A 55556-nucleotide genomic window follows, 5' to 3' on the forward strand; every position below is an offset into this window, starting at 1 on the left:
GCCGCGTTCGAGTTTCCGCTGTGGGTGGCGTCCCAGTTCGCGTCCGTGGACGAGGTCGAGGCCGCCCTGGAGAACGTGGCTATTGTGGACCGGCCAATCAACGAGAGATATCCCAGTTCGATGCTGCACTGGCTCATCGGCGACTCGCAGCGCGCCATTGTGGTGGAGTACACGAGCGCGGGCATGCAGGTCTTCCATGACGACGTCGATGTCCTCGCCAACCAGCCCGGCTTCAGCTGGCACCACGAGAACCTGCGCAACTACATGAACACGTCGCCGGACTTCCCCGAGGAAGTGGTGCTCAACCAGGCGCATCTGGTGCCGTTCGGATCCGGCTCACTGATGCGCGGCATTCCCGGGGACTACTACTCGCCGTCCCGGTTTGTCCGGGCCGCCTACGTCCACGCGCACTACCCGGACCAGACGACCGAGGAGGAGAACGTCAGCCGCGCCTTCCACACCCTGCAGCAGGTCGCGATGGTGGAGGGCAGCGCGGCCATGGGTTCGGGGGAATATGAGAAGACCACCTACACCGGGCTCTTCTCGTCCCGGACGAACACATATTACTGGAATACCTACGAGGACCCTGCGGTCCACAGCGTCGCCATGGCCGACCACAAGGCCGACGGAACGGAGCTGGTGGTCGTCTGACCTGGGGTAACCGGGCGGGGGACGCCCGCCCGGAATGCCCGGCTCAGATAGCGCCCTTGCGCCGGTCGCCCCGCACTGCGAACCGCTGCTGCAGCAGCACCGCCAGCACGATGATCGCGCCCTTGGCCACCTGCTGCACCGAGGTGTCCAGGTTGTTCTGCGTGAACACGTTGGTGAGGGTGCTGAACAGCAGCACGCCCAGCACGGTGCCCACGATGGTTCCGCGGCCGCCGACCAGCAGGGTGCCGCCGACGACGACGGCGGCAATCGCGTCCAGCTCATACAGCAGCCCGTGCGTGGAGGTGCCGGCCGTGGTGCGGCCCATCATCATGATCCCGGCGATCGCCGCGGTGGTGCCGGAGAGGATGTACAGCCACACGATGTGCCGCCGCACCTTGATGCCGGCCAGCCGGGCGGCCTCGATGTTTCCGCCGATCGCCACCGTGCGCCGGCCAAAGGTGGTGCGGTTGAGCAGGAACCAGCCGGCCGCGGCCACCAGCGCGAAGATCCAGATCAGCAGCGGCACCCCCAGCACGTTTGAGCGCAGTACAGCGAGGAAGTCCCGGTTGGTGACGATCTGCGTGCTGCGCCCGGAAATCAGTTCGGCCGTGCCGCGGGCCGCCACCAGCATGGCCAGGGTGGCAATGAACGCGGCCACGTTGCCGTAGGCGATGATGACGCCGTTAATCAGCCCCGCGGTGATGCCGACCGCGAGCGCCACGGCCACCATGAGCAGCCAGGTGCTGTCGGCGGCGGCGCGCTGCACCACGGCCAGACTGGCCACCACGCTGGTCAGGCCCATCACCGAGCCGACGGACAGGTCGATGCCGCCGGCGGTGATGACAAAGGTGACCCCCACGCTGATCACGCCAATGATCGAGGCGTAGCGCAGGATGGTCAGCATGTTGTCCATGTTCAGGAACCGGTCCCCGCTGGTCACCGCGCCCACGATGAACAGCGCCAGCAAAGCGATCACCAGCCCCAGGCTCCGCCCGGCGGACCCGCCCAGCACCTGCCGCAGCGGCCGGGTGCGGGATGGCCCGACGGCGTCGGCACCTCCCGCGGCCGGCTGCAGCGCCGTCGTGTTCTGCTCACTCACTGCGCACTTCCTTTCAGTACCAGGTCCAGCACGGCGTGCTCGTCCAGGCCGGCGGCGTCGCTGACGGCCAGGGTGCGGCCGGCGTCGAGCACCAGGACCCTGTCCGCCAGCCCGATAACTTCCTCAATTTCGCTGGAGACCACCACGATGGCCACGCCGCGGGCGGCGAGACCGCGGATCAGCGCATAAATCTCGGTTTTGGCTCCCACATCCACGCCGCGGGTGGGTTCATCCAGCAGCAGCACCCGGGTGCCGTGGATCAGCCAGCGGGCCAGCAGCACCTTTTGCTGGTTGCCGCCGGACAGGGTGTGGGCCGGGCGGTCCGGATCCTGCGGATCCACCTGCAGCGCCGTCATCTGCTCCCGGGCCGCATCCTTTTCCCGGCGCACGTTGAGCAGCCCGCGCCGCGCGAACCGCGCGAAGGTGGAGAGGGTGGCGTTCAGGTAAACCGGTTCCTCCAGCAGCAGGCCCTGGCTCTTGCGTTCCTCCGGGGAAAGCCCGACGCCGGCGGTTACGGCGGCGCGCACGGAACCGGGCCGCAGCTCCCGGCCGTCGACGCTCACCGTTCCGGCGGTGGCCTTGCGCGCCCCGTACATCGTTTCCAGGATCTCGGACCGGCCGGACCCCACCAGCCCGGCGAGCCCGAGGATTTCCCCGGCGTGCACCGTGAAGCTCACGTCCGCAAAGGACCCGGCCAGCCCCAGGCCCTGCACCTGAAGCAGCACCGGAGCCGCGGACGGGTCCGCACCGCGCTGCGGAAACACGTTGGCGACGTCCCGTCCGGTCATCAACCGCACCAGGTCCGCGCGGCGGGCGTCGGCAGCCGGCAGCGAGGATGCCGTGCTGTAGCCGTCCTTGAGCACCGAGATGCGGCTGCCGATCTGCCGGATCTCCTCCAGCCGGTGGGAGATGTAGACGACGGCAATATTCTGGGCGGTCAGTTCCCGGATCACCCGGAACAGGTTCGCCACCTCCGCCGAGTCCAGGATGGCGCTGGGCTCGTCCATGATGATGAGCCGGGCGTTGCGGGACAGCGCCCGGGCCAGGCTGACGATCTGCTTGCTGGCCGCCGGCGAGTCCTCCCACTTCGGCTCCGGGCGGCAGATCGGCGTGGCCCAGCCGCGCCAGCAGTTCGCGCGCCCGCCGCCGGGCGTCCTTGACGCGCAGCACTCCCCCGCGGGCATCCTCGTGGCCCAGGAAAATGTTCTCGGTGACGTTCAGCCCGTCCACCACATCCAGTTCCTGGTACATGGTGGCGATGCCCAGCTCCAGCGCCGCCGTGGGGCTGGCCAGCCGGACGGGCTGCCCGTCCCAGCGGATCTCGCCGCCGTCGGGCTGGTGGACCCCGGAGAGTGCCTTGATCAGGGTGGATTTGCCGGCGCCGTTCTGGCCCAGGATGCAGTGCACTTCACCGGGCAGCACCTCAAGGTTCACGTCCTTGAGCGCCCGCACCCCGGCGAAACTCTTGCTCAGGTTCCGGACGTCAAGCAGCGGTGGTACGCGGACGGCTCCGGCGCTGGCGGCTTCCATGCCGGGGAGCATACACACTTGTGGCGGGCATCAGTAGGATGCTGGCGATTCTTCCCCGCACGTCTGTTACTGTGGCGGCCATCACAAAGAGGTGCACGGCGGAAAGGGGCTGCCGGCTGCGTCTCTTCGCGGCACAGCAATCACCTTCGGAGGAGACATCCATGCAGACAGCACGCGCAACCGGCCGCAAACAGCTCCTGAAAACCGCGGCGCTCATCGCCGCCGGCGGACTCGTCCTCACCGCCTGTTCCCCCGGCGATGAATCCAACAGCGAACCGACCAACAACTCCGTGGAAGGCAACCAGGCCGAGGGTGAAACCGCCGTCATCGGCTTCTCCGGCCCCGCCCAAGACCACGGCTGGCTCGGCGCCATCAACTCCGCGGCCCTCGCCGAAGCCGAGAAATATCCGGACATCGAGCTGCGCGTCGCCGAGGGCACCAATGACGCCAACCTGCAGATCAGCCAGGTGGAGCAGTTCATCAACGACCAGGTGGACGCCATAGTGCTGCTGCCCACCGACGGTGCCGCCCTGACCGAGGTGGCAACCCGGGCCATGGAAGCGGGCATCCCCGTGGTCAATGTGGACCGGGAGTTCTCCAGCCCGTTCGCGGCCCGCACCACCGTGCTCGGCGACAACTACGGCATGGGCGTCAGCGCCGGCACGTACATCTGCGAGCAGGTGGGCGACCAGCCCGACGCCGTCGTGGCCGAAATCGCCGGTGTCGATTCGCTGCCGCTCACCCAGGACCGCAGCCAGGGGTTCGAGGACGCGCTGGAAGGCTGCGGGCTGGAGGTCAGCAACCGGGTGGCCGCGGATTTCACGGTCCAGGGCGGGGAGGCCGCAACCTCCCAGCTGCTCTCGGCCGCACCGGAAATCGACGCGCTGTGGAACCACGACGACGACCAGGGCATCGGCGTCCTCGCGGCCATCGACGCTGCCGGCCGCGATGAATTCATCATGGTCGGCGGCGCCGGGTCGGCCAACGCCATGCGGGAAATCCAGTCCGGCGAAGGCGTCCTGCAGGCCACGATCATTTATCCGCACACCCAGGCCGCCGACGGAATCCGGCTCGCCCGGCTACTGGTTCAGGACAAGGCCATGAGCGACCTGGTGGAAATCGAAGTGCCCAACCGGGTGGTCCTGAACGCCCCGGTGGTCACGAGCGAAAACGTGGAGGAGTACCTGCCCACCGCGTTCGAGTCCTGACCGGAAAGCGAAGCGAAAAGGCGGCGGCGCCGCCGGGAGCATGACGTTCCCGGCGGCGCCGCCGCTTCGTTGGTTCCTAGGCGCCGGCGGCGCGCGCCGCGCGGTTGGCTGCCGCTGCGGCACGGACGAGAACTCCTGTTTCGACGACCAGTGCCAGGAAAGCCGCGCCGATGCCCCACCCGCCGCCTGCCGCCATCTGTACCGCCACGGCACCCAGCACCCCCGCACCGGCCACAAGCCACATGTTTTTCAGCACCGGAAGTGCTGCCCGGTGCCCGGCCGTCCATGCTTCCTCCGAAGCCTTCGTGTGCCGGGTGCGGATGCCTGCGGACCCGTTCATGCCGATCAGGCCGTCCGCAGCCTGGCGGGTGACGCCAACGCAGAGGCCCGGCAGGAACACCAAGACGAACAGGAGCGGAATCAGCCCGCCGATTTCCTCAGACATGGGTCTCTCCTCCGCTGCTCCACGCCGCTCGGACCGGTAGCTTCTTTTCCCCCAATGTCATGCTCCCGAATCTATCGAAGTTCCCGGACGCGTGCGGGACGGATGTCTTTCCTCCTGCGAGCGACGGAAGGTCCCGGCCGGATTGCTAGATGATCTTCAACGGCGTTGTTAGCCTCGCAGCATGATCGAACAGAAACCACATGGCCGGTGGCGCCGCATGACGGACTGGGCCGGGCTCACCGAACCGGGTAAAATAGCAGCGCCCATGCGGCCCGGATTCGCGGCGTTTTTTGCGGTCCTCTTCCTTCTCCTGGGAATCGTTTGGCTGGTTCTGTCCGGCATGAGCGACTCTGCCCAGTCCCGTACCTTCAACCTGGTAAGCGGCGTCTTCTTCGTCCTGGTATCAGCGGGCTATCTGGTGGCCTGGCTGCGGGCCAAGAGATAACCCCAGTAGGATTCTGCGGTGCACACCTGCGCTCGGTACCTCAGCCAGCCGTCCAGTGCCGTTTCGCATCTGGGACAGGATTCGCCTCAGCTATGGCGTCGCTGCTCTCCAGATCCAAAGAGGCCAGGTCTTTGACGAACCAGCAGTACTGCTCATCTCCGCCCGCTCCGCTGCGGTGCAGCCGGACGTAACCGGCCCGGAGAGCCACAGCAACTGACGGCCTGTTGCCGGCTTCAGTCCGAATGACCGCCCGCACGGCACCCATGCCCCGCCGCGTACCTCCCAGCGAGGCTCACCGCCCGGATGGCGAGGCCCTGCCCCGCCACTCCGGATGCGCCATGCACCGCCGGATGTAGTCTTCAACGCTGCGGCGCGTACCGATGCCGCCGCTGAGCCAGCGCACCAGCTCGGTGTCCTCGCCGGCGAGGTGGGGTACGACGTCGGTCAGGTCCAACGGGGAGAGCCGGACCACACCCTCGGTCAGGTCCACCGGCTGGCGGTGTCGGAAGTTCAACGCCCCGGAGCTACCGCGCGCTCCGGCGGCGGCTGAAGCCGAACGCCACCGCGAGCAGCAGCACCAGGCCCTTGATGACCTGCTGCCAGGCTGTATCCACGGAGAGGATGGACAGGCCCTGGTTCAGCACGCCCATCACCAGGCCGCCGATCACCGCACCAATGACCGTTCCCACCCCGCCCTGCACCGAGGCCCCGCCGATGAACACGGCCGCAATGGCGTCCAGCTCGTAGCCGCTGCCGGCCGAGGACACGGCGCCGCCGGCCCGGGCGGTGGCGACGACGCCGGCCAGCCCGGCCAGGAACCCCATGTTCACGAAGATGAAGAAGTTCACCCACCGGGTTTTCACCCCGGACATCATGGCGGCGTTCAGGTTCCCGCCCATGGCGTAAATATGCCGGCCAAACACGGTGCGGGTGAGCAGGAAGGAGTACGCCAGCACGAGCACGGCCAGGATGATCAGGATGATCGGAGTGCCCCGGTTGAACGCCAGCAGATAGCACAGGTACATGATGGCGACCACGGCAACACCGATCTTGAACCAGAAGGACAGCGCCCCTTCGAGGGGCAGGCCCAGGCGCCGCAGATCAGCCCGGGACCTCAGCTGCTGCACGACCACCGCGGCCGAGGCCACGGCTCCGATGCCCAGCGTGATGAGGTCGGGGGTGCCGGTGGTGGGCAGGGTTCCGGAGCCGATGGCCACATACGGGCGGGGCAGGCCGCTGACCGTGCCGCCGGAGAGCAGCACCAGGGCCAGGCCGCGGAAAATCAGCATCCCCGCCAGCGTCACGATGAACGCCGGTATCCCCACGAACGCCACCCAAAATCCCTGCCACGCACCAATCAGGGCGCCGACGGCGAGGGCCAGGACAACGGCACCCCACCAGGGCAGGCCCCAGCTGTTCATGGACAGCGCGGCCACGCCGCCCACCAGGGCCACCACGGATCCCACGGACAGGTCGATATGCCCGGCGATAATCACCATGACCATGCCGATCGCCAGGATCAGCACGTAGGCGTTCTGCTGGATCAGGTTGGACACGTTCCCCGGATACAGCAGTCGGCCGCCGGTGAGGATCTGGAACAGCACGATGATGACGACGAGTGAGGCGAGGATCCCGTATTGCCTCACGTCCACGCGCAGGCGCCGTTTCGACGTCGACGGGTTGGGCGGAACCGGCGCCTTGGCTTGTTCTGGAGTAGTGGTGGTCACGGTGCTTGTGCTCCTTGGGTCCGGGCGGCGGTCATGTGGCGCATCAGTTCTTCCTGGGTGGCCTCGGCGCGGGGCACCTCGGCGGTGAGCCGGCCTTCGGCGATGGTGTAGATGCGGTCGGCGAGTCCGATCAGTTCGGGCAGCTCGCTGGAAATGACAATGACGGCTTTGCCCTGGGCCGCCATCTCGTTGACGATTCCGTAAATTTCAAACTTGGCGCCGACGTCGATGCCGCGGGTCGGTTCGTCCAGGATCAGCACGTCGGGTCCGGAGTAGATCCACTTGCTGAGCACGACTTTCTGCTGGTTTCCGCCGGAGAGGTTGCCGACGAGCGAGGACACCGTGGGCGTCTTGATGTTCATCTGCTGCCGGTAGTCGTCGGCGACGGCGTATTCCCGGTTGCGGTCGATGATGCCCAGCCGTGCGAGTTTCCCCAGCGCGGCCGCGGTGACGTTGACCGCCACGCTGCCGATCAGGTTCAGCCCGTACCGCTTGCGGTCCTCGCTGACGTAGGCGATGCCGTTGCGGATCGCCTCGCCCACGGTGCGGGTGCGGATCTCGGTGCCGTCCTTATAGACCCGGCCGGAGATGCCGCTGCCGTAGGAGCGGCCGAAAATGCTCATCGCCAGTTCGGTGCGCCCGGCGCCCATCAGGCCCGCGAAGCCCACGATCTCGCCGGCGTTGACGACAAAGGAGGCGTTGTCGACGACCACGCGGTCCACGTCGATCGGATGGTGCACGGTCCAGTCTTCGACCCGGAACTTCTCGCCGCCGATCTGCGCGTCGCGGGGCGGAAACTGGGAATCCAGCGGCCGGCCCACCATCGCGCGGATGATCCGGGTTTCAATGTCGTCAGTGTCCTCGACGGGAAACGTCTCAATGGTCCGTCCGTCGCGCAGGACCGTGACGGTGTCGGCGATGGCGCGGATTTCGTTGAGCTTATGGGAAATGATGATCGAGGTGATGCCCTGCCCGCGGAGCTGGTCGATCAGCCCCAGCAGGTGGGCCGAGTCGCCGTCGTTCAGTGCCGCCGTCGGTTCATCCAGGATCAGGAGCTTCACCTCCTTGGACAGGGCCTTGGCGATTTCCACCAGCTGCTGCTTGCCGACCCCGAGTTCCAGGATTTTGGTGGCCGGGCTTTCGTCCAGCCCCACCCGCTCGAGCAGCGCCGCGGCCTGCAGGTTGGTTTGGTTCCAGTCGATGACGCCGCCGCGGGACACCTCATTGCCCAGGAAAATGTTCTCGGCGACGGACAGGTACGGGCTCAGCGCGAGTTCCTGGTGGATGATCACGATCCCGTCCCGCTCGCTGTCATTGATCGACCCGTAGGACACGGCCCTGCCGTCCAGGGTGAGGGTGCCCTCGAAGCTGCCGTGCGGATAGACGCCGCTGAGCACCTTCATCAGCGTGGACTTGCCGGCCCCGTTCTCACCGCAGATGGCGTGCACACCGCCGCGCTCGACGTCCACCGATACGCCGTCGAGCGCTTTGATGCCGTTGAATTCCTTGACGATGCCGTCCATGGAAAGGATGACGTCATTCATGCCGTTCTCGTTTCGGTACAGGGAGAAAGCGGGGCGCGTGCTGCCGCGCCCCGCTTGTTCCGGAAGGAGGTCCTACAGGCCGACGTCGCCGGCAGTGACGAAGCCGGAGTCCACCAGCGTGGGCTGCACCTCGTCCTTGGTGACGACCACCGGGTCGAGGATGTAGGTGGGCACCACTTTGATGCCGTTGTCGTAGGTTTCGGTGTCATTGACTTCCACCTCGTCACCGGCCACGAGCGCATCGATCATGGTTTCCACCTGGGTGCCTAGTTCGCGGGTGTCCTTCCAGACGGTCATCGACTGGCGGTCGGCGAGGATGGCCCTCACGTTGGCGACGTCGGCGTCCTGGCCGGTGATCAGCGGCCAGTCAGTGCCGGGTGTGTAGCCGGCGCCGTCCAGCGACGCTTGGATGCCCAGCGCCAGGCTGTCATTGGGCGAGAGCACGACGTCGACCCGCTCGCCGCCGGTGTAAAAGGACTGCAGGCGGTTGTCCATCTCGGACTGTGCGTCGGCGGACTGCCAGCCAAGGATGCCGATGGACGTCCACTCGTCGTTGCTGGCCGGGGAGTTGCCGGAGGGAACCACCAGCTGGCCCTCCTCGACGTACGGCAGCAGCACGTCCCACGCCCCGGCGAAGAAGAACTCCGCGTTGTTGTCATCTGGGCTGCCCGCGAACGGCTCCAGGTTGTACGGGCCGTCCCCGTTTTCCAGGCCCAGCTGGTCCACGAGGTATTCACCCTGCAGTTGTCCCACCTTGTAGTTGTCGAAGGTGGCGTAGTAGTCCACGGCCTCGGTGCCGTTGATCAGGCGGTCATAGGCGATGACTTGGACGTCCTGGGCCTTGGCTTCCTCCAGGACGGGCCCGAGGGTTTCGCCGTCGATGGCGGCGACCACGAGGATCTGTGCACCGCCGGCGATTTGGTTCTGGATTTGGCTGATCTGCTGGTCGGTTCTGTCTTCGGCGTACTGCAGGTCCACATCGCAGTCTTTGGCTTCGAGTTTCTCCCTCAGCCCCTCGCCGTCGTTAATCCAGCGTTCCAGGCTGCGCGTGGGCATCGAGATTCCCACGTTGCATTCGGCGGCTTCGCCGTCGCCGCCGTCGCCGGTGGTTCCGGCCGGCGCGCAGGCTGCCAGCCCCGCCGCGAGTCCGAGGGTCACAATAAAGGTCGAAACGTGCTTGCTTCTGGTCATGGGAAAGCCTTTGGAACAGGATCCGGCTGCTGCGGCTGATTCCCGGCCCGGCCGGGAAGCGGCACAGGGCCACGCTGGACTGCTGGAGCTGGATCGGACGGATACAACACACTGGTGCCTGCCGGCTGAACAACCGCCGCGCATTGTGCAGGCGGCGCATCTTGCAGGCGGAGAGAACCTATGTGCCCGGGGAATCAGGGACAAGAGAAATAGGGCAAGTTATGTAATCGCAACGCCGTTTTCCGGCGGACAGGTAGCGCGCTGACGCCGGCGCGGGCCGGAGTTAGCCGGGGCGCCGGCGTTACCCTGTGGCCGTTGGGTTTCCCGCATCCGCAGACCGGCGGTAGCTGCTGGGCGTCAGGCCGAGGACGTTCCGGAAAGCAGCGGCAAGGTGGGCGTGGTCGGCGTACCCCAGCTCGGCGGCGATGTCCGCAATGATGGTGCCGGGTTCGGTGCGGAGCCGTTCGGCCGCTTCCTGCAGCCGGTAACGGCGGATCATCATGAGCGGAGGCAGCCCGACATACCGCTTGGCCAGGCGCTGCGCGGTGCGGACCGACACCCCCAGCTGTGCCGCCGCCTGGTCGACGCGGGTCAGGGCAGGGTCCACCCGGATCAGCTCCTCCAAGCGGTTGGCCAGCTCCGCTTCGGGTGACGGCGCAGGCACCCGGGACTGCAGCCAGGCGGCCGCAGCGGCAACCGCGCGGGCACGGCGGCGGGCGCCGCCGTCGTCGTCGTCATTGCCGGCGGCGGCGTCGTCGTTGCCGCCGTCTGCTGCCATGGCGGTGCGAATCCCCGCAAGCAGATCAGGCGCGTCGAAGGGAATCTCCACATCGCGGAGCTGTCCGGGGTCCCCGGCAAGGAAGGGCACGGCTGCCGGCCGCAGGAGCAGCCCCACGGCCCAGCCGGAGCCGTGCAGGTCCCGAAAAGAGCGGCGGGTTGCCGGGCCGGAGAGAGTCACGCCGCCGGGCTGAATGACAAGGTTCAGCGCCGGAAACGGCAGAAGTTCCTGGCGTGATACGCGGCCCGGACCAAGGTTCCATTCCGGAATCCACACCCAGCGGATCCGGTTTTCAAGCCCGGGCGGCGGATCAGCGCGGTGGAACTGCGGCAGCCGGGTTGGATACAGTGTGCCCCGCCATTGCTCCTCCACGGTGTCCCCGCTTCCGGTGTCGTGAATCTACAAGCGGCGCCGGCCGGCACCTGCCTAGCCTGACACCATGACTACTTCAGAGAACACTTCCACAGAACCGCAGCCAACCGCAGGCGTCACCGGAGACCATACAACCAACGGTGTTCCACACGGCTCCTCCAGCCTGACACCGTTCCTGGCCGTACCGGGAGCCCGCGGGGCGATCGACTTTTACCGGGACATATTCGGTGCGCGGGTGGTGGACGTTACCGAGATGGGCGGCGTGGTGGTGCACGCCGAACTGGATTTCGGCACCGGGCACCTGCAGGTGGGCGAACCCATGCCCGATTATGGGCTGGTTCCGGCCCCGGACGGGGACGCGGACTGCTATTCACTCGGCCTGTACTGCGCGGATGCGGACGAGGTGGTGGCCCGGGCCGAGGCCGCCGGAGCCACCGTCCGGGAACCGTTGAGCACGTTCGTCAGCGGCGACCGGTATGCCAGCATCCGGGATCCGTTCGGGGTGCGCTGGTCGGTGATGACCCGCGTCGAGGATCTGTCCGAGGAGGAGAGCGCCCGGCGGGTGGCCGAGTGGGCGGCGCAGCAGGGCTGATACCCGCCTTACTGGAAGTCGGGAGCTTATTGGACGTCGGCGAGCCAGAGATCCGGGCCGAACACTTCGCACTGAATGTCGCGGGCAGGCACGCCGCGCCCGATCAAGGAACTGCGCACCGCCCGCATGAACGGCAGGGGCCCGCACAGGTAGTACTCGGCGTCGGCCGGAAGCTCCACGGTGTCCAGGTCCATGAAGCCGGTGAACCCGCTGCCCGGCTGGGCGTCCGCCGGAGGTTCCAGGAACCAGGTGAGGGACGAGGCCCGCGACAGCCGGTCCAGGTCCGCCTTCACCTGGTCCCGCAGGGCGTAGGAGCCGGCGGAGTTGTCGGCGTGCAGCACGGTGATGTGGCGCAGGGATCCGGCCTCTGCCAGATGCGAGAGCATGCCGGCCACGGGCGCGACGCCGATGCCGGCGCTGGCGAAGACCACCGGCCGGACGGTGGACTGCAGCACCACGTCACCGAACGGGGCGGAGAGCAGCACCTCGTCGCCCACGCCCACACCGGAGTGCAGCAGGTTGGACACTTCGCCGTCGGGAGTTGCCTGGCCGTGCACGCGCTTGACGGTGAACTGGCGGTAGCGGCCGTCGTCGGCCCGGCTGAGGCTGTACTGGCGCGGCTGGTGAACGCCGCCGGGCATCAGTGCCTTCAGCGACACGTACTGTCCGGACAGGGACGGCTTGGCCCGGCGGCCGTCGGTGCGCTGCACCACGAAGGTCACGACGTCATCGGTTTCGCGGATCTTCCGGACCACCGTCCAGGCACCCCAGACGTCCGCTGACCCCAGCTCCGCAGCGGCATACAGGGCACGCTCGGAAGTGATCAGGGCACCGGCCTTGAGCCAGTACACCTCGTCCCACGCCGCGGCCCCGCCGGTGACGGCGTCGCCCATGACATCCGCGACCGCCCACATCAGGTGCTTGTGGACCACCCCATACTGCTCCGGCTGCAGTCCGGGCGAGGCATGTTTGTGCGAAATCCTGGCCGTTACTCCCCGACGGCTGGCCGCGCACAGCGGACCACTTTTCACTCAGCGAAGCGTCGGCCAGCGGCTCCCAGTTGTTGGCCTGCAGCAGGGACGCCACGGTGTCGCGGTTGATGTCGAGCTCCTCGCCCTCCGCGGCAACCGACGGGTAGCAAACCCACAGGACCCCGCCCGGCTCCACCGCTGCGGCGGCGTCCGTCAGCTCGTGGGCAAGGTCAGCTGCGGACCCGACAAACAGGATGACGACGTCGGCGGGCAGGCGCGACCCCGGCTCACCCAGATGGGCCTGCCCGGGCAGGTACGGGGCAGTCTCCGGACGGCCCTGCGCGCCGTAGACGGTGACGCGCTCCCCGGCGGAGACGCCGAACGGCTGGGCGGAGGATTCAGAAGACATCGGTGGGGCTCCATTTCACGGGCGGGGGTCGGTCTGGGACGGATACCCGGCGGCCACGCCAGCTCGCCGGGTGTTCCCATTCTTTCAGGTTCCGGCATCGATGCAGGTCAAGGCGCAGATCGCCGCGGAGAAACCACGGGGCAGCTCACTACGCGGAGGCTATGGCTTCCCGCCGGCCGCGGACAGCGGCAGCGGCGGCGGCCACGGCAACCAGGGCGATCGATGCCATGGCCTGCAGCTCCGTAAAGGTTCCGCCGGACAGGGCCGGAGCCAGGCTGACGCCCAGGGCAAGGACACCCGTTGCCGCCGCCAGCGTCCCGCGGGTGCGCACCGCGAGCGCAATCAGGCACAGGCCGTACACCGGGCTGAAGGCGAGGTGAAAACCGACAAAGGGCACGCTCAGGACTGCCAGGCCGGTGAGCGCCGCCACGGCTCCCCGCTGGCGGCGGATGCCGGCGCGGCCTTCGGATGCCGCCGTGAACAGATACGCGGCGAGGACCAGGAGCGGCGGCACCGCACCCCAGAGCATGAAAGAGCCGACGGACGCATCGATCACGTTCAGCGTTCGGAGAAGCGACACCAGCGCTCCTGCGGAAACAGCCGCCAGCAGGAAAGTGTCGGCGATCCGGTCGGCGATCCGGTCGGCGGCACGTTCTGCGGTGCTGCGTTCGACGCCGGTGCTCGGCTCGGTCATGGGTTCAGGTCCTGTTCAATGGGCACGGCGGCGCAGCCGCATATGCGCAGCACCCTACACGCCCCCGCACGGAACAGGCAGAATGGGCGCAGGACTGCGCTCTTTCGCGCGTGCCCACCCCTCTTCCGGAGGTTCCCATGACCACGCCGTCCCCGCGCTCTGTCATTGTCACCGGCGGATCCGGCGGCATCGGCCGGGCCACAGCACTGCGACTCGCCCGCGACGGCGCCAACATCCTTGTCCACTACAGCGGCAACCGCGACGCGGCCCGCGAAACGGCCGACGGCGTCGTCAATGCCGGGGGCAACGCCGTGGTTTTCGGTGGGGACGTGGCGGAGGAAGGGCAAATGCAGGAGATGTTTGTCGAGGCAGCCGCGGCGTTCGGCGGCGTTGACGTGCTGGTTCACACCGCCGGCATAATGCCCCTCGGCCCGGTTGCGGACATGGATCTGGCGACCTTCGACCGGATCCAGCGGACCAATGTCCGCGGCACCTTCATCGTGGACCAGCTGGCGGCCCGCCACCTGCGCGGCGGCGGTGCGGTCATCAACTTCTCCACGTCCGTGACCCGGCTGCAAATGCCGGGCTACGGGGCCTATGCCGCGTCGAAGGGCGCCGTGGAATCGCTGACCCTGATTCTGGCCCGCGAGCTGCGCGGACGAAACATCACGGTCAACGCCATAGCTCCGGGCCCGACTGCCACCCCGCTGTTCTTCAACGGCAAATCCGAAGCGCAAATCGATGCCATCGCCAAGCTCAACCCGATGGAGCGGCTGGGCACACCGGAGGATATCGCCGAGGCGGTGGCATTCCTGGCCGGTCCGGGCCGCTGGATCAACGGGCAGGTGCTCTTCGCCAACGGCGGCGCCGCGTAATATCGGAGGGGCGGTTTCCCCGGCTCCCGGGGTGCATTCCGCCGTCCCGCCGCGCAACATCAAGGAACTCATGCCACTGACCAGGAAGTCGCTCAAAGAGGACGGGTTCACCGGATTCCGGCCCTCGGTGCCGTGGAAACCACCCGGATTCCGCAGCGCCAGGGGATCTTCGTTGCGCTCCGCCCCGCAGCCTTTGAGCCCCGCTTCCTGGCCGTCAGCACGGCCGGGGTGTTCAAGAAGAAGAATCCGTCCCTGACTCCGGCCGAACTCGCAGCCGAATGGGTGGAGGATGCCGGGGTGCTGTTTATCGGCAAGGCCGGAGCGGGCAGCCAGGGCAACCGGGGGCTGCGGCGCCAGATCTCCGAATTCCTGGACTTCGGCAGGGGCAAGCCCCGGGCCACTGGGATGGCCGGTTGATCTGGCAGCTGGCGGACGCGGAGTCCCTCCTCGTGGCCTGGAAGGAGCTGCCGGCGGACGAACTCAACGCAGCCCTGGCGGGCTACCACGCGGACTTCATCGAACTCCACGGCAGGCTGCCGTTCGCCAATCTCGTCCAGGCCCGCGTCTAGTAACGGGCCCGGCTGATGCCTGAACTGGACCTGGCTGCGGCAAAGCGGTTGACTGGTGCCCATGCCTCTTACCGGTGAATATGCCCCCAGTTCCAGCAAGCGCGCCCGCGAGCAGGCGGAGTTGATCGAAAGCTCCGGCGGCACGGAGGGCACCACCCTCGGCGGCCGTCCCGTCATTCTGCTCACCACGGTCGGTGCCAAGTCCGGAAAGCTGCGCAAGACGCCGCTGATGCGGGTGGAGCACAACGGTGACTACGCCGTCGTTGCCTCCCAGGGCGGTGCGCCCAAGCACCCCGTCTGGTACTTCAACATCCAGGCCAACCCCCAGGTGGAACTGCAGGACGGACCGCAGAAGTGGGACATGCGGGCCCGCGAAGTCACCGGCGGGGAAAAGGCGGTGTGGTGGGAGCGGTCAGTGTCCGCGTATCCCCCGTACGCGGACTACCAGGCCAAGACGGACCGGGAGATCCCGGTGTTCGTGCTGGAGCGGATGGACTAATCAGTTCACGCCCGCCCCGTTCCCGGCCGTCAGTGCCGGGGCGCGGCGGGCATAACCGGTGGCCTGCTCAAAGGCCGCCGCCACCTGCAGCAGCTGGAAGTCCTCCCCGTGGTTCATCACCATCTGCAGCCCCACGGGCAATCCGTCAGCACTGAACCCCGCAGGCATGGACAGCGCCGGCAGCCCCGTGGCTGATATCACGCAGGCCGAGCGCATCCAGTCCAGGTACGTGGGCAGCGCTTCGCCGTTGATGGCCTCCGGGTAGCGCAGCCCCGCGTCGAAGGGCAGCACTTGCGCCGCCGGCGCCAGCAGGACGTCGTAGCCGCCGAAGAACTCGTGAACCTTCAGGGCCAGCCGGGTGCGCGCTGCGGCCGTGTCGGCAATGTCCTGTCCGGTCAGCCCCCTTCCTGCTCCACGTTCCAACGGATTTCCGGCTTGATCAGCTCCGCATGGTCCCGGACCAGATCTCCCAGGGAATGCACAAACTCCAGTGCCCGCACGTTGTGGAACACCAGGTCGGCATCGCGCAGGTCAGGGCAGGCCTGTTCCACGGTGGCCCCGAGCGCCTCGAAGATTCCAAGCTGGGCTTCCAGCACGCCCAGCACCTGTTTGTCCACGGGAATGCCCAGACCGAAATCCGGCGTCCAAGCGATTTTCACCCCCGTCAGGTCCCGCTCCAGCGGCTGGGCAAAGGTTTCCGGGGAATTGAGGGCAGCACTTCCGGCCCGGGCCGGGGTCCTGCCACCGCGGTGAGCATCAGCGCAATGTCCGCCACCTCCCGGGCCATGGGTCCGCTGCGGGCCAGCCAGCTCCACAGGTCGGAGGACGGCCAGGTGGGCACCACGCCCGCTGACGGCCGGAAACCCACCACGTTGCAGAACGACGCCGGGATCCGCAGTGAGCCGCCCATGTCACTGCCGTCGCTGATCGCCTGGATGCGTGCGCCCAGGGCAGCAGCTGCCCCGCCGCTGCTGCCGCCGGCGCTGAGCTCCGGGGCATACGGGTTGGTGGTGGTGCCGAACACGTCATTGAAGGTGTGCGAACCGGCGGCGAACTCGGGCACATTGGACTTCCCCGTGGTCACCGCCCCCGCAGCCTTCAGCCGCGCGATGATCAAATCATCGTCATCGGGAACAAAATCCCGGAACAGGACGGACCCCTGCGTGGTGCGCATCCCCCGGGTGTTGTGGGTGTCCTTATGCGTCATCGGCAGCCCGTGCAGCGGCGGCAAATTGTCCGCCGCTGAGTCCCCCGCAGCAGCGGTGCGTTTATCGGCAGCGGCCGCCAGCGCCTGGGCGCCCTCCGGATCCAGCGTGACCACCGCATTGATCCGGGAATTCACTGCCGAGATCTGCTGCAGCTGCGCGTCAAGGGCTTCGCGCGCGGAAAGCTGCTTGGTCCTGATGGCACCGGTGAGCTCGACGGCGGACATGGCCTGGATGGTTTCGGCCGACGGCGTCAGGCCCATGCTCATGCCCGCCCGTCCACAGCCAGCCGCGTGCCGATGGCCGCGAGCGCAGCGGCCAGGCCGGTGCCCAGGGTCGGTTCCAGCTCGGGAGCGAACTCCGGGGAGTGGTTTCCTGCCACCGCCTCTCCGGCGTCGATCCTTGCGGCACTGGTGGAACCGAACATCCAGTAGACGGAAGGAACCCCGATGGCATCCGCCAGCAGCCCGAAATCTTCGCTGCCCATCACCGGCGGAACGACATTGACGTTGTCCTCGCCCAGCACCGTGCGCAGCCCGGTCAGCACCTCGGCGGTGGCGTCGGGATCGTTGTAGCAGCGCGGGAAGCTGGAGATTTCTTCGATCACGGGGTCCGGGGCGTTGGAGGCTGCGGCCTCGGCAGCGATGATCCGCCGCAGGGCGTCCAGGACCTGCTCCCGGATTGCGGGTTCAAAGGTGCGGACGTTGACGGTGAATTCCGCGCTGCCGGGGATGATGTTTTCTTTCAGCCCGCCGTGGAAAGTGCCGATGGTGATCACTGCGGAGTCCCGGGCCGGGACTTCCTCGAGAGTATGGTCTGGATCCGGACGATCATGTGCGCGCCCAGCACGATCGGATCAATGGACTTCTCCGGCTGCGAGCCGTGCGCCTGCTTGCCGATCACGGTGATCCTCCAGGAGTCCGCCATGGCCATCGCCGTGCCGCTGCTGATCTCCAGCCCGCCGGCCACGCCGGGCCAGACATGCTGCCCGTAGATCACTTCGGGCTTCGGAGCCTTCTCCCACAGTCCGTCCGCCAGCATGGCCTTTGCTCCGGCGGCGGTCTCCTCCCCGGGCTGGAAAAGAAACACCACGGTTCCGGCCCATTTGTCAGTGCTGCGGGCCAGCAGCTCGGCGCTGGCCAGGGCCACCGACATGTGCGTGTCGTGGCCGCAGCCGTGCATCACCGGCACCGCGGTGCCGTCCTCCAGTGTGCCCGTGGCGGTGCTGGCAAAGTCCAGGCCGGTGTTTTCCGCGATCGGCAGCCCGTCGGTGTCGGCGCGGAACCCCACCACGGGTCCGTCTCCGTTGCGCAGGACGCCGACGACGCCGGTTCCCCCGCAGGGAAAAGCCTCAAGTCCCAGCTCCTGCAGCCGCTGCAGCAAAAACGCTGCCGTGCCCGATTCCTGCATGGACAGTTCAGGGTTGGCGTGCAGGTGGCGGTACGTGTCATGCATTTTCTGCTGGTCGGCGGCGGTGTAACCGTAGGTGGAGAGGATGGCGGGTGCGGGTGCGGTGTTGGTATTCATGAAACGAACCTTTCAGTTGCGGGCGGAGCCCGGAGGAGTGGAAAGCCGGCGTGCGGCGGTGCGCGCCGGCGTCGAGCTGATGTGGATCGGACTAGCTGGTGTGGATCGGGCTAGTTGACCAGTTCGGCCTTGCCGGCGGCGGCGTTGCGGTCCCGGACGATCCAGGCCAGGACCGCCGTAACCAGCACGCTGATACCGGTGGCCAGCTTGGCCAGGGCCGGCACGAGCGGGACCAGGACGAAGACGACCAGCAGCGCCACGCCCACGGCCACGAAGGTGATGCGCGGCTGCTTGGCGGAGACCACCAACTGCACGATCACGGCGCCGATGATGGCCGGGAAGATGTAGATGCGGGTGACCTCCATGACCTCCAGCGGGATCAGGCTGAGCAGCCAGGTCCCCAGCAGACCCACGAAGATCAGCATGGACAGCACGTGCACCATGGCAGCGCCGCAGATGGCCATGATGGCGGAGAAGTCGGCTTTCTTGGTACCGGATTTTGCGCCGATGGTGGCCTGGGCAACCATCGCGGCCGGCAGCAGCTTGTTGGCCAGGTTGCCGATCATAAACGCCTGGTACATGGCGGCCGGGCCCAGCACCGGGTAGTAGGTGATGGGTTCAACGAACCAGAGGACGAAAAACGAGGCACCCACGGCGAGGGCCGCGGTGAGCACCATGGTGCCGGTGACGCCGAGGTCGGCGAAGAACACCAGGTAGGCGGGGCCGGCGAGGGACAGCAGCAGGGCAGCGATCATCGTCAGCTGGCCCCAGCGGGAGGTGGTCCGGTCGAATTCGGCGAGTGCGGAGGCGTTGGTGCCCGCGGCGGTGTTGGACATAAGCCGTTCTCCTTCGAAGTTGGGGGTTTAGGCGCCGGCGGTGTGGGCGAGGTAGGCGATGACCAGGCCGAGCACGATGGAGATGCCAAGTCCCCACTCGCGCAGCCAGGGTGCCTGCAGCCTCTTGGCCAGGAACAGGCACATGCCCATCACGGCGGCGGATGCGGCCACGGTCAGCACATGCACTCCGCTTTTGGGCAGCTCGGCCACGCCCAGGCTGGCAAACGCGCCCAGCAGCGCGGCGGTGGGGATGATCGCCATCAGGCCGGGGTTGACCCTGCGCAGCTTGGTGTCGCCGCGCCGCAGCAGCGGGGTGAAGATCAGGCAGCAGACCATCCACATGGCGCCGGAGAGGCTCATGGCGGTGAACGCCACGGCGTACACGGTCTGCGTGTAGTCCGCCCCGCCCAGTTCCGCGCCCATGGTCCCGGCGGCGATGGACGCCGATGCGGTCTCAGTCGCAGCGGAGCCCACCAGCCCGATCCGGGTGAGGACGGCGGGGGTGCCGAACAGCGACAGCAGCGCGATGCTCACCAGCACCACGGCCAGCGAGGGGCCGACGGCGGCCACCGCCCCGGCGCGGAAGGAGGCGCGCAGCTCGGTCTGGGAGATGTCCGCGGCGGGGCCGGCCTTGGCGGCGGCCTTCATGTAGATCAGGCTTTGGATGATGACGACGGCGAAAACGGCAAGTGCGAACACCCAGAGAATGGGCGTGTTCGCCACCTCAATGATGTTTGTGGAGCTGCCGTCACGGGGAAGGAGAGGGCTCATAAGGTACTCCTTTGAGTGGTGTGGGGGGTGGTGGAGAACTGGTGCGAGTCCAGCCGGATCAGGGTGTCCGCCAGAACGCGGACTCCGGTTGCTATCTGGTCAGTGGCCGTGAATTCCTCCGGGCAGTGGCTTTTGCCGGCGGCGGACGGGATGAAGATCATGCCCACGGGTGCCAGTGCGGCCATGTGCACGGCATCGTGTGTGGCACCGCTGGGAACGGCCATCCAGTCAATACCGGCAGCGGAGGCAGCGGCGCCGGCAAGATCCTGCACGCTGTCCGAGGCGCGGACCACTGTGTTGTCCGTGGACCAGCTCAGGTCCGCTTCGACGTCGTGCTCTGCGGCCCGGGCGGCAATCTCGGCGGCGAGCCGGCCGCGGGTGCCGGAGAGCCAGGACTCGTCGACGCTGCGCACTTCCCCGTAGAGGCGGACCAGGGACGGCACCACGTTGGGCGAACGGGATGCATTCTCCAACCGGGTCACTGTGGCAACGCCGTGCTCCGGTGCGCCGCAGCCCTCGGTGCGGATGGCCAGCACCGCTTCGGCGGCAGCCACCATGGCGTCCCGGCGGTCGTCCATGGGGCGTGTTCCGGCGTGGTCAGGCGTACCGGTGAAACTGGCCACCAGGCGTTCAATGCCGGTGATGGCCGTGACGATGCCGATGGGCATCCCGCGTGCTTCCAAGGTGGGTCCCTGCTCAATGTGCAGCTCGAGGTAGGCATGCGGACGCCGGCTTCCCGTCCATCCCTCGAAGGACAGCAGCGCGGACGGGTCGACTCCGAAGTCCGAGTAGGCCGCTCCCAGTGTCTTTCCCGCATAGTCGGTGCGGGCCAGGTCAGCCGCTGTCAGCTCCCCGCCAGGGCGCGGCTGCCGAGGCAGCTGAGACCGAAGGGGTTGGACTCTTCGCCGAGGAAGTCCACCACCAGCAGGTCGCGTTCCAGGGCGGCGCCGGATTCGCGCAGCAGCTGCACCGCTTCGAGGGCACCCAGCACGCCGACGACGCCGTCGAACCGGCCGCCGCCGTCCACGGTGTCCGTGTGGGAACCGGTAACCAGCGGTTTGGCGGCGGGGTTCCGTCCCGCGAGCCTTCCCACAAGATTGCCCGCCGCATCGCGGTGGACCTCCAGCCCGGCGGCCTTCATCTGCCCGGCCACCCACTGCCGTGACTCGCGGTAGGACTCGCTGAAGACCTCACGGGTCCAGCCCGGGCGGCCTGCGGTGCGGAACTCCGCCAGACCGGCGAGAGCGGCATTGAGACGGCCGGTGATTTCCCCGGTGTCGGACAGCGGCACAGACAATGGCTTACCTCCCTGAAATGCAATCGTTTGCACAATGCAGTGTGCAAAAGGCCCGGTTCCGGGGAGAGTGGGATCACTTCCCAAGGCGGGCTTGGGCACCACCTTCACACAGCGGCGGGCAGAGCGTCCAGAGTCAGCGGATTAATCACAAATTATTTCTTGCTCAACAAATCCGGAAGTAAATTGTTGAATTCCATTGTGTAAACCGGCCCGGTCAGGTCAGCGTCATGGCTTACACTTGCACCTCCGACGTCACCGACGCGCCGTCGGTTTCAGCAACCGGAAAGGCCCGAACCATCAGCGATGACCGCCGCCGCCAGCTCCGTCCCGCAACCTTGGAGGACGTTGCCCGACTGGCCGGCGTTCATGCCTCCACGGCCTCCCGGTCACTGGCGGAACGACCGGTGCGAATCAGTTCGGCCACCGTGGCCCGGGTGCGGGAGGCCGCCCGTTCCCTGGGTTACCGGCGGGACAACTCCGCAGCGGCGCTGCGCACCGGCAGTTCCAAGCTGATCGGCGTTCTGGTCCACCGGTTGACGGATCTGGCGCTGTCCACCATGTACAGCGGGGTGGACAGCGCGGCTGCCGCGGCCGGATACAGCGCGGTGGTCGCCAATGGGCTGGACAATCCGGCAGTCCGGCGCGAGCGGCTGGATGCGCTGCTGGCCCGCCGCATTGACGGCGTGATCCTGGCCGATGCTCGGCTGGATGACACGCTGGCCGGACACCTGCAGGAACTGGGCGTGCCCTATGTCCTGGCCATGCGCACCCTGCCCGGTCATTTGAGCGTCAGCACCGATGACCTGGAGGGTGGCCGGTTGGCGGCCCGGCACCTCCTGGAGCAGGGCCACCGCCGCGTGGCGGTGGCGGCCGGGGACCCGCTGGCCAGCACCGGGCGGGACCGCACCGCCGGGTTCCGGGAGGTGTTTGCCGGTGCAGGCCTGGCTATCCCGGACGAGCGGGTGGCCGCCACGGGGTTTGGAGTGGCGGCCGGACATCAGGCCGGGGATCTGCTCTGCGAACTGGATCCTGCGCCGTCGGCGGTCTTTGCGGTGGACGACCTCACTGCGGTGGGCGTGATCGGTGCTTTGCGCGACGCCGGCCGGACGGTGGGATCCGATGTTGCGCTGGTGGGGTACAACGACGTCGAGCTGGCAGCGGATTTGCCGGTGCCGCTGACGTCCGTGCGGTCGGACCGGGATCTGATGGGGCGGCTCGCCCTGGAGCTGCTGCTGGACCGGATTTCGGGCCGCGACGTCTCCTCAGTTCTGTTGTCTCCCGTTCTGGTGCCCCGCGCGTCAACCCTTGATGCGCGCCCGGGCGGGGACACGCAACATCGCAAAGATTGTTGAACAATCCAACGTGATCACGCACACTGTAAGAACACCAACTCCCAGAGGCACGGAGGCCAGCATGCCGGTCATTGATCTGAACAGCGACGTCGGAGAGTCCTTCGGCAACTGGAAGATGGGCGACGACGCCGCCGTCTTCGAGTCCGTCTCCAGCGCCAACGTGGCCTGCGGTTTCCATGCCGGAGACCCCTCCACCATCGCGCAGACCTGCCGGGACGCCGTCGCCGCGGGCGTGACCATCGGCGCGCACGTGGGCTACCGGGATCTGGCCGGCTTCGGCCGCCGCTTCCTGGACTGCTCCTACACGGAGCTGCACGACGATGTCCTTTACCAGCTGGGCGCCCTGCAGGCCCTGGCCAGGGCCGCCGGCAGCGAGATCAAGTACGTCAAGCCGCACGGTGCCCTCTACAACACAATCGTCCGGCACGAGGTTCATGCGCAGGCCGTCGTCGACGCCGTCCGCGCCTTCGACAAGACCCTCCCCGTCCTGCTGCTGCCCGGCGCCGTCGCACTGGACAAAGCCGCCGACGCCGGCCTGCGCGGTGTGGCCGAGGCCTTCGCCGACCGCAACTACAACCCCGACGGCACGCTGGTCTCCCGCCGCGAACCCAACGCCGTCCTCCACGACACGGACCAGGTCACGGCCAATATGGTCCGGCTCGCCACCGAGGGAACCATCACGGCCGTGGACGGCACCGTCATCCCCATGGACGCCGCGTCCATCTGCGTTCACGGTGACACTCCGGGAGCGGTGGCCATGGCCCGGGCGGTGCGCTCCGGCCTGGAAGCTGCCGGTGTCACCATCCAGAGTTTCGTATGAGCCCAGCTCCGATCACCGGGATCCGGCCCGCCGGCACCCGTGCACTGCTGGTTGAACTGAAGTCGCTGGCCGATGTCACCGCCCTGCATGCCCGGCTCAAGGCGCATCCGCTGCCCGGCCAGGTCGATGTCCTCGCCGCCGCCGGGACCGTTCTGGCCCGTTTCATCGGCCGCCGGGAAACGGTCGACGCCGCGGCCCTGGTCCAGGCCCTGGACCTCACCCACGCTGACGCGCCGGAAGCGCGCACTGTCACCATCGACACCATGTACGACGGCGCCGACCTCGCCGAGGTCGCCCGTCTCACCGGCCTCTCGGAAGAAGCGGTTGTCAAGGCGCACACCGGCAGTTTTTGGCTGGGCGGCTTCGGCGGCTTCGCCCCCGGCTTCACCTATCTCACCGGCGGCGATCCGGTCCTCAACGTGCCCCGCCGTAACAGTCCCCGCACCGCGGTGCCCGCGGGTTCCGTGGCGCTGGCGGGAGAGTATTCGGCGGTCTATCCGCGTGAATCCCCCGGTGGATGGCAGCTGATCGGCCGCACGGACGCCGTCATGTGGGATCTGGACCGCGAAGACCCGGCGCTCATCCGCCCCGGCGACAAGGTCATCTTCCAAGCCGTCCGTGAACTGATCACAACGACGCCGACGCCCGCCTCCTCCTCATCCCCGGCCGCAGTGGACGGCCCGTCACTTGAGGTAACCGCCCCGGGCCTCCAGTCGCTGATCCAGGACCTGGGCCGCCCCGGCTACGCGGACCTTGGCGTCTCAGCCGCCGGCGCCGCAGACATCCGCTCCGCCCGGCAGGCCAACCGTCTGGTCGGCAACCCGGCGGACGCGGCGGTGATCGAGAACCTCTTTGGCGGCCTCGAACTGACCGCGCGCGGCGGTGATGCGGTCCTGGCGCTGGCCGGAGCCGAGCTGCCCGCCGCCGTCGTCACCGCCGGGGAAGCCAGGGACCGTCCCGCTCCGCTGAACTCTCCGTTCGCGCTGCTCGATGGGGAAACCCTGGCGTTGGGCACTCCGTACCGCGGTGTGCGCTCCTATTTGGCCGTCCGGGGCGGCATCGACGTTGCGCCGGTTCTGGGCAGCCGCAGCACCGACTCGATGAGCGGCATCGGACCCGCGCCGCTGGACGCCGGAACCCGGCTGCCGGTCGGCGGCGTCACGGGCACGGCCCCCGTGGGCTCTCCCGAGTCCGGCACCCTGGGCGAAGGCGGCGGGCCGGGAACCCTCGGCAACGGCACTGACCCCACCCTGCTGCGCATCACTGCCGGCCCGCGGCAGGACTGGTTCGGCACCGATGCCGTCGACACCCTGACCGGCCACACTTGGCACACCACGAACGAGTCCAACCGGATCGGTGTCCGGCTGACCACCGATGACGACGACGACGGCGCCCACCCGCTGGTCCGCATCCGTCACGGCGAACTGCCCAGCGAAGGTGTGGTCGCCGGCTCGCTGCAGGTCCCGCCGTCGGGCCTTCCCGTCCTCTTCCTCGCCGAGCACCCGGTGACCGGCGGGTATCCGGTGATCGCCGCCGTCGTGCCGCAGGACCTGCCCGTGGCCGCGCAGCTGCCGCCCGGCCATCCCGTCCGCTTTGTTTTTGTGAACCCCGATACCCTGGCGCCGCTCTCCCCAGCGAGGCGGCCGCGCTGTTTCCGGAAGGAACCCCATGAAGAAGGTCCTGATCGCCAACCGCGGCGAAATTGCCGTACGCGTGGCCCGCGCCTGCGCCGACGCCGGCATCGGATCCGTGGCCGTCTACTCGGACCCGGACGCCGATGCCCTGCACGTGCGGCTCGCCGACGAAGCGCTGCCCCTGCGCGGCTCCGCCTCCGCCGACACCTACCTCAACATTCCCAAGCTGATCGACGCCGCGCAGAAAGCCGGGGCCGACGGCGTGCACCCCGGCTACGGGTTCCTGTCCGAAAACGCCGACTTTGCCCAGGCAGTGCTCGACGCCGGGCTGACCTGGATCGGCCCCTCCCCGCAGGCCATCCGCGACCTGGGCAACAAGGTCACCGCCCGCGAGATCGCCGTCCGCGCCGGTGCCCCGCTGGTGCCCGGTACCGAGGGACCGGCGGAAAGTGCGGAGCAGGTCCGGGCCTTTGCCGAGGAGCACGGCCTGCCGGTGGCCATTAAGGCGGCCTTCGGAGGCGGCGGCCGCGGCATGAAGATCGCCCGCCGGCTCGAAGATATCGAGGACGCCTTCGAGTCCGCTGTCCGCGAGGCCGTCTCCGCGTTCGGCCGCGGCGAGTGCTTCGCCGAACGTTTCCTGGATCAGCCCCGGCATGTGGAGGCCCAGGTGCTGGCCGACACGCACGGCAACGTCGTCGTCGTCGGCACCCGTGACTGCTCCCTGCAGCGCCGGAACCAGAAGCTCGTCGAGGAGGCTCCCGCACCGTTCCTGACCGATGACCAGCGGGCCACCATCCACGCATCCGCCAAGGCCATCTGCCGCGAAGCCGGCTACACCGGCGCCGGCACGGTGGAATACCTGGTCTCCCCGGACGGGCTGATCAGCTTCCTGGAAGTGAACACCCGCCTGCAGGTGGAACACCCGGTGACTGAGGAAACCACCGGCGTTGATCTGGTCCGGGAGCAGTTCCGCATTGCCGGCGGCCTGCCGCTGTCCTTCACCGAGGATCCTGCGCCGCGCGGCCACGCCTTCGAATTCCGGCTCAATGCCGAGGATCCGGCCCGCGGGTTCCTGCCCGGCCCCGGCCCGGTCGAGGCCTTTGAACCGCCCACGGGCCCGGGCCTTCGGATGGATTCCGGCGTACGCTCCGGGTCCGTGGTACCGGCCGAGTATGACTCGCTGATGGCGAAGCTGATCGTGTGGGGCGAGGACCGGCCGCAGGCGCTGCGCCGCGCCCGGGCGGCCCTGGATGAACTGGTGATCCGCGGTGTGCCGACCGTGGTGCCCTTCCACCGGGCCGTCGTCCGCTCCGAGGCGTTCACCCGCGAGGACAAGCTCGGGGTGTACACCACCTGGATCGAGTCCGAGTTCGCCGAGCCGCTGGCGGCCTCGCCGGAAATTGCCGCGTCCCTGCCGGGCGCCGAGCGCGAGCGGATCACGATCGACGTCGACGGCCGCGCCGTGTCCGTCGGAGTGCCGGCCGCCCTGTTGAACGCCCTGCGCGCCGGGAGCGGTGCTGCCGCAGGCGGAACGGCCGCCGCAGGCGGCGGCGGGAACGACGACGCCGGGCTGGCCACCCCGATGGCCGGAACCCTGGTGAAATGGTTGGCCGACGACGGCGCGCAGCTGGCCGAGGGCGACCCGGTGGCCGCACTCGAGGCCATGAAAATGGAAACCACCGTCCGCGCCCACCGGGCCGGCACTTTCACCCGCGCCGAACTGGAACCGGGCACCGCCGTCGGCCGCGGGGACTCCCTGGGCCGCATCGGCTCCTAAAACGTCCGGAGTACCGACCGTCCCCCTCCGGCCGGTGCTCCGGATCCTTCTTCCGCCCGCTAGATTGGGGAGATGCTCGTGAACCTGGGGGACATCATCGCCGACCGCGCCGACCATGCCAACACCACCGTGTGGGTGGCCGACGTGCTGCGCCGCCGGATAGCCGCCGGCGAACTGCCGCCGGGCACGAAGCTCTCGGAACAGCAGCTCGCCGCCTCCATGCAGGTGTCCCGCAACACCCTGCGCGAGGCGTTCACCATGCTCAGCCTCGAATCCGTGGTGACCCGCTTTCCCAACCGCGGAGTCTTTGTTGCCGCCCCGGATGCCGCAGCTGTTCGGGAAATCTACCGGGTGCGCCGCATGTTGGAGCCCGCCGCCGTACTCTGGGGGCCGGACCTGGATGTGGAGCGCCTGGACGCGGTGGTGGCCGGGGCGCGGGACGCGCGGGACCGGGGGATGTGCCGGAAATGGCCGCCGCCAACCAGGCCTTCCACGAGGCCCTGGTCGCCATGTCCGGCAGCGTCCAGCTGCAGCAGTTGATGGGACGGGTGCTGGCCGAGATGCGGCTGGTCTTCCACGCCATGAACGCCCAGCCGGATTTCCATACCCACTATGTGGAGGAAAACGCCGGTCTGGTGGAGCTGCTCCGCGCCGGCCGCCGCTCCGACGCGGCCGAGGCGCTGCGCGGCTACCTGGATGCGGCCGAGGCCGAGCTGCTGGCGCACCTGCCCGCGTAGGCCGGCCGCGGGGCCGGCCTACGCGGGCAAAGCACTTAGACCAGATATGAGCTGTCCCGCGCGTCGGTGATGAGCATGTGCCCAGGCGCGTGCCCAATTGCGAGCGACGGCTTGGACTCCATGACTGCGGCCTGCGGGGTCACGCCGCAGGCCCAGAACACCGGCACGTGTCCTTCCGGAATGTCCACCGGATCGCCGAAGTCCGGCCGGGACAGGTCGCTGATGCCCAGCTCTTCCGGGTTGCCGACGTGCACGGGCGCACCGTGGACCGCCGGATAGCGGGCGGTGATGCGGACGGCGTCGGACACCTGGGACGCCGGCACCGGACGCATCGACACCACCAGGGGACCGCTCATGGAGCCGGCCGCTTCGCAGCGGATTGACGTGCGGTACATCGGCACGTTGGTGCCCTGCTCGATGTGAGCAATCCGGATACCGCCCTCCTGCAGCGCAGCCTCAAAGGTGAAGCTGCAGCCGACGATGAAGGTCACCAGGTCATCGCGCCAATACCCGGTGATGTCCGTTGGCTCGGCCACCTTTTCACCGTCGACATACACCGTGTACTGCGGCACATCGGTGCGGATGTCGCCGCCGGCGAGCAGCGGACCGGCGGTTTCACCGGCGTCGAGCACGCCGAGGATCGGGCAGGACTTGGGGTTGCGCTGGGCGAAGAGCAGGACGTCGAAGGCGGCTTCCCGGGGCACGATGATCAGGTTCGCCTGCGCGTAGCCGGCGGACCAGCCCGCCGTGGGCGTCACGAGGCCGGCCCGGAAGAGCCGGCGCGCTTCGGCCGGAGCCAGGGCCGCCGTATCGACGGCTCCCGGCGCCGGGGTTCGGGGCAGTTGGGCTTCCATGGTTACTTCAGGTCCTTTCCGGATGCTGGCGGCGTCCGGCTACTGCCACAGGGCGGCCAGGCCGGAAAGGGACATCCAACCCAGGAACAGGGTCAGCAGCCAGGCAAGCACACCGATGCCCAGCAGCCACTTCGGGTAGGCGTAGCCCTGCAGCAGGTCCCGGCGGCGCCAGGCGGCGTACAGCAGGATCCCGAACCCGAGCGGCAGGATCAGTCCGTTGAAGGCCCCCGCGAACACCAGCAGGGTCTGCGGAGCCTGGCCGGCCAGGACGTAGACGGCAGCGCAGAACGCGATGAACACCACCGTGATCAGGCTGCGCGTCCGGTCCTTCGTTGCCGGCGTGGTCACAAACGAGACCGAGGTGTAGGCAGCGCCAATCACCGAGGTCAGGGCGGCGGCCCAGAAGACGATGCCGAACATGCGCAGGCCAATTTCACCCGCCGCGGCAAAGAACGCATCGGCGGCCATGTTGTCTCCGCTCAGGGCCACGCCGCTGGACACCACGCCCAGGATGGCCAGGAACAGCAGCACGCGCATGATGCCGGTGACGATGATCCCCAGCAGCGAGACCCGGGTGATTTCCTTGACGTGTTTCTCGCCGGTGGTACCGGAGTCCAGCAGGCGGTGAGCTCCGGCGTAGGTGATGTAGCCGCCCACCGTGCCGCCGATCAGGGTGGTGATGGTCAGGAAGTCCACCTCGGCGGGCAGCACCGTGTTTTTCAGGGCCTCCCCCACCGGAGGAGCGGCGACGATGGCGACGTAGAGCATCAGCAGGATCATGACGGCGCCGAGCAGCACCACAATCCGGTCCAGGGCCAACCCGGCCTTCTTGGACAAGAACACGAGGATGGCTATGCCTGCCGAAATCAGGCCGCCGATCTTCGGGTCCAGCCCGAACATGGCGTTCATGCCGAGTCCGGTGCCGGCAATGTTGCCGATGTTGAAGACCAGCCCACCCACGAACACCAGTGCGGCCAGCACCCAGCCGGCGCCGGGAAGTACCTTGTTGCCCAGCACCTGGGCGCGCAGCCCGGAGACGCCCACGATCCGCCACACGTTCAGCTGCACGGCGATGTCCACCAGGATCGACACCAGGATCGCGAAGGCGAACGCCGCTCCGAGCTGGACGGTGAAGACCGTGGTCTGGGTAATGAAGCCCGGGCCGATGGCGCTGGTGGCCATCAGGAACATTGCGCCCAGCAGGGCCGTGCGCCTGGCGGTCGGCTTCGTCTTGGTCTTGCGGGGTTTGGCCACTGGTGGGGGCAGGGCTGTCATACGGTCTTCCGATCACTCGAAGTTGTGGCCGCGGCCACGGGGACTTCCAGCAGTCTAAAGGTTGTTCAACAATGTTTGGAAAATTGTGTTGAACAATCCCTTCAGTTTTACCTGCTGTTTACGATTCCCCGGGTGTTGTCCGGACGGCCGGTGCTCCTATCCGTCAGCGCGGTCCGCTGCGGTCCGCCCGTACACCGGCTCCGCACCACCGCCGATGATCCCGGGGGCCACGATCCGCCGCTTTCGGACGCCGGCACCGGACCGCACGGTTCCGACCGCATCCCGTACACCCACCCGGACGGCTGGCCCGTGTCCGGGAAGCAGGAGTGCAGCCTCCAGTTTGCCGAGCTGCCCCAGCGAGCGCCGGGCGCCGTCGCCGTCGGTGTGGAACATGGCGTCGAGCATCTGCGGTCCGCGGCGCCGGCTCAGCGCGTGGCCTGTCACCAGGGCATCGCCGGTAATCACAGCATTGGCCGCCGGCAGATAGAACGCCGTATGGCCGGGAGTATGGCCGGGGGTGGGAACCGCCATGGGAGAGCCGGGCAGGGCCGCCAGTTCGGCGTCGTCCCGCCAGGCTGCCGCGGTGGGCACCGCCACCCGCCCTGCACCGCCGGCGGCGAACGCATGCCAGGCCCAGTGCAGGGCGGACGGCTGCCAGACCCGGAGCAGGATCTGCGCCACAGCGACCTGTTCCCGGTCCCTGCCCAGCAGGAAGGGAAGTTCCGGCCCGCGGCACAGAACCTGTTGCCCGTACGCGGCGGCGAAATAGCCCGCAGTCCCGGCATGATCCACGTGGGCATGGGTAAGAAGCACCGCGGCCGCATCCGCCGGGTCCAGGCCGGTGTCCCGGATTGACTCCAGCACCAGCGGCAGATCCCCCGGATATCCGCCGTCGATCAGGGTGAAAGTGTCGCCGCGGCGCAGGATCATCCAGTTCGACGCCGGCCCCTCCACGAAGAAAACATCCGCTGCCGGTTCCGTCACCGCGTACTTGGGTGTGCCGCCTCGATTCCGCATCCCCGGTACCTCCTTGTACAGAGATATAGTCTTCGCTCCGCGGGACCGCAATCCCCGGGGAATGCCGGGTCCACACCAAAGGTTGTGCCGGCATGGACATCCCTGACACCGTTCCGGAACCGCCGCCGCCAGTCCGCCAGCTGCGCCTGGTTATTGCTGCCGACGATTACGCCGCCGCCCTCGCGTTTTACCGCGACACCCTGGGGTTGCCGGAGCTGGAGGCCTACTCCGGCGGTGCAGAGCTGGTGGCCAGACCCCGGGAAACCCCGTGGCGGTCGTTGAATTCCCGGCTCAACGCACCGGAGGGCGTCCAGCTGACCCTGTTCGAGGAGCTGGACCCGCGCTGACCGGCCAGCGGTAGACCCTGCCCCGGCAGGGACGCCGCCCCGCCGCTTTAAAGCGCACACGTGTGCTTGAGGGTGCGTAAGCTTGGGAGAGTGCTCCGATCCCCCGACCCCTTGCCGACTGCCGGAGCCGGCCGGTTTGCCCCGAGCCCCACTGGAGATCTCCATATTGGCAATCTCCGCACGGCCATCCTGGCGTGGCTCTTTGCCCGGTCCACCGGCCGGAGTTTCCTGCTCCGGGTGGAAGACCTGGACCCCGAGCGCTCCCGAACCGAGGCAGGCCAGCTGCGCGACCTCACCGCCGTCGGGCTCACCTGGGATGCCGCGCCGGTGCGGCAGTCCGAGCGCACCGGCGTGTACCTGGAGGCCATCGCCCGGCTGGACGCCCAGGGGCTGGTGTATGAGTGCTTCTGCACACGCAGTGAAATTGCTGATGCGCCGCGCGCCCCGCATGCCCCGCCCGGCGCCTACCCCGGAACCTGCCGAAACCTGAGCGGTGACGAACGCGCCCGACGGCGGCGGCTGCGGCCCGCGGCACTGCGGCTGCGCAGCGGGGTCGAGGAGTTCACCGTGACCGATCTGCTCCACGGCGCCTATACGGGGCCCGTCGACGATCTGGTGCTCCTCCGCAACGACGGCGTGCCGCCCTACAACCTCGCTGTGGTCATTGACGATGCCGCCCAGGGCATCGACCAGGTGGTCCGCGGCGGTGACCTGCTCAGTTCCGCTCCGCGCCAGGCCTATCTGGCATCCCTGCTCGGCCTGCCGCCGGTTCAGTACGTGCACGTCCCACTGGTCCTCAATCCCCGGGGCCGGCGGCTGGCCAAGCGCGACGGCGCCATCACCCTTGGCGCATTGGCGGGCGCGGGCCTGGGGTCCGAGGACGTGCGGAACCTGATTCTGGCCTCGCTGAGGCTGCCGGAAGGCCCGCTGGAAGACGCCCTGGCCGCCTTTTCCGCGGCGCAGTTGCCCCGGGAACCATGGGTCTTTGAGGCGCTTCCGGCTACACCTGGCCCAGGCGTATCCCCAGCGCCAGGATAAAGGCCGCCAGCCCGATAATGCCGACGATCACGGCATCCCGGCGGTGATGCAGCCAGAGCCAGGACGGGCGCTTCGTGAAGAAGGCATAAAGCGCGGTCAGCAGCAGGATCAGCCCCGCCATGCCGATGTAGCCGGGCAGCCCGGACGCAACACCCTGCGCAATGACCAACAGCAGCATGATCAGCCCGAAGATGAAACTGCCCCAGTGGAAGGCAGGTTCGCCGCGGGGATGTGAGCGTGAAACCGAACTAGTCATGGTGATCCCAACCGGACCCGCCGGCCGCCGCGAACGGGACCGGGGTGCCTGTACTGAGCGCAGACCTTGCCCTTCCCATTCTGCGGCGGGCGCCCGGGACTGTGAATACCGCACCCCGGCCGGGCCCGCGGAACCGGTGAAGCGGGACGGGCAGCCCACCGGCACGGGATGTCCTTCCCGCCGGACATAAACTTCGCGGGCAACCCTTGACCGTGCCGGAGCCCGCGCGTAGCTTCGTAATCAACCGCAAGGTTGAACAACCAGCACCTTGATTACTCTTCTTTGAATACCGTTCTTTGCATACTGTTCCCTGATCACCGACAGGAAGCTGACCCGCTGCATGAACTTCCCTGGTGCCGACCCGCTGCTGGACAGGGCCTTCCTGGCCCTGGCCGATCCGGCCCGCCGCCAGATCATTGCCCGGCTTTCCCGGGGTCCTGCAACGGTCAACGAATTGGCGGAACCCTTCGAGATATCCAAGCAGGCCGTCTCGAAGCACATCCAGGTTCTCGAGCAGGCACAACTGGTGACGCGCACCCGTGACGCCCAGCGCCGGCCCGTCCATCTGAATCCCGCACGGTTGGAGGCGCTCACCGCATGGATCGGCCAGTACCGGCTGGTCCGCGAGGAGCAGTTCCGCAGCCTTGATGCCGTGCTCAACGCGCAGGCCGCTGCGATTGGCGGCCCGCAGGCATAAGGATTCACCATGACCAACGCACTGCAGCTCACCGTCCCTGACGGCCTTCCGTTCATTGATTTCAGCCGCGAGGTGGACTATCCCGTGGCACAGGTGTTCCGCGCGTATGAAGACCCGGAGCTGATTGTCCAGTGGCTCGGTCCACGGGGCATGAAGATGGACATCAACCACTACGATTTCCGCACCGGCGGCTCCTACAGTTACATCCATACCGGGCCGGACGGCGTCCCCTACGAGTTCCGCGGCATTTTTCACACCGTGCGGAAAAATGAAGCCGCAATCCAGACCTTCGAGTTCTCCGGCTATCCCGATGTGACCAGCCTGGAGTTCATGACGCTGGAAGCGCTCGACGGCGGCCGCACCCGGATTACCGCCCACGCCGTGTATCCCTCGATGGAGGCCCGGGACGGCATGGCAGCTTCCGGAATGGAGGCCGGCGTCGCCGAGGGCTTTGACCGGATGGAGGAACTCCTGGCCCAGCTCCAGCCGGAGCCGCTGCAGGGACGGGGCGCCTAATGAGCAACCCCCTGACCCTGGAGGTTCCTCAGGGCGAGCCCGTGATGGAGTATTCCCGCGAGTTCGACTTCCCGGTGGCCGACGTCTTTCGTGCCCACACCGACCCGGAACTGTACGGCCAGTGGATCGGACCGCAGGACCTGGTGACGCGCATCGATCAGTTCGAGCCGCGGAGCGGCGGGGCCTACCGGTTTGTGCAATCCCGGGGCGACGACGAGTACGCCTTCCGGGGAATGTTCCACACGGTGCTCCAGGACGAGTTTCTGCTCCAGACCTTCGAGTTCGAGAGCACTCCGGAGGTGGTAACGCTGGAGTACAGTACCTTCACCGCGCTGCCCGGCGGCCGCTGCCGGCTGGCCGGCCGCTCCCTGTACCCGTCGGTGGAATCCCGCGACGGGTTTCTGGACAACGGCATGGAAGAGGGCATGTCGGACGGTTACGACCAACTGGACGAACTGCTTGGTTCCGTCCGGGCGAGAGAATAGGTGGGAATCATGGACTGGACCCTCGAAGTGATCATCGTTCCGGTCAGCGACCAGGACCGCGCCATCGCGTTCTACCGCGAGCAGGCCGGTTTCATCCTGGATCACCGCACGTCGACCGAGCAGATGGACTTTGCGCAGTTGACTCCGCCCGGTTCCGGCTGCTCAATCGTGCTCAGCGATCCCTCATCGCAGCAGGGCATGGTGCCCGGCTCCCTGCGGGGGCTGCAGCTGGTGGTCTCCGATGCCCGGGCGGCACGGCAGGAGCTGCTGGACCGCGGCGTGGAGGCGGGTGACATCACCGTTTTCGACGAGCGCGACGGCGGAACCTTCTTTGGTTTCTCCGATCCGGACGGCAACGCCTGGACAGTGCAGGAAATGAAGGTCCGGGCCGAACAGCCGCTGATACCGCACAATGCCTAAGACGCTGTATCCAGCGCCGGGCGGGGGAGGTGTCCGGCCGCACTGTGGCGGGGACGGGTCATCCGGCGACGACGAATGTGAGAGCGGCCCAGACCGAGGCCGCGGCAACGGTCGTCCACAGGACGATGGCCACGCCCTGCCACAGCAGGACCCAGCCCCGCGGCGTGCCGGCGGCCACGAGCATCGCGGAGGTGAACTGCGTGGGAATCGCCAGCGGGCCCAGGATGCTGGCGCCCGGTACACCGAACCGCACCAGCCACCTCTTAAACCGCTGCTGCCCCTTGGACTCTGGTTTCGCGGGGACGGCTTGGAGCGTTTCCACTGATCCTCCCGCAGCTGCCCCCGCCGCGGCGGCGTGCACCGCCCGGCGGTCCACCACGGCGTCCCTCGCCCGGGAACCGAGAAGGACGACCAGCAGGACGCTGAGGAAGTTGCCGGCCGCGGCGGCGGCCGCGGCGAGGACCACGTGCATTCCGCCGACGACACCGACAATCGCGCCGCCCTCCCCCTCAATGAAGGGGACGGCCCCGGCAAGCGCCACGACAAGCGGCTGAACAATCTCAGGCACCTGCGCTGCCAGCTCCTGGAAATTGCTGACGAGTTCCTCCAGCGGGTTCATGGCGGTTCCTTTTTCCTCGTGATGGGGCCGGCTATGACCGGCATGTCCATCAGTAGAAAGGATGTTCCCTGAACAGAGTCAACCCCCGCGGCAGAGGGCACTCTGGTTCCTCTGCGCCCGCCGGGGACGCCGATCCATCGACACATCAGCGCCGACGCACTTGACTGGATTCCAGGCACAAGCCTTTCCAGGGCAGTCCCGGCCCGGGCGCCTGCAGTGGACACCCGATCCAACGGGTCCGGCAAAGAGGTGATGCGTGGAGAGCGTGCAGGTCAGCCTGGATCCGATGCTGGCAACCTTTGTGGTGCTGGCGCTGGCCGTGGTGGGCTTCATGACGAACCGGATTCCGCTTGTCATCGTCGCCCTGTTCGTCCCCCTGGCGCTGTGGGCCACGGGCGTACTTCCGCCGACCGACGCCCTGCAGGGATTCAGCGATCCGGTGGTCCTGTTCATTGCCTCGCTTTTTGTGCTCAGCGACGCACTCGACGCCACAGGAATCACGGCCTGGATTGGACAGCAGCTCGAACAGCGCTCGTCACTGCGCGGCGCCGGGCTGCTCCTGGCGGTCATGGCTGCCGCGGCGGCCCTCTCCGCCGTCATCAGCATCAACGGGGCCGTCGCGGCGCTCCTGCCCGTCGCGGTCGTTGCCGCGGGACGGTCCGGCGTCGTTCCCTCCCGCATGCTTATTCCGCTCGCTTTCGCAGCGGGTGCGGGATCCTGCTGACCCTGACCGGCACGCCGGTGAACATCATCGTCTCCGAAGTCGCCGCCGACTCGGGAGGCCGGGAGTTCGGCTACTTCGAATTTGCGCTGGCCGGGCTCCCCCTTGTCCTGTTGACGGCGCTGCTCGTGGTGGTTTTCGGCGGGCGGCTCCTGCCCCGGCGGATCCCCGAACGGCCGGCGGACACCACGGCCGACCCGCGGGAACGGGTGCGTACGTGGCAGGAGAGCTACACGGCCGACCTCGATGCGGGGCGGCTGTTCACCGGAGGCGAGGGGGTGGTCGAGGTCCTCGTCGCACCGCGCTCGAACCTGACCGGACGCACCGTTTATCCCGGCATGGCACTCGGGGACGAGGACCTCGCAGTCATCGCACTGCGCCGCGGCGGCATCCCGCCGACCGATGCCGACGCGCCAACCGGTGAGCTCACCCTGCGCCCCGGCGACGCCCTGCTGGTGCACGGCCCCTGGGATGCGCTGCACAGCTACACCGAGTCCTCCGACGTGATCGCCGTCGAGCCGTCCCGAACCCTCCAGCGGAGCGTGCCGCTCGGACGGGGCTGGCGACGCTGCCTCGGCGTCCTCGTCGCCACCATCGTTTTGCTCGCCGCCGGTGTTGTTCCCCCGGTGATCGCGGGGCTCCTTGCGGCAGGCGCCCTCGTGGTCCTGGGCGTGGTCACCGTTCCGCACGCCTTCCGTGCCATCTCGTGGGACACCGTGGTCCTGATCGCGGGACTTATACCGTTGTCCACCGCGTTTGTGTCCTCCGGTGCGGCCAATGAAATCGCAGGACTCGTTGACCGCTTCACCGGCGGCGGTTCCCCCCATTTCGCCCTGCTCGTCTTATGCGTGCTCACCCTGGTCCTCAGCCAGGTCATCTCGAACGTGGCAACGGTGCTGGTCATGGCGCCCGTTGCGGTGTCCTTCGCCCAGACGCTCGGGGTCAGCGTGCAGCCGTTCATGATGGCGCTGACCGTGGTTGGCGCAGCGGCCTTCCTCACGCCCATCGCCACCCCGGCCAACCTCATGGTGATGCAGCCCGGCGGATACCGGTTTGGCGACTACTGGCGCCTGGGCCTGCCGCTCGCCCTCATTTTCCTTGCCGCCGGAGTGCTCTACGTGCCGCTGATTTGGCCCTTCTGAGTTGCCTGCTCTTTCCGGGCCTGCACCTGCCCGGCCGCGAGGACTCCTGCCCTCATCATCACATCCAGCTGGGCGGGGTTGTACAACCCAGCCAGGACGTCCCCGACCGTCTCCGCAGTGAAGCGTCCTTCCCCGAACCGGTGCGATGCAGGGTCGTTCAACCACGGATACTCGACCAGGTTCCGCGACAGTACCTCAGCCATTCTTCCGGCCAGCTCCTGCCGCGTCGCCTCGTCAGCGTCCGCCGGCAGCCCGTCGAGGTCCGGTCCGGTGTCGTCACTCTCATCCGCCGTCATCCTCTGCAGATCAGCCAGTTCCTCGGCGGCGTACATCCGGGTCATCAGGTGGATCACCGCATTGTCGTTTTCGGACATACGGGTGGCGACGGCTTCAAATCCGGCGGGGACGTCTGCGGGGGCCTGGTGCGCAATGACCGCAGCGATATGGGCCCGCGCCTCCTGCAGCCGTTCGATGCTTTTCTTCAGCTCCGTGTCCACATCACGCAGGATCTCCGGCGTGCTGTGCGCACCGACCTCGTGCATCTGCGACAGCGGCACGCCCAAACCGGCCAGGCGCCGGATGCGCAGGAGGCTCACCAGATGCCGGGCTTCGTACTGCTTGTACCCGTTGTACCGCCGGTCCGGCTCCTCGAGCAGACCCAGCCGGTGGTAATGACGGACGGTGTTTACCGTTGTCCCCGCCAGCTCAGCCAGTTCACGCGTGCTCCACGCCATCGTGTTCCCTCCCCTTGCCAGGAGTTCAGACTACCCAGCCTGCGTCAGCGCATCCGCAAACCAGCCGGTAATGGTGCTCGGATGCGTGATTGCCGTGCCGACGACGACGGCGAACGCCCCGGCGTCCAGGCAGGCCCGGGCCTGGGCCGGGGTGTGGATGCGCCCCTCGGCGATCAGCGGCGCGCCAAGCCCCAGTGCTGCAATCCCGGCGATCAGCTCCAGGTCCGGACCGTCGGTTTTCGGCCGCTCGCCGGTGTATCCGGAGAGCGTGGTGCCGATGATGTCCGCCCCGGCATCGGCTGCGGTCCGGGCATCCGGAAGGGATCCGCAGTCGGCCATGACCAGTGCGCCGGTCTGCTCGTGCAGGGCGTGAATGGTCTCTGCGAGCGTGCGGCCGTCCGGGCGCGGCCGGCGGGTTCCGTCGATCGCCACGATGTCGGCCCCGGCGGCCGCACAGGCCAGGGCGTGCTCCAGCGTGGGCGTGATAAAGACTCCGTCCTTGCCGTCCTTCCAGAGCCCGATTATCGGAACGTCCACCGCGGCGCGGGTCAGTTCCAGATCCGCGACGCCCTGGATCCGCACCGCGGCAGCTCCGCCGATCACGGCGGCCTGTGCCATCTGCGCCATAGTCTTGGGATCCCGGAGGGGTTCGCCGGGGTAGGCCTGGCAGGAAACGATCAGCTGGGCCGCCAGGGAGGAAAGATCGGCCCGCCACGGGCTCGTGGTCGGTTCAGGCACTGGTCGTCTCCGGGATTCTCATGCGGTCAAGGGCAATTTTGGCGGCTCCCACCACGGCGGCGGAGGAGCCCAGGGCAGCCGGCACCACGGGCAGGCCGGCAAGCGGGTCCATCAGTTCGGCCTGCAGCGCCGACCTGAACGGCAGCCACCACAGTTCGCCGGCCGCAGCCATGCCGCCGCCAATCACCACGATCGAGGGATCCAGCACGTTGGCCAGTCCGCCCACGGCCTGTCCGGCCGCGGCGGCGCCGAGTGCGAGGGCACGCACGGCCGGCGGCTCCCCGGCAGCGGCCCGGGCGGCGACTTCCCGGGCCGTTCCGGGATCCCGGCCGGCCAGCCGGCGGTACAGGTTTGCGATGGAGGGGCCGGAGGCGATGGCTTCCAGGTGCCCGGCCCGGCCGCAGCTGCACGGCAGCGGCCGGCCGCCGTCGTCGTACGCGGCGGGCGAGGCAAGGTGCCCCACATGCCCGGCCACCGCCCGCGCCCCCAGGTGGGGCGCGCCGCCGAGAATCAGTGACCCGCCGACGCCGGTGCCCACCGCCACCAGCAGGCTGGAGTCCGCGCCGGCGGAGGCTCCCACCCAGTGTTCGCCCAGGTTGTGGGCGTGCACATCGTTGACCGCGTAGGCGGGCAGCCCGCTGTGTTGCGCCAGGTGGGCAGCCAGGGGCGTTCCGGCCCAGCCGGTGAGGGAATCGGTGGCCGAAACCACCGACCCGGCCGCCGCGTCGATGACGCCGGCCGAGCCGATCCCGACCGCCACCGGCAGCATGTCCGCGGTGCGGGCCTGTGCCAGCAGGGACGCCACGAGTCCGACGGCGGTGGCCAGGATTGCCGCCGCGCCGGCGGCGGCCGGTGTGGGCCGGAACTCGGAGGCGTGCAGCCTGCCGGTGTCGTCCACGATGCCCGCGGCGGTCTTGGTGCCGCCCAGGTCCACCCCGATAACGCAGCGTTGAGCCGGAGTCATGCCTAGATCAGGCCGTTGCGCTCAAGGATGGTCCGGATGGCGGCTGTTTCCGCGTCGTTCAGGCTCACCATCGGCGCGGACATGATGTTGGTGTCGATGACGCCCATGAGCATGAGTGCGGTCTTGAACGCACCCAGCCCGGCGGCGCCGCCGGAGACACGGCCCGGGGTGGGTGTGTAGACGATGTTGAAGACATCGGCGAGGCGGTCCTGCTCGGCGGCCGCGGTGGCGAAGTCACCGGCCGCGGCGGCGTCGAACAGGCGCCGGTATCCGGCCGGGTCCACGTTGCCCAGCCCGGGAACGACGCCGTCGGCCCCGCCGAGCAGCGCACCGTCCACCACCACTTCGTGGCCGGTGAAGATGGAGAAGTTGTCGATGCCGCGGGCGGCCAGGGCGAGCTGGCGGAAGGACACGTCGTCGCCGGAGGAGTCCTTGACGCCGGCGATGACCTGGTCCCGGCCCAGCTGGATCAGCAGGTTCAGCGGCAGCTTGTAGTTGGTGCGGACCGGTACGTCGTAGGCGAAGAGCGGCACGTCGAGGGCGGCGTGGATGCTGCGGAAGTGGGTGTCGGTTTCCTGTGCATCGGTCAGCGCGTAGAACGGAGACGTCACCACGAGCGCGTCGGCGCCCAGGCCGACCATTTTCCGGCCTTCCTCGATGACACGGTTGGTGGTCTGTTCGGAGGCGCCCACGATCAGCGGAACTTCTCCGGCGTTGACGCCGGCAATGGTGGTGACCACCAGTTCGCGCTCGTCGCTGGTCAGGTACGGCACCTCGCCGGAGGAACCGAGGACAAACAGTCCGTGCACGCCTCCTTCCAGCAGGTGCTTGGTGACCCGGGCCAGGGAGTGGGTGTCGATGCTGCCGTCGGCGGCTCGCGGGGTGACGACGGGCGGGATGACGCCGGTGAACCGGCGGATGGGCTGAGGGGCCACGGATATCTCCAGGTGCTGGTAACGGTTGGTGCGGTGGAACTGCGCGGGGAAGTGCAGGTGGAAATCAGGGGTGCAGCAGGCTGGGCGCGGCGCCCAGCAGCTTGCGGGTGTACTCGTCTTTGGGGTCGGCGAAGATGGCCTCAGCCGGCCCCTCTTCGACGATCCGGCCGTAGTACATGACGCATATACGGTCGGAAACATAGCGGACGGTCTGGATGTCATGGGAAATGAAGACCATGCCCAGGTTCAGTTCCCGCTTCAGATCGGCCAGCAGGTTCAGCACCTGGGCCCGGACGGAGACGTCCAGGGCCGAGGTGGGTTCGTCGGCCACGATCACCGCGGGGTCCAGGGCAAGGGCCCGCGCGATGGCGACGCGCTGGCGCTGTCCGCCGGAAACCTGGTGCGGGGTGACTTCGGCGGCGGTGTACGGCAGGCCCACCAGTGCCAGCAGGTCCCGAACCTTCGCCGCACGGGACCGGGCGTCGCCGATGCCGTGGATCTGCAGCGGATCGGTGAGGATGTCCTGGATGGTCATCCGCGGGTTCAATGCGGTGGACGGATCCTGGAAGACGACGGCGACGTCCTGGCCGAAGCGCTTACGGTCGGCGGCGCGGCGGCCGCTGATCGGTTTGCCATGGAACAGCACCTTGCCGGCGGTGGGTTCCTGCAGGCCGACCAGGACGGAGGCCAGGGTGGACTTGCCGCAGCCGGACTCCCCCACCACGCCGACCGTTTCCCCGCGGCGGACGGTGAAGTCCACGCCGTCCACGGCCTTGACGATGTTGGGGCGGAAAATGGAGCCGGTCCGGGTGCGGTGGTGGACCTTGAGGCCGCGCAGTTCCAGGACCGGCGTGTTCTCGGTGGAGGTTTGGGTGCTCATGGTTGTCCTTCGGCACTGGTGCCGGCAGCGGCCAGGGCGGCGCCGCCGTCGTTCCGGTTGTCTGTCAGGTGGCTGGCCCAGTAGTGTTCGCCCTCGCCCACACGGACAAAGGACAGGATCTGGTCCGGATCAGCGTCCGGACGCAGGGAGCGCTCGGCAAACCGGTCCCCGGCCGCGAATTCCCGCGGTGATGGAACCGTGCCCTGGATCTGGTGCAGCCGGTCGGCGTCGGACTCGATGGACAGCACGGCGCCGAGCAGTCCGCGGGTGTACTCGTGGTGCGGGTTGCGCATCAGCTCGGACGCTCCGGCGGATTCCACCACCTGCCCGGCGTACATGACCGTGATCCGGTGTGCCAGGGAGGCAACCAGGGCCAGATCGTGGCTGACGAAGACCATGGCGAAGCCCAGTTCCTCACGCAGCTCATTGAGCAAATCCACCACCTGCTTCTGGACGGTGACGTCCAGGGCAGTGGTCGGCTCGTCCGCGACAATGATCTTCGGCGAACGCGACAGGGCCATGGCCACGAGCACGCGCTGACGCTGTCCGCCGGACAGTTCGTGCGGATAACTCTTAAGCGTCCGCTCCGGATCCAGCTTCACCAGCTCCAGCAGTTCGCGCGGGGACTTGCGGCCGTTGCGGCGGGTCAGCTGCAGCAGCTGGTCCTTGATCAGCATGGACGGGTTCAGTGAGCTCAGCGCGTCCTGGTAGACCATGGCGATCTGCTCACCGCGCAGTCCGCGGTAGCGCTGATCACGTTCACGCGGATCGTTGGTCAGCAGTTCCCTGCCGTTGAACATGATGGATCCGCTGAGCACCGCGGTGGGCGGCAGCAGTCCCATGATGGCCAGGGAGGTGATGGACTTTCCGCAGCCGGATTCGCCCACCAGGCCCATGGTTTCGCCCTCGCGGACAGTGAAGCTGACCCGGTCCACAATGGCCGTGTCGCCGTAGCGGCCCGGGAAGCGGATGGAGAGGTCCTGCACCTCAAGGATTACCGGGGCATCGGTGCCGACGGCGGGCAGCCGGTCGGTTCGGCGGTTCTCCACGGCGGCGAGCAGCCGCAGCTCCTCGGCCAGGGCGGCCAGGGAACCGGGCTGGTTGATGAGGGTGCCGGCCGCGGTGTCCTCCACCGCGGTGCCATCGGTGTCTGCCGGCGGGGCGGCGACGGCGGCGGCGGCCGGCGCGGGAACGGCGGCTGCGGCCGCAGCGTCCTTTACTGCGTTGTCCTTCACAGCGTTGTCCTTCACCAGGGCTTCCTTCACCGGTGCGGCCCGGCGGGGACGCGGGTTGACCATGGCATCGGTGAGGCCTTCGGCCAGGATGTTCAGGGCCAGGACGGTGAGCAGGATGGCGATGCCGCCAAACGTCGTCGGCCACCAGGCGCCGCTGAAGACCACGTTGCGGCCGTCGGCCATCACGTTGCCCCAGGAGGCCGACGGTGGCTGGACGCCGGCGCCAAGGAAGGACAGCGATGCTTCGAGGATGATGGCGTCAGCCACCATCACCGTGGCAAAGACGAGCACGGGGGCCGCGGTGTTGCGCACCACGTGCCGGGTCAGGATGAACAGCCGGCCGGCGCCGATCACGCGTTCGGCGCGGACATAGTCCTCGCCGTACTGGGCCAGCACGTTGGCGCGGACCACCCGGGCCAGCTGCGGTGTGTAAACAATGGCGATGGCGAAGATGATCACCGGAACGGTGGACCCGAAGAGGGCCACCGAATAGTCCTTGAGGGCGAACAGCAGGGCGGCGGCCAGGGCGATACCGGGAAACGCCATCATGATGTCCAGCACCCGCATGATGCCTTCATTGACGGATTTGCGGGAGGTAGCGGCCAGGGCTCCGAGGACGGCGCCCAGGATTACTGCCACCAGCACTGACCCGAGGCCGATCGCCGCGGACACCCGTGCGCCGTACAGCAGCCGGGAAAATACGTCGTAGCTGTTTCCGTCGGTGCCCATCAGGTGCTCGCCGCCGGGAGGAAGCACCGGGGCGCTGGATTCGTTCTCGCCGAAGGGGGCGAGCATGGGGCCGGTGACGGCGATGAACGCCACCAGAACCAGGAATCCCAGGGCGAGCTTGGAGCTGAGTTTCAGGGAGGTGAAGCGGGCGCCGGAGGTGGCGAGCCGTTCAGCGAGTCCGTTGCGCATGGTTATACCGTCCGGATCCGGGGATTGATGAGTACGTAGAGGACATCCACCAGGATGTTGACGACGACGAAGGCCACGGCGATGGTCAGCACGGCGCCCTGGACGAGGTTGGTGTCCGAGGTGTTGAGCCCGACAATGATCAGGTCGCCCATGCCGTTGAGGTTGAAGATCTTTTCGATCACCACCGCGCCGCCCAAGAGATAGCCGATGCGCAGGCCCAGGACGGTAACCGGTGTCACCAGGGCGTTGCGCAGCACATTCCGGGCCACGACGGTCCGGTACGGAACTCCGTTGCCGATGGCCGTGCGGACGTAGTCGCGGTCCAGTTCCTCGACCATGGAGGTCCGCACCACCCGGATGAGGGATGCGGAGACCGGCAGGCCCAGGGCCAGCGCGGGCAGGGCCATGGAGTAGATCCAGCCGACAAATCCGAACTGATCGGCCCAGTCCAGTCCGCCGGTGGGGAAGATCGATCCCGCCGGCAGGGCAAACCACTGGATGAGCAAAATGGCCAGCCAGAACGACGGCGTGGCGATGGCCGCAATCGAGAAGATGCGGATGGCCTGGTCCGGCCACCGGTCGCGGTACAGCGCGCTGGTCACGCCCAGCACCAGTGCCAGGAACACGGCCAGCAGGATGCCCAGCAGGGTCAGCTGCAGCGTGACCGGGAATGCCGCGGCAATCTTGGATGCCACCGATTCCTCGGGCGGGTTGGTGAAGCCAAAGTCCAGCCGCACCACACCGCCCAGGTAGCGCAGGAACTGCACCAGCAGGGAGTCGTTCAGGCCGCGGTCCTCGCGGAAGGCTTCCTTGGCTTCGTCGCTGGCGTTTTCGCCCAGGACGGCCGTGGCACGGTCCGCCGGGATCACGGACAGAACGATGAAGACCATGATGGTCACGCCCAGCAGCATGAACGGCAGAGCTGCCAGCCTGCGGCCCAGCAGGCGCAAAAGTGTTGCCATGTTTCATTTCTCCAAGTGGTGCGGGGCCGCCCTGCCGGAGGAGGGCGTCTGGGGGATGTCCCTCATCCGGCAGGACGGGTCTTACTTCCGGCCGACGCCTACGAAGGACAGACCGGTGGTCGGAAGCGGCTGGAAGCCGTCGAGGGTGCCGCTGTCCCAGGCAGTGGGAAGCCGGCGGTGGAACAGCGGGTACAGCGGCACTTCCTCGGCAACAATGTCGACGACGGCGGCATGCACCTTCTTCGCCTCGGCCGGCTCAAGCTGGACCGCCTGGTCCAGCTTTGCCTGGACATCGGCGTATTCCGGGGTGCCGGACCAGGCCATGCGGTTCTTCGCCCAGGTGTCGCCGCGGTAGAACCAGCTCAGCAGCAGGTCGCCGTCGTTGCCGAAGACGGAGGGGTCGCCGGGGGCCACCAGGACGTCGAAGTTCTGCCCGCCCACCTTTTCCGGCGCATAGACCGCAGCTGACTGCAGCGGCTCCAGCGTGGTGGTGATGCCGATGGCGTCCCAGCTCTCCTTGATCAGCGGGGTCACCTTGGTGACCCAGCCGGCGTCGGTGGAGGTCAGCGTCAGGCTCAGGTTCTCCGCCCCGGCCTCCTTGAGCAGGGCCTTGGCCTTCTCCGGGTCATAGCCGTAGACGGTGCCGGCCTCGGTGTAGGAGGGGTGACCCTTCTGGAAGTAGGAGGTGGCCGCGGCGGCGTTGCCCAGCAGTGCCTTGGAAATGATGTCCTCGGTGTTGGTGGCGTAATGCAGCGCCTGCCGTACCCGCTTGTCGGCGAACTTCTCCGAGGCGCAGTTGAACATCATGAACAGCAAGCCGAAGGACTGCACGGACTCCACATCCAGCTTGGCCTTGAGCTGGTCGACGTCCAGGTAGGGGATGTCCTCGATGGCCTGGGTCCGGGACGGAACCGCGGCCACGCGGGCAGCGGGGTCCGCGAGCAGCAGCCAGGTCATGTCGGTGACCCGGGCCGGGTGCGGCCCGTTGTATTCCTCGAACTTCCTGAAAACGATCCGGTCTTCCTTGACCGCGGAAACGAATTTGTAGGGTCCGCTGCCCACCGGAGCCAGGTCAAAGGCAGCCTGGTTTGCGGCCAGCGCCTTCGGCACCACCTTGACCACGGAAATGCGCGGGCCGAATTCAGCGAACGGGTACTTCAGCTTGAACTCCACTACGTCGCCGTCGGCGGTGACGGAGGCAATGAAGGGGACAAAACCGGCGAAGAGGGATGCGTTGGCCGGGTCAAGCACACGCTCGAAGGAATACACGACATCGTCGGCCGTGACGGCGGCGCCGTTGTGGAAGGTTGCTCCCTCGCGGAGGGTGACCCGGTAGGTGGTCTCGTCGACCTTTTCCGGTTCCGAGGCGGCCAGGGCCAGGTACGGCTCGCGGGTGGCCGGATGCAGCTCGGTCAGGCCTTCGAAGATGTGGAGGTTTGCGGCAACCGGAGTGGCGCCGGTGGCGGTCATCGGGTCAAAGCCGGTGGAAAGGGAGTACGAAATGCCCGCTTCCAGGGAATCTGCGGCAGCGGCGGCGGTGCCGGTGCCGGCAGCAGAACCGCCGGGGCTGCAGGCGGCGATGGAGCCGGCAAAAGTGGAAGCGGCGCCCAGGACGCCGGCAATGCGGAGAAAGTCGCGGCGGCTTGCGTTCCGGAGGAAACCGGTGCTCGCTGGAGTTGTGCTCATCAATGGGCCTCACCATTCAGGGTGTGATGTGGATATCGGACGTAGGACATCCCATGCGGGTTGAGTAGACTGTAGGCTGAATCACAACCGGGGGTCAAGCACCCGATGTTTGTGACTCCGGGCCGGCCGACCGGCGGGCCTCCCGCGGCGCCGACCGCCCTGCCCGGAAAAGCAGTCCACCGACACTTTTTGCGAAGGAGTTCCGATTTAGGTGAACGACACCACACCGCCGCCTGTCAGGGCGGACAGTTCCTTCGCTGCGCTCCCGGCGCAGCATCAGGGCGGCCGCCGCGTTTCAGCGCACAGGCCCGGCTCGCCGCCCTGCAGAACGACATCGTGGAACTGATCCTGGACAGCAGGCTGCAGGCGGGAAGCCCACTGCCCACGGAAGCCGAGCTCTGCTCCGCGCTCGGCGTGGGCCGCAACACCCTGCGGGAATCCCTGAAGGTCCTGCAGGCCCTGGGCGTGGTGGAAATCCGGCACGGTTATGGGATGTTCGTTGCACCCACCAACTTCGATGCGCTGACCACCGGACTGAGTTTCCGCGGACGGCTCTCCTGCGGCAGCAGGGCAAGGAAGCCCTGGAACTGGTGGATGTGCGGCAGACACTGGAATCAGGGCTGATCGGGCAGGCCATGGACCTCATGACGGCCGAACATTTGGCACGCATCGAGGGCACCGTGCAGGAGATGGAATCCCTGGCCGATCAGGGCCGCGCGCTGGCCGCCGTGGATTCGGAGTTCCACCGGCAGCTTTTTGAGCCACTGGGCAACGAGCTGCTGACCCATCTCATGTCGGTGTTCTGGGACGTCTACAGCCGGATCCACGCCGAAGCCGGTATGAAGGCCGCCAGCCTGCACGCCACGGCCCGGATGCATCGGGAGATCTTCGAAGCCGTCCGCGCCGGTAACAGGCCGCTGGCCTCGGAGCGGATCAACAGCCACTTCGACGGCATCCGCGAAGCTATCGCCGAACTGGTCAACCGGTGACCGCACCGAAGCCCGGAACCGGCACAAGGAAGACAGCATGAAGATCCTCATTCTGGACAGCCGGGAAGCGGCCGGCGCCGAAGGCGCAGCCCTGGTGCGGGACTGTGTCGAGGCCAAGCCCGACGCCGTGCTCGGCTTCGCCACCGGGTCCTCTCCCTGCCGCTCTACGATGCGCTGGCGGGTCTCGGCATGGACTTCTCCCGCGTCCGGGGCTTTGCCCTGGACGAGTACATCGGGCTGCCGTCCGGCGATCCGCGCAGCTATGCAGCAGTTATCGACAGTGAAGTGGTGCAGCGGCTGGGCCTGCGCCCGGGATCGGTGCAGGTGCCCAACGTCGCCGCCGCGGACCTGGACGCTGCGGCCCGCGGCTATGAGCAGGCCATCCGTTCGGCCGGAGGTGTGGATCTGCAGATCCTCGGCATTGGCCACAACGGACACCTCGCTTTCAACGAACCCGGTGCCGCACTGGATTCCCGCACCCGCGTCGAGCAGCTGGCCGAGCGGACGCGGCGCGCAAATGCCCGCTTCTTCGATTCCCCCGGCCAGGTACCCACCCGGTGCATGACGCAGGGCATTGGCACCATTCTTGATGCCCGCCGTCTGCTCTTGATTGCGCACGGCGCCGACAAAGCCGAAATCATTGCCCGGGCGCTCCAGGGTCCCGTGAGCCCGGACTGCCCCGCCTCCGCTCTTCAGCTGCACCCCCGCGTCACGGTGCTGCTGGATCCTGCCGCCGCGGCACGGCTTCCTGCCGGGAAGGACCACCGGTGACCGCCGGCAACTGCCCGCCCGTCACCGCCCTCCGCGGCCGCGCCCTGCTGGGGCCGACGATCACGGACGACAGTGCCGTGGTGGTCAGCGGGACCCGGATTCTCTACGCCGGGCCCGGCGCCGGGCTGTCCGCCGCCCTGTCAGCGGCCAACCTTCCGCCCGGAACCGAACTGACCGATGTATGGCTGCCTCCCGGACAGCTGGCCGTCCCCGGGCTGGTGGACCTGCACTGCCACGGAGGCTTCGGCGTCGACTTCCCCTCCACGGACGCTGCCGCCGCCCGCGCCGCCCTGCACCGGATGCATGCCGCCGGCACCACCACTGTGCTGGCCAGCCTGGTCACCGCCGCCCCCGCCGATCTGCTGTCCGGACTGCAGATGCTCGCCGGCCTGGCTGCGGCGGGGGACATTGCCGGCATCCATCTGGAAGGACCGTTCCTCGCCGCTGCCCGCTGCGGCGCCAGGATCCGCGCTGGCTGCGCTCCCCGACCCGGACTTTGCCGCGGCGCTGATCGCCGCAGGCAAGGATATCTGCGCACCATGACCTATGCGCCGGAACTGCCCGGGGCGGATGAGTTGGTGGACCTGCTGACCGGGCATTCGGTGGTCCCCTCGCTGGGGCATACCGCCGCATCCGCTGACGACGCCGGCGCATCCCTGGCGCGCGCCGCCGTCGGACTCTCAGCCCACGGGGGCCGCGTCCCGACAGTCACGCACCTGTTTAACGGCATGGACCCTCTCCATCACCGTGCTCCCGGTGCCGTCACGGCTGCCCTCCGCGCCGCCCGGGCCGGCACCGCCGTCGTGGAGCTCATTGCCGACAACACCCACCTTGACCCCGCTGTGGTGGCGGCGATGTTTGAACTCCTTGGGCCGGACAACATTGTCCTGGTCACGGACGCGATGGCCGCTGCGGGGCTCGCCGACGGAACGTACCGGCTGGGCCCGGCCGAGGTGCAGGTACGCGGCGGAGTGGCCCGGCTGGGCTCCGGAGCCATTGCCGGCGGCACGGCCGGCATGCTGGACCTGGTGCGCAATGCCGTGTCCGCCGGGGTTCCGCTGGAGTCCGCCCTGCACTCCGCCACCGGGGTTCCCGCCCGGGTGCTGGGCATGGCCGGGCAGATCGGCACCCTGGCCGCCGGTGCCGCAGCCGACGTCGTACTGCTCGATGCGGACCTGCGCCCGGCCGGCGTGATGCACCGGGGCGCCTGGATCACTGCGGCGTAAGTGCCCCCGTAGTGCGGCGGTGCCCGCTTCTCGGCGGGCACGGGTTTCAGGCCTCGCGCAGCACCACCACGTCCTTGGGGGCGAGCGTGAGCGGCTCGCCGGCCGTGAGGACCCGGCCGGTCAGCAGGTCGGTGCCCGGGGCATGGACCGGCACCGTCACCGGGGTGTCGGCATGGTTGAGCAGGAACGCCGTGCGGACTTCCCCGTGTGCGCGCACGGCGAACTCGAGCTCGGGTTCGTCGGCGTACGGACCCATGAGGCCGTGCCCGGCGAGGACGGAGCGCAGGATCGAGGAAATGCCGTCCTGGTCGAGCAGGGTGCCCACATACCAGGCTTCTCCGCCGGCAGGGTACGGTTTCCGGGTTACGGCGGCCCGGCCGGCGTAGAAGTCGTCGCCGTAGGTGCCAATAACTTCGGCCTCCTCCGCAACGAGGATCTCAAAAACACTGCGGGCCTCGACGGTGCTCCCGGAACCGGCGCCCGTAGAGTGAGATGCGGTTGACGACGTCGGCGGGCAGCGAGTCAGTCTCCTCCACACGCACGCCGAACAGCGGCGCCAGCGGCCCCGGCACGTCGGCCAGGAACGCGTTGGTGTCCTGGTCGACCCGTCCGGAGTGGAACGTCGAAACCACCGATCCGCCGCGGTCGACCACGGAACGGAGCCGTGCCGCGGTGTCGCCCTTGACCATGTGCAGCAGCGGGGCGACGACGACGTCGTAACCGTCCAGCGGCGCGTCCACAGCGACGATGTCGAGCTGGACTCCGGCCTCCCAGAGGGCCCGGTAGTACGCGAGCACGACCGCGGGATAGGCCACCGTGCGGTTCAGCCCGTCGGTGATTTCGGAGGCCCACCAGCTGTCCCAGTCGAACAGCAGCGCGGCCCGGGCCGGGGTGCGGGCGCCCAGGACTGCGTCCCCCACCCGGTGAAAGTCCGCTCCAAGTTCCGCAACTTCACGGAACGCCCGGGTGTCGGTGCGGCCGGTATGGTCCAGCACCGCTCCGTGGTATTTTTCGCAGGCGCCGCGTGATTGGCGCATCTGGAAGTACAGCACCGCGTCCGCCCCGTGCGCCACGGACTGCCAGGACCACAGCCGGAGCACGCCCGGGCGCTTGACCGGATTGATGTCACGGCTGGCGGTGATGGTGGGTGTTTGCTCCATGACCCAGAACGGGTCACCGCCCTTGAGCCCCCGCATGAGGTCATGCGTGAACGCCATCCGTGCCTCGGACCGGTCAGTGGGCGGATAGTTGTCCCACGATACGAAATCCAGGTGCGCGGCCCAGCGGTGGTAATCGATGGGCCGGTACATGCCCATGAAGTTGGTGGTGGCCGGCGCCGCCGCGTCGTGTTCGCGGATCGCGGCCTTCTCATCCACGAAGTTCTGCAGCATGGCATCGGACATGAAGCGGAGATAGTCCAGGGTGATGCCCTGAAAGGCCGTATGGTTTGGGCCGCGCCAATGCTCGCTCAGGGCGTTCGGCGGAACGATCTCCTCCCAGCCGGTGAAGGTGTGCGACCAGAAGACCGTGTTCCAGGCCTCGTTCAGCCGGCCGAGGGTTTGGTACCGGTCCGGATCCAGACCCGAAAAGCTGCGGCGCAGTTTCCGCAGTAACAAGCGCCGCCGTACTCGTTGCCGATATGCCAGGCGACCAGATTGGGCTGCCCGGCGTAGCGTTCGGCGATCTTTCCGGCCAGGCGGGCCGAGAGCCGGCGGAAGACCGGTGAGTTCGGGCAGGCGTTGTGGCGCTGGCCGTAGGTGTGCCGGCGGCCTTCAAAGTCGGTGCGGTTCACCTCGGGATACTGGTGTGCCAGCCACGGCGGAAGCGCTCCCGTGGCGGTGGCCAGCACAAACCGGCGGCCCGAGCCGGTCACGCGGTCCACGATGGCATCGAGCAGCGTGAAGTCATAGTGCTCTTCGCCCCGGGAAATCAGCGCCCAGTCGAAGACGCCAAGCGTGACCGTATCGATCCCGGCTAGGTCAAAGGCGGCGTGGTCCTCTTCCCAGACCGTCCGCGGCCACTGCTCAGGGTTGTAGTCTCCGCCGTAGAGGATTTTGCTGTGTGAAGGGACAGGGGAACTGGCGGCTGTCACGCGATGTACTTCTCCTCGATGTCGATGGTCAGGGTATGGGCATTTTGCAGCACCATCGCGGCCATGATCGATCCAAGGGCAAACAGGGCGATTTCGGAGCCGGCGCCAACTATGCCGGCGCTGGTAATGACGATGGCGGCGGCACCGATAGTGGCCCGCGGCGAGGAACGAACCAGCCGCAGGGCCAGCCGCAGGATGTCACGGGTGCGGAAGTTGTACAGCGAGCTGATCACCAGGGCATGCAGCGCGGTGACGGCGGTGAGCAGGAAGACGGCGGCCTGGGCAGCTCCGAACACGAGCAGCGGCAGCCCTGACGGGATCACGGCGTCGAGGAAGGCGACGTTGACGCCGAGGATTCCGGCGACGACCAGCGGCAGCCACCACCAGCGGAGCGTGCTCACGGCATTGAGCCGGTACCCCCGCCAGAAGGACCGCGCGGGCGCAAGGTGTTCCTCGGCGGTGCTGACCCGCCAGGCGAAGAGTACGGCGGACAACGCAGGCCCGGCCGGCAGCAGGCTCAGGGCGATCAGCGGCGCATTGGACGGATCAGGGAAAGGGTCACGAGGAGGATCAGCCCGGGCGCGGCCGTGGCAAGAAAGAGTATTTCCAGGACGAGCACACGATAGACCGCGGCAGTGATCCGTCCGAGCGTGCCGGACGTCATGTTGTCTGTCGATACGGTCATGTGTTGCTCCATCTCGCTAAAACCGGCATGGCCGGGGCCCGGATTGAGACCCGGCCATGCGGATATTAGTTGCTGTCGGCGTACCGGTCGTACGCCTTGTTGACGAGTTCCATGTAGGTGCTCATGCCCTTGCCCTCAAGTTCCGTGACGTATGCATCCCATTCCGAGAGGTCGCGGTTCCCCAGGATGAACTGCAGCGTCGACTGCTTCGCGGTGTCGGAGAGCGGCGTCACGAGCAGGGTGGCCTGTTCGCGCTCCGCTTCTTCAAGGGGGTACGGCGGAGCCAGGGGCCGGATGTCCTTCTGCTTCATGATGTCCTGGAAGGCGAGTTCCTCGTCGGAAAAGGTCGACTCAAGCAGGTCGGTCGTCCCGCCGTAGGCAAAGACGCCGCCGGCAAAGCCAAAGTCCTTCTGCAGGTGCTTCGGTGCGCCCGGGTTCAGGCCGACGTAGTCGACGTCGGCGGCAAGGATGTGCTTGCCGTCTGCGTCCTTGGTGTACGTGGTGCCGTCAACACCCCATTTGGCGAACTCCATACCCTCGTCCGAATACCAGAGCCAGTCGATGAACTGCATCATGGCGGTGAAGTTGTCGCTCTCAAACGCATCGGCGTTGATCATGATGCCGTTCTCCAGGCGGCTGGTTCCGGAGACGACGTTCCCTTCCGGACCCGCCGGCAGCGGAATCTTCGCGACCGTGGCGCCCGGCACCGTGTCGGTGAGCGGCTGGCGGTAATCGTTGACGATGCTCTGGGCGTTGGTGCTGATCGCATACGACTTGCCGCTCACGAACTTCTGGATGGCGGAGTCGTCGTCCTGGGTGAAGCTCTCCGGGTCGATTAGTCCGTCTTCGACCAGCCCGGCGAGGTACTCGACAAAGTCGCGGTACTCGTCGGTGGTCCCGGTAAACTCAAATTTCTCCTCGTCTTCGTTCCAGGACGCCGCGTCCCAGCCCCAGCCTGCGGACACGCCGTAGGTCATCGCCATGACGTTCATGAGGCTTTCCGCCTGGAACCGGTCCGAGAGCGGGTAGGAATCCGGGTACTCAGCCTTGATCGCCACCAGGACCTCGCGGAACTCGTCCCAGTCCTTCGGGGCTTCCAGTCCGAGATCCTCCATGACGTCCGTGCGGAAGGCGACGGTGTAGTCCTGCCAGACATTCTCATGGACGCCGGGCAGGACGTAGAACTCGCCGTCGGCCTGGCGGAGACCCTCAATGTTCGCTTCCAGATCCCACTCCTCGATCTTTTGCGACAGGTTCGGCATCAGGTCGATGTATTTGGACACCGGGAGAATGGCGCCGGACGAAACGAAGGCTTCCTCCTGCCCCGGGTACGTCTTTGGAATGATCATCGGCGCGTCACCGGCGCCGACGATGAGGCTGCGCTTCTGCTCGTAGTCGCTCATTGGCACCACGGTGGGATCCAGGGTGACGTTGGTGCGTTCAGCCAGTTCGTCCCAAAGCAGCCAGTCATCCTTGAGCGGGTAGTTAGGGTGGTCACTGAAGAGGATCGAGAAGTCGAGCGCTTCCGTGGCCTTGAACTGGTCACCGGCCTTGTAGTCCTCCATCGCACCGACGTCTTTGCCGGTGACGTCGGTGCTGTCAGCCTCGCTGCTCGACGAACAGGATGTCAGCCCCGCGACGAGGGCCATGAGTGCCCCCGCGGTCAGGACCTTCTTGGGTGTGGACAACATGCTTTTCCTTTCTTTGCCGGCGAACCGGCGTGGAGTGGTGAAAAACGGGAATCCGGGCCGTCAGCCTTTGACGGAACCGAGCATGACTCCCGACACGAAGTACCGCTGAATAAAGGGATAGATGCAGAGAATCGGCAGCACGGTGAGCACCATCGTGACCGACTGGATGTTGGCCGCAACCTGGGCCAGGTCCGCGCCGCCGGCGGAAGACGCCGCTGTCGAGGCACCGGCGATGAGGTTTCGGAGATAGACAGTGACGGGGAAGAGCTCCGCACGGTCCATATACAGGAAGGCCTGGAACCAGGAGTTCCAAAAGGCCACCGCGTAGAACAGCACCATCGTTGCCATCACCGCTTTGGACAGCGGCAGGACGATGCGGAACAGGATGCCGAAGGTGGACAGGCCGTCGATTTGGGCGGCCTCCTCGAGTTCCTCCGGAAGGTTCTCGAAGAACGATTTCATCACCAGCAGGTTGAAGACCGATATGGCGTTGGGCAGCACTATCGCCCACAGGGAGTTGGTCATGCCCAGGCTGGAGATCAGGACGTAGTTGGGGATCAGCCCACCGTTGAAGAACATGGTGAAGACGGCGATGCCAATGAGGAATTTGCGTCCCCGCAGGCGCTTCTTCGACAGGACGTAGGCGTAACACGTGGTCAGCACCATGGCGATGGCTGTGGCGACGACGGTGTAGATCACGGTGTTCTTGTAGTTCGTCCAGAACATCGAGTCGCCCATAACCGTGTGGTAGGTGGTCGTGTTGAACCCCTTGGGCCACAGGTTTACTTCCCCGGCCCGGATGTAGGACTCGCTGCTGAACGACTGGGCGATGATGTTCACGAATGGATACAGCGTCACGCCAACGACGCCGAGGAGCACGATCGTATTGACGACCTGGAAGATCTTCTCGCCGCGGCTCGTACGGATCCGGCGGGGCGCCGGTTCCTGTTTCTTCAATCTGGTGGGTGCGTTGGCGGTGGTTACCACAGGCTTGTCCCTACTGTGCGGCGGGAAATGGCGTTGGCGGAAAGGATGAGGGTGAGGCCAATGAGTGCTTCGAACATGCCGATCGCCGCGGCGTAGCTGAAGTTGTTGGCCTCGAGTCCCACACGGTAGAGGTACGTGGAGATCACGTCAGCCGTGGGATAGGTGAGGGGGTTGTACAGAAGCAGGATCTTCTCGAACCCGACGGAGAGGAACGAGCCTATGTTCAGGACCAGCAGGGTGACCATTGTCGGGCGGATGCCCGGGAGGGTGACATGCCAGGTCTGCTGCCAGCGGTTGGCGCCGTCGATCCGGGCCGCCTCGTAGAGGGCGGTGTCCACGTTGGTGAGGGCTGCCAGATAGAGGATGGTTCCCCAGCCCACCGTCTGCCACACCTCCGACGAAACGTACACTGTGCGGAACCATTCAGGTGACTGCAGGAAGGGAACCGCGTCCCCGCCGACCGCCCGGACGATCTGGTTGACTGTACCTTCGATCGAGAGCAGCTGCATGAGCATTCCGGCGATGATGACGATCGACAGGAAGTGCGGCAGGTAGGAGATGGTTTGAACGAACCGTTTGAAATACCGCGACCGGACCTCGTTGAGCAACAGGGCGAGGATGATGGGCAGCGGAAAGCAGAAGAGCAGGGTGAGCGAGCCGATTGCGAAGGTATTGGCGAATACCGCCCAGAACGTTGGATCGTTGAGGAACATCTCGACATAGCGGAAGCCGACCCACTCTTCGCCGAAGATGCTGCCGCCGGGCCGGAACCGGCGGAAGGCGATGATGTTTCCCAGCATCGGAATGTAGCGGAAGACCGCGAAGAACAGCAGCGGAAGGATCACCAAGACGTAGAGCTGCCAGTCCCGCCGCAGCGTCTTGCGCCACGACAACTGCCCGGGTTTGGGCTGGAAGGGACGGCGCTTTTACCCGGCGCGATCTCGGCGGACATGCCGACGGTCACTGCCGCTTCAGGGCCGGTTGCGCCGGCGCCCGTGGTGGAAACCCCGGTTTGGTTTATGCTCACAGCGCTGCCTCGAGTTCCGGCAGGGACGACGCCGTGACGGTGGTGGTGCTGGCCAGCGCGCGGTCTGCTCCCACCGGGCGAATGCTGCCGACGA

58 protein-coding genes and 7 pseudogenes (2 of these 65 only partly in view) are annotated in these 55556 nt (G+C 67.5%); 24 read left to right on the forward strand and 41 right to left on the reverse strand.

The window, feature by feature from the left end:
* On the forward strand, positions 1-651 hold the 3' portion of the coding sequence (gene bsh, locus OL239_RS16910) for a choloylglycine hydrolase (protein WP_268909881.1). Its footprint begins 297 nt before the window's first position; only the last 651 of its 948 coding nucleotides appear in the window; the start codon falls outside the window, past its left edge; the stop codon is at positions 649-651.
* Positions 652-694: 43 nt separating this feature from the next.
* Here bsh and OL239_RS16915 read toward each other — a convergent pair whose 3' ends face one another.
* The 3 genes from OL239_RS16915 to OL239_RS20320 are packed head-to-tail and all read right to left on the reverse strand — an operon-like array spanning position 695 to position 3292.
* Entirely contained in the window at positions 695-1750 is a 1056-nt protein-coding gene (locus tag OL239_RS16915; protein WP_442864169.1) for an ABC transporter permease, read from the reverse strand.
* Positions 1747-2091 (reverse strand): ATP-binding cassette domain-containing protein, encoded by a 345-nt coding sequence (locus OL239_RS20315; protein WP_442864316.1) that lies wholly within the window; start codon positions 2089-2091, stop codon positions 1747-1749. The genes OL239_RS16915 and OL239_RS20315 overlap by 4 nt, the downstream gene beginning before the upstream one ends.
* Positions 1979-3292, reverse strand: a complete 1314-nt coding sequence (locus OL239_RS20320; protein ID WP_442864317.1) for an ATP-binding cassette domain-containing protein — start codon at positions 3290-3292, stop codon at positions 1979-1981. Before OL239_RS20320 ends, OL239_RS20315 begins: the two co-directional genes overlap by 113 nt.
* A gap of 149 nt (positions 3293-3441) precedes the next feature.
* On the opposite strand from OL239_RS20320, the gene OL239_RS16925 reads away from it, so the two are divergent.
* On the forward strand, positions 3442-4488 hold the full coding sequence (locus tag OL239_RS16925; protein WP_268909882.1) for a substrate-binding domain-containing protein: 1047 nt from the start codon (positions 3442-3444) through the stop codon (positions 4486-4488).
* Between the two features lie 76 nt (positions 4489-4564).
* Here OL239_RS16925 and OL239_RS16930 read toward each other — a convergent pair whose 3' ends face one another.
* Positions 4565-4933 carry an SdpI family protein gene (locus tag OL239_RS16930; protein ID WP_268909883.1) on the reverse strand — a complete coding sequence of 123 codons (369 nt, stop codon included), beginning with the start codon at positions 4931-4933 and terminating at the stop codon, positions 4565-4567.
* A 181-nt stretch (positions 4934-5114) separates the two neighbouring features.
* Between OL239_RS16930 and OL239_RS16935 the strand changes: the two genes are divergently transcribed.
* Complete coding sequence (locus OL239_RS16935; RefSeq protein ID WP_268909884.1) at positions 5115-5378, forward strand: hypothetical protein; 264 nt, start codon at positions 5115-5117, stop codon at positions 5376-5378.
* A gap of 292 nt (positions 5379-5670) precedes the next feature.
* Here OL239_RS16935 and OL239_RS16940 read toward each other — a convergent pair whose 3' ends face one another.
* The 5 genes from OL239_RS16940 to OL239_RS16960 form a co-directional block, all read right to left on the reverse strand.
* Positions 5671-5892: a hypothetical protein gene (locus OL239_RS16940; protein WP_268909885.1), complete on the reverse strand. Its 222-nt coding sequence runs from the start codon at positions 5890-5892 to the stop codon at positions 5671-5673.
* A gap of 10 nt (positions 5893-5902) precedes the next feature.
* Positions 5903-7105, reverse strand: coding sequence for a multiple monosaccharide ABC transporter permease (gene mmsB / locus OL239_RS16945; protein WP_442864170.1), 1203 nt, complete (start codon positions 7103-7105; stop codon positions 5903-5905).
* Positions 7102-8649 (reverse strand): multiple monosaccharide ABC transporter ATP-binding protein, encoded by a 1548-nt coding sequence (mmsA, locus tag OL239_RS16950; RefSeq protein WP_268909886.1) that lies wholly within the window; start codon positions 8647-8649, stop codon positions 7102-7104. Before mmsA ends, mmsB begins: the two co-directional genes overlap by 4 nt.
* 72 nt (positions 8650-8721) lie before the next feature.
* Complete coding sequence (gene chvE, locus OL239_RS16955) at positions 8722-9840, reverse strand: multiple monosaccharide ABC transporter substrate-binding protein (RefSeq protein WP_268909887.1); 1119 nt, start codon at positions 9838-9840, stop codon at positions 8722-8724.
* A gap of 301 nt (positions 9841-10141) precedes the next feature.
* The gene (locus tag OL239_RS16960; RefSeq protein WP_268909888.1) at positions 10142-10990 is read right to left on the reverse strand and encodes a helix-turn-helix domain-containing protein; all 849 of its coding nucleotides are present in this window, start codon (positions 10988-10990) and stop codon (positions 10142-10144) included.
* Between the two features lie 67 nt (positions 10991-11057).
* On the opposite strand from OL239_RS16960, the gene OL239_RS16965 reads away from it, so the two are divergent.
* Positions 11058-11582 (forward strand): VOC family protein, encoded by a 525-nt coding sequence (locus OL239_RS16965; protein WP_268909889.1) that lies wholly within the window; start codon positions 11058-11060, stop codon positions 11580-11582.
* A 26-nt stretch (positions 11583-11608) separates the two neighbouring features.
* Here OL239_RS16965 and OL239_RS16970 read toward each other — a convergent pair whose 3' ends face one another.
* Both OL239_RS16970 and OL239_RS16975 read right to left on the reverse strand, forming a co-directional pair.
* Entirely contained in the window at positions 11609-12514 is a 906-nt protein-coding gene (locus OL239_RS16970) for an FAD-binding oxidoreductase (protein WP_268909890.1), read from the reverse strand.
* Between the two features lie 596 nt (positions 12515-13110).
* Entirely contained in the window at positions 13111-13656 is a 546-nt protein-coding gene (locus OL239_RS16975) for a hypothetical protein (protein ID WP_268909891.1), read from the reverse strand.
* A gap of 137 nt (positions 13657-13793) precedes the next feature.
* Between OL239_RS16975 and OL239_RS16980 the strand changes: the two genes are divergently transcribed.
* The 3 genes and pseudogenes from OL239_RS16980 to OL239_RS16990 all read left to right on the forward strand — a co-directional run bounded on the left by OL239_RS16980 (position 13794) and on the right by OL239_RS16990 (position 15599).
* Entirely contained in the window at positions 13794-14531 is a 738-nt protein-coding gene (locus OL239_RS16980; protein ID WP_268909892.1) for an SDR family oxidoreductase, read from the forward strand.
* A 70-nt stretch (positions 14532-14601) separates the two neighbouring features.
* Positions 14602-15100, forward strand: a pseudogene (locus OL239_RS16985) (hypothetical protein).
* Between the two features lie 61 nt (positions 15101-15161).
* On the forward strand, positions 15162-15599 hold the full coding sequence (locus tag OL239_RS16990) for a nitroreductase family deazaflavin-dependent oxidoreductase (protein WP_268909893.1): 438 nt from the start codon (positions 15162-15164) through the stop codon (positions 15597-15599).
* Here the strand turns inward: OL239_RS16990 and OL239_RS19760 are convergent, their stop codons facing one another.
* The 8 genes and pseudogenes from OL239_RS19760 to OL239_RS17020 form a co-directional block, all read right to left on the reverse strand.
* Positions 15600-16022: an amidase family protein gene (locus tag OL239_RS19760; protein WP_329609268.1), complete on the reverse strand. Its 423-nt coding sequence runs from the start codon at positions 16020-16022 to the stop codon at positions 15600-15602.
* Positions 15995-16258, reverse strand: a complete 264-nt coding sequence (locus OL239_RS19765; protein ID WP_329609269.1) for a hypothetical protein — start codon at positions 16256-16258, stop codon at positions 15995-15997. Before OL239_RS19765 ends, OL239_RS19760 begins: the two co-directional genes overlap by 28 nt.
* A 5-nt stretch (positions 16259-16263) precedes the next feature.
* Positions 16264-17073, reverse strand: coding sequence for an amidase family protein (locus tag OL239_RS19770; RefSeq protein ID WP_329609270.1), 810 nt, complete (start codon positions 17071-17073; stop codon positions 16264-16266).
* Positions 17070-18259, reverse strand: a pseudogene (locus tag OL239_RS17000) (amidohydrolase). The gene OL239_RS19770 and the pseudogene OL239_RS17000 overlap by 4 nt, the downstream one beginning before the upstream one ends.
* A gap of 182 nt (positions 18260-18441) precedes the next feature.
* Complete coding sequence (locus OL239_RS17005) at positions 18442-19167, reverse strand: hypothetical protein (protein ID WP_268909894.1); 726 nt, start codon at positions 19165-19167, stop codon at positions 18442-18444.
* A 27-nt stretch (positions 19168-19194) separates the two neighbouring features.
* Positions 19195-19938: a DUF5058 family protein gene (locus tag OL239_RS17010; RefSeq protein ID WP_268909895.1), complete on the reverse strand. Its 744-nt coding sequence runs from the start codon at positions 19936-19938 to the stop codon at positions 19195-19197.
* The gene (locus tag OL239_RS17015; protein WP_268911806.1) at positions 19935-20891 is read right to left on the reverse strand and encodes a M20/M25/M40 family metallo-hydrolase; all 957 of its coding nucleotides are present in this window, start codon (positions 20889-20891) and stop codon (positions 19935-19937) included. The genes OL239_RS17010 and OL239_RS17015 overlap by 4 nt, the downstream gene beginning before the upstream one ends.
* Positions 20783-21229 (reverse strand): M28 family peptidase, encoded by a 447-nt coding sequence (locus tag OL239_RS17020; protein WP_268911807.1) that lies wholly within the window; start codon positions 21227-21229, stop codon positions 20783-20785. Before OL239_RS17020 ends, OL239_RS17015 begins: the two co-directional genes overlap by 109 nt.
* A 233-nt stretch (positions 21230-21462) precedes the next feature.
* On the opposite strand from OL239_RS17020, the gene OL239_RS17025 reads away from it, so the two are divergent.
* The 6 genes and pseudogenes from OL239_RS17025 to OL239_RS19775 all read left to right on the forward strand — a co-directional run bounded on the left by OL239_RS17025 (position 21463) and on the right by OL239_RS19775 (position 27555).
* On the forward strand, positions 21463-22587 hold the full coding sequence (locus tag OL239_RS17025; RefSeq protein WP_268909896.1) for a LacI family DNA-binding transcriptional regulator: 1125 nt from the start codon (positions 21463-21465) through the stop codon (positions 22585-22587).
* 61 nt (positions 22588-22648) lie between these two features.
* Positions 22649-23407 carry a LamB/YcsF family protein gene (locus OL239_RS17030; protein ID WP_268909897.1) on the forward strand — a complete coding sequence of 253 codons (759 nt, stop codon included), beginning with the start codon at positions 22649-22651 and terminating at the stop codon, positions 23405-23407.
* Positions 23404-24945: pseudogene (locus OL239_RS17035) on the forward strand (carboxyltransferase domain-containing protein); the annotation flags it as partial. The gene OL239_RS17030 and the pseudogene OL239_RS17035, both read left to right, overlap by 4 nt.
* Before the next feature lie 130 nt (positions 24946-25075).
* A complete protein-coding gene (locus tag OL239_RS17040; RefSeq protein WP_268909898.1) occupies positions 25076-26818 on the forward strand; it encodes an acetyl/propionyl/methylcrotonyl-CoA carboxylase subunit alpha in 1743 nt (580 codons plus the stop codon).
* 72 nt (positions 26819-26890) lie between these two features.
* Positions 26891-27358 (forward strand): GntR family transcriptional regulator, encoded by a 468-nt coding sequence (locus OL239_RS17045; protein ID WP_329609271.1) that lies wholly within the window; start codon positions 26891-26893, stop codon positions 27356-27358.
* A complete protein-coding gene (locus OL239_RS19775; protein ID WP_329609272.1) occupies positions 27286-27555 on the forward strand; it encodes an FCD domain-containing protein in 270 nt (89 codons plus the stop codon). Before OL239_RS17045 ends, OL239_RS19775 begins: the two co-directional genes overlap by 73 nt.
* A gap of 35 nt (positions 27556-27590) precedes the next feature.
* Here OL239_RS19775 and OL239_RS17050 read toward each other — a convergent pair whose 3' ends face one another.
* The 3 genes from OL239_RS17050 to OL239_RS17060 form a co-directional block, all read right to left on the reverse strand.
* Positions 27591-28409 (reverse strand): putative hydro-lyase, encoded by an 819-nt coding sequence (locus tag OL239_RS17050; RefSeq protein ID WP_268909899.1) that lies wholly within the window; start codon positions 28407-28409, stop codon positions 27591-27593.
* Positions 28410-28448: 39 nt separating this feature from the next.
* Positions 28449-29684 (reverse strand): NRAMP family divalent metal transporter, encoded by a 1236-nt coding sequence (locus OL239_RS17055; RefSeq protein WP_268909900.1) that lies wholly within the window; start codon positions 29682-29684, stop codon positions 28449-28451.
* A 156-nt stretch (positions 29685-29840) separates the two neighbouring features.
* Positions 29841-30701: an MBL fold metallo-hydrolase gene (locus OL239_RS17060; RefSeq protein ID WP_268909901.1), complete on the reverse strand. Its 861-nt coding sequence runs from the start codon at positions 30699-30701 to the stop codon at positions 29841-29843.
* A gap of 92 nt (positions 30702-30793) precedes the next feature.
* Between OL239_RS17060 and OL239_RS17065 the strand changes: the two genes are divergently transcribed.
* The gene (locus OL239_RS17065) at positions 30794-31048 is read left to right on the forward strand and encodes a VOC family protein (protein WP_268909902.1); all 255 of its coding nucleotides are present in this window, start codon (positions 30794-30796) and stop codon (positions 31046-31048) included.
* Positions 31049-31138: 90 nt separating this feature from the next.
* Complete coding sequence (gluQRS, locus tag OL239_RS17070; protein WP_268909903.1) at positions 31139-32086, forward strand: tRNA glutamyl-Q(34) synthetase GluQRS; 948 nt, start codon at positions 31139-31141, stop codon at positions 32084-32086.
* On the opposite strand, the gene OL239_RS17075 is transcribed toward gluQRS, so the two are convergent.
* A complete protein-coding gene (locus OL239_RS17075; protein WP_268909904.1) occupies positions 32049-32342 on the reverse strand; it encodes a hypothetical protein in 294 nt (97 codons plus the stop codon). The two genes, gluQRS and OL239_RS17075, sit on opposite strands and share 38 nt — an antisense overlap.
* Positions 32343-32682: 340 nt before the next feature.
* Between OL239_RS17075 and OL239_RS17080 the strand changes: the two genes are divergently transcribed.
* From OL239_RS17080 to OL239_RS17095, 4 genes are read left to right on the forward strand one after another with little or no spacing between them, the layout of a single operon-like run.
* Entirely contained in the window at positions 32683-33039 is a 357-nt protein-coding gene (locus OL239_RS17080) for an ArsR/SmtB family transcription factor (protein ID WP_268909905.1), read from the forward strand.
* 9 nt (positions 33040-33048) lie between these two features.
* Entirely contained in the window at positions 33049-33555 is a 507-nt protein-coding gene (locus OL239_RS17085) for an SRPBCC family protein (RefSeq protein WP_268909906.1), read from the forward strand.
* Positions 33555-34040 carry an SRPBCC family protein gene (locus tag OL239_RS17090; RefSeq protein WP_268909907.1) on the forward strand — a complete coding sequence of 162 codons (486 nt, stop codon included), beginning with the start codon at positions 33555-33557 and terminating at the stop codon, positions 34038-34040. The genes OL239_RS17085 and OL239_RS17090 overlap by 1 nt, the downstream gene beginning before the upstream one ends.
* Before the next feature lie 9 nt (positions 34041-34049).
* The gene (locus OL239_RS17095; RefSeq protein WP_268909908.1) at positions 34050-34460 is read left to right on the forward strand and encodes a VOC family protein; all 411 of its coding nucleotides are present in this window, start codon (positions 34050-34052) and stop codon (positions 34458-34460) included.
* Positions 34461-34518: 58 nt separating this feature from the next.
* Here OL239_RS17095 and OL239_RS17100 read toward each other — a convergent pair whose 3' ends face one another.
* A complete protein-coding gene (locus OL239_RS17100; protein WP_268909909.1) occupies positions 34519-35079 on the reverse strand; it encodes a small multidrug efflux protein in 561 nt (186 codons plus the stop codon).
* 331 nt (positions 35080-35410) lie between these two features.
* Between OL239_RS17100 and OL239_RS17105 the strand changes: the two are divergent.
* Positions 35411-36942 (forward strand): annotated as a pseudogene (locus OL239_RS17105) (SLC13 family permease).
* Here the strand turns inward: OL239_RS17105 and OL239_RS17110 are convergent.
* The 8 genes from OL239_RS17110 to OL239_RS17145 form a co-directional block, all read right to left on the reverse strand.
* Entirely contained in the window at positions 36915-37676 is a 762-nt protein-coding gene (locus OL239_RS17110) for a MerR family transcriptional regulator (RefSeq protein ID WP_268909910.1), read from the reverse strand. The pseudogene OL239_RS17105 and the gene OL239_RS17110 overlap by 28 nt on opposite strands.
* 30 nt (positions 37677-37706) lie before the next feature.
* A complete protein-coding gene (locus OL239_RS17115) occupies positions 37707-38414 on the reverse strand; it encodes an N-acetylmannosamine-6-phosphate 2-epimerase (protein WP_268909911.1) in 708 nt (235 codons plus the stop codon).
* The gene (locus OL239_RS17120) at positions 38407-39378 is read right to left on the reverse strand and encodes an ROK family protein (protein WP_268909912.1); all 972 of its coding nucleotides are present in this window, start codon (positions 39376-39378) and stop codon (positions 38407-38409) included. Before OL239_RS17120 ends, OL239_RS17115 begins: the two co-directional genes overlap by 8 nt.
* A gap of 2 nt (positions 39379-39380) precedes the next feature.
* A complete protein-coding gene (locus tag OL239_RS17125) occupies positions 39381-40313 on the reverse strand; it encodes a dihydrodipicolinate synthase family protein (protein WP_268909913.1) in 933 nt (310 codons plus the stop codon).
* A 64-nt stretch (positions 40314-40377) separates the two neighbouring features.
* The gene (locus OL239_RS17130) at positions 40378-41193 is read right to left on the reverse strand and encodes an ATP-binding cassette domain-containing protein (RefSeq protein WP_268909914.1); all 816 of its coding nucleotides are present in this window, start codon (positions 41191-41193) and stop codon (positions 40378-40380) included.
* Complete coding sequence (locus OL239_RS17135) at positions 41190-43346, reverse strand: dipeptide/oligopeptide/nickel ABC transporter permease/ATP-binding protein (RefSeq protein WP_268909915.1); 2157 nt, start codon at positions 43344-43346, stop codon at positions 41190-41192. Before OL239_RS17135 ends, OL239_RS17130 begins: the two co-directional genes overlap by 4 nt.
* 2 nt (positions 43347-43348) lie before the next feature.
* Positions 43349-44308: an ABC transporter permease gene (locus OL239_RS17140; protein WP_268909916.1), complete on the reverse strand. Its 960-nt coding sequence runs from the start codon at positions 44306-44308 to the stop codon at positions 43349-43351.
* Between the two features lie 81 nt (positions 44309-44389).
* Positions 44390-45994: an ABC transporter substrate-binding protein gene (locus OL239_RS17145; protein WP_268909917.1), complete on the reverse strand. Its 1605-nt coding sequence runs from the start codon at positions 45992-45994 to the stop codon at positions 44390-44392.
* Positions 45995-46330: 336 nt separating this feature from the next.
* Here OL239_RS17145 and OL239_RS19780 point away from each other — a divergent pair, with 336 nt between their 5' ends.
* From OL239_RS19780 to OL239_RS17160, 4 genes and pseudogenes are all read left to right on the forward strand, one after another.
* Entirely contained in the window at positions 46331-46618 is a 288-nt protein-coding gene (locus tag OL239_RS19780; protein WP_329609273.1) for a FadR/GntR family transcriptional regulator, read from the forward strand.
* The gene (locus tag OL239_RS19785; RefSeq protein WP_329609274.1) at positions 46585-46983 is read left to right on the forward strand and encodes a FadR/GntR family transcriptional regulator; all 399 of its coding nucleotides are present in this window, start codon (positions 46585-46587) and stop codon (positions 46981-46983) included. Before OL239_RS19780 ends, OL239_RS19785 begins: the two co-directional genes overlap by 34 nt.
* A gap of 37 nt (positions 46984-47020) precedes the next feature.
* A pseudogene (locus OL239_RS17155) lies at positions 47021-47754 on the forward strand (glucosamine-6-phosphate deaminase).
* The gene (locus OL239_RS17160) at positions 47751-48980 is read left to right on the forward strand and encodes an N-acetylglucosamine-6-phosphate deacetylase (protein ID WP_268909918.1); all 1230 of its coding nucleotides are present in this window, start codon (positions 47751-47753) and stop codon (positions 48978-48980) included. The pseudogene OL239_RS17155 and the gene OL239_RS17160 overlap by 4 nt, the downstream one beginning before the upstream one ends.
* Positions 48981-49026: 46 nt before the next feature.
* On the opposite strand, the gene OL239_RS17165 is transcribed toward OL239_RS17160, so the two are convergent.
* The 9 genes and pseudogenes from OL239_RS17165 to OL239_RS17205 all read right to left on the reverse strand — a co-directional run.
* On the reverse strand, positions 49027-49518 hold the full coding sequence (locus OL239_RS17165; RefSeq protein WP_268909919.1) for a beta-galactosidase trimerization domain-containing protein: 492 nt from the start codon (positions 49516-49518) through the stop codon (positions 49027-49029).
* Entirely contained in the window at positions 49418-49975 is a 558-nt protein-coding gene (locus OL239_RS20325) for a beta-galactosidase (protein ID WP_442864318.1), read from the reverse strand. Before OL239_RS20325 ends, OL239_RS17165 begins: the two co-directional genes overlap by 101 nt.
* Positions 49964-51072 (reverse strand): annotated as a pseudogene (locus OL239_RS20330) (beta-galactosidase); the annotation flags it as partial. The pseudogene OL239_RS20330 and the gene OL239_RS20325, both read right to left, overlap by 12 nt.
* Positions 51069-51566: a hypothetical protein gene (locus OL239_RS17180; protein WP_268909922.1), complete on the reverse strand. Its 498-nt coding sequence runs from the start codon at positions 51564-51566 to the stop codon at positions 51069-51071. The pseudogene OL239_RS20330 and the gene OL239_RS17180, both read right to left, overlap by 4 nt.
* Positions 51567-51598: 32 nt before the next feature.
* On the reverse strand, positions 51599-51757 hold the full coding sequence (locus tag OL239_RS17185) for a hypothetical protein (protein WP_268909923.1): 159 nt from the start codon (positions 51755-51757) through the stop codon (positions 51599-51601).
* Between the two features lie 65 nt (positions 51758-51822).
* Complete coding sequence (locus OL239_RS17190; RefSeq protein WP_268909924.1) at positions 51823-53448, reverse strand: ABC transporter substrate-binding protein; 1626 nt, start codon at positions 53446-53448, stop codon at positions 51823-51825.
* A gap of 60 nt (positions 53449-53508) precedes the next feature.
* A complete protein-coding gene (locus OL239_RS17195; RefSeq protein WP_268909925.1) occupies positions 53509-54435 on the reverse strand; it encodes a carbohydrate ABC transporter permease in 927 nt (308 codons plus the stop codon).
* Positions 54429-55328 carry an ABC transporter permease gene (locus OL239_RS17200; protein WP_329609275.1) on the reverse strand — a complete coding sequence of 300 codons (900 nt, stop codon included), beginning with the start codon at positions 55326-55328 and terminating at the stop codon, positions 54429-54431. The genes OL239_RS17195 and OL239_RS17200 overlap by 7 nt, the downstream gene beginning before the upstream one ends.
* Positions 55329-55458: 130 nt before the next feature.
* Positions 55459-55556, reverse strand: a pseudogene (locus OL239_RS17205) (glycoside hydrolase family 3 N-terminal domain-containing protein); it runs 2261 nt beyond the window's last position.

Source organism: Arthrobacter sp. ATA002 (genome assembly GCF_026898095.1).
Lineage (GTDB): Bacteria > Actinomycetota > Actinomycetes > Actinomycetales > Micrococcaceae > Arthrobacter_B.

Coding starts and splice junctions, on each gene's coding strand:
- OL239_RS17110 (WP_268909910.1), bottom strand. CDS start 37,676: ATGGCGTGGAGCACGCGTGAACTGGCTGAGCTGGCGGGGACAACGGTA.
- OL239_RS17040 (WP_268909898.1), top strand. CDS start 25,076: ATGAAGAAGGTCCTGATCGCCAACCGCGGCGAAATTGCCGTACGCGTG.
- OL239_RS17080 (WP_268909905.1), top strand. CDS start 32,683: ATGAACTTCCCTGGTGCCGACCCGCTGCTGGACAGGGCCTTCCTGGCC.
- OL239_RS17075 (WP_268909904.1), bottom strand. CDS start 32,342: ATGACTAGTTCGGTTTCACGCTCACATCCCCGCGGCGAACCTGCCTTC.
- OL239_RS17090 (WP_268909907.1), top strand. CDS start 33,555: ATGAGCAACCCCCTGACCCTGGAGGTTCCTCAGGGCGAGCCCGTGATG.
- OL239_RS17030 (WP_268909897.1), top strand. CDS start 22,649: ATGCCGGTCATTGATCTGAACAGCGACGTCGGAGAGTCCTTCGGCAAC.
- OL239_RS17045 (WP_329609271.1), top strand. CDS start 26,891: ATGCTCGTGAACCTGGGGGACATCATCGCCGACCGCGCCGACCATGCC.
- OL239_RS17190 (WP_268909924.1), bottom strand. CDS start 53,448: ATGTTGTCCACACCCAAGAAGGTCCTGACCGCGGGGGCACTCATGGCC.
- OL239_RS16980 (WP_268909892.1), top strand. CDS start 13,794: ATGACCACGCCGTCCCCGCGCTCTGTCATTGTCACCGGCGGATCCGGC.
- chvE (WP_268909887.1), bottom strand. CDS start 9,840: ATGACCAGAAGCAAGCACGTTTCGACCTTTATTGTGACCCTCGGACTC.
- OL239_RS17010 (WP_268909895.1), bottom strand. CDS start 19,938: ATGAGCCCTCTCCTTCCCCGTGACGGCAGCTCCACAAACATCATTGAG.
- OL239_RS17065 (WP_268909902.1), top strand. CDS start 30,794: ATGGACATCCCTGACACCGTTCCGGAACCGCCGCCGCCAGTCCGCCAG.
- OL239_RS16930 (WP_268909883.1), bottom strand. CDS start 4,933: ATGTCTGAGGAAATCGGCGGGCTGATTCCGCTCCTGTTCGTCTTGGTG.
- OL239_RS19775 (WP_329609272.1), top strand. CDS start 27,286: ATGGCCGCCGCCAACCAGGCCTTCCACGAGGCCCTGGTCGCCATGTCC.
- OL239_RS17185 (WP_268909923.1), bottom strand. CDS start 51,757: ATGACCGTATCGACAGACAACATGACGTCCGGCACGCTCGGACGGATC.
- OL239_RS17130 (WP_268909914.1), bottom strand. CDS start 41,193: ATGAGCACCCAAACCTCCACCGAGAACACGCCGGTCCTGGAACTGCGC.
- OL239_RS17135 (WP_268909915.1), bottom strand. CDS start 43,346: ATGCGCAACGGACTCGCTGAACGGCTCGCCACCTCCGGCGCCCGCTTC.
- OL239_RS17005 (WP_268909894.1), bottom strand. CDS start 19,167: ATGTCCAACACCGCCGCGGGCACCAACGCCTCCGCACTCGCCGAATTC.
- OL239_RS16925 (WP_268909882.1), top strand. CDS start 3,442: ATGCAGACAGCACGCGCAACCGGCCGCAAACAGCTCCTGAAAACCGCG.
- OL239_RS16990 (WP_268909893.1), top strand. CDS start 15,162: ATGCCTCTTACCGGTGAATATGCCCCCAGTTCCAGCAAGCGCGCCCGC.
- OL239_RS16935 (WP_268909884.1), top strand. CDS start 5,115: ATGATCGAACAGAAACCACATGGCCGGTGGCGCCGCATGACGGACTGG.
- OL239_RS16965 (WP_268909889.1), top strand. CDS start 11,058: ATGACTACTTCAGAGAACACTTCCACAGAACCGCAGCCAACCGCAGGC.
- OL239_RS17095 (WP_268909908.1), top strand. CDS start 34,050: ATGGACTGGACCCTCGAAGTGATCATCGTTCCGGTCAGCGACCAGGAC.
- OL239_RS17060 (WP_268909901.1), bottom strand. CDS start 30,701: ATGCGGAATCGAGGCGGCACACCCAAGTACGCGGTGACGGAACCGGCA.
- OL239_RS17025 (WP_268909896.1), top strand. CDS start 21,463: ATGGCTTACACTTGCACCTCCGACGTCACCGACGCGCCGTCGGTTTCA.
- OL239_RS19770 (WP_329609270.1), bottom strand. CDS start 17,073: ATGAGCATGGGCCTGACGCCGTCGGCCGAAACCATCCAGGCCATGTCC.
- OL239_RS17085 (WP_268909906.1), top strand. CDS start 33,049: ATGACCAACGCACTGCAGCTCACCGTCCCTGACGGCCTTCCGTTCATT.
- OL239_RS20320 (WP_442864317.1), bottom strand. CDS start 3,292: ATGCTCCCCGGCATGGAAGCCGCCAGCGCCGGAGCCGTCCGCGTACCA.
- OL239_RS17055 (WP_268909900.1), bottom strand. CDS start 29,684: ATGACAGCCCTGCCCCCACCAGTGGCCAAACCCCGCAAGACCAAGACG.
- OL239_RS17050 (WP_268909899.1), bottom strand. CDS start 28,409: ATGGAAGCCCAACTGCCCCGAACCCCGGCGCCGGGAGCCGTCGATACG.
- OL239_RS17145 (WP_268909917.1), bottom strand. CDS start 45,994: ATGAGCACAACTCCAGCGAGCACCGGTTTCCTCCGGAACGCAAGCCGC.
- mmsA (WP_268909886.1), bottom strand. CDS start 8,649: ATGAATGACGTCATCCTTTCCATGGACGGCATCGTCAAGGAATTCAAC.
- OL239_RS17120 (WP_268909912.1), bottom strand. CDS start 39,378: ATGACTCCGGCTCAACGCTGCGTTATCGGGGTGGACCTGGGCGGCACC.
- OL239_RS17140 (WP_268909916.1), bottom strand. CDS start 44,308: ATGGCAACACTTTTGCGCCTGCTGGGCCGCAGGCTGGCAGCTCTGCCG.
- OL239_RS16975 (WP_268909891.1), bottom strand. CDS start 13,656: ATGACCGAGCCGAGCACCGGCGTCGAACGCAGCACCGCAGAACGTGCC.
- OL239_RS17100 (WP_268909909.1), bottom strand. CDS start 35,079: ATGAACCCGCTGGAGGAACTCGTCAGCAATTTCCAGGAGCTGGCAGCG.